The organism is Cellulophaga tyrosinoxydans (genome assembly GCF_900176415.1).
Lineage (GTDB): Bacteria > Bacteroidota > Bacteroidia > Flavobacteriales > Flavobacteriaceae > Cellulophaga > Cellulophaga tyrosinoxydans.
Genome location: NZ_FWXO01000004.1, coordinates 288358 through 346028 on the forward strand (window position 1 = coordinate 288358; position 57671 = coordinate 346028).

At 33.0% G+C, this 57671-nt stretch carries 57 protein-coding genes (2 of these 57 only partly in view); 25 read left to right on the forward strand and 32 right to left on the reverse strand.

The annotated features are described in order from the left end of the window. Window positions 1-371: the 3' portion of a DUF2141 domain-containing protein gene (locus tag B8963_RS12855; protein ID WP_084061964.1), read on the forward strand. 49 nt of this gene lie to the left of the window's left edge; only the last 371 of its 420 coding nucleotides appear in the window; its start codon lies beyond the left edge, outside the window; its stop codon occupies window positions 369-371. Window positions 372-447: 76 nt separating this feature from the next. On the opposite strand, the gene B8963_RS12860 is transcribed toward B8963_RS12855, so the two are convergent. After that, entirely contained in the window at window positions 448-927 is a 480-nt protein-coding gene (locus tag B8963_RS12860) for a Dps family protein (RefSeq protein ID WP_084061967.1), read from the reverse strand. A gap of 102 nt (window positions 928-1029) precedes the next feature. Here B8963_RS12860 and B8963_RS12865 point away from each other — a divergent pair, with 102 nt between their 5' ends. Then, on the forward strand, window positions 1030-1971 hold the full coding sequence (locus B8963_RS12865) for a LysR substrate-binding domain-containing protein (RefSeq protein ID WP_084061970.1): 942 nt from the start codon (window positions 1030-1032) through the stop codon (window positions 1969-1971). 55 nt (window positions 1972-2026) lie between these two features. On the opposite strand, the gene B8963_RS12870 is transcribed toward B8963_RS12865, so the two are convergent. Continuing rightward, entirely contained in the window at window positions 2027-2224 is a 198-nt protein-coding gene (locus tag B8963_RS12870; RefSeq protein ID WP_084062179.1) for a hypothetical protein, read from the reverse strand. A gap of 140 nt (window positions 2225-2364) precedes the next feature. On the opposite strand from B8963_RS12870, the gene B8963_RS12875 reads away from it, so the two are divergent. Next, entirely contained in the window at window positions 2365-3639 is a 1275-nt protein-coding gene (locus B8963_RS12875) for a D-alanyl-D-alanine carboxypeptidase/D-alanyl-D-alanine-endopeptidase (protein WP_317043719.1), read from the forward strand. Between the two features lie 13 nt (window positions 3640-3652). Here B8963_RS12875 and nudK read toward each other — a convergent pair whose 3' ends face one another. The 4 genes from nudK to B8963_RS12895 form a co-directional block, all read right to left on the reverse strand. Beyond that, window positions 3653-4240: a GDP-mannose pyrophosphatase NudK gene (gene nudK / locus B8963_RS12880; RefSeq protein WP_084061973.1), complete on the reverse strand. Its 588-nt coding sequence runs from the start codon at window positions 4238-4240 to the stop codon at window positions 3653-3655. Window positions 4241-4249: 9 nt separating this feature from the next. Beyond that, window positions 4250-5047: a TIGR00266 family protein gene (locus B8963_RS12885; RefSeq protein WP_084061976.1), complete on the reverse strand. Its 798-nt coding sequence runs from the start codon at window positions 5045-5047 to the stop codon at window positions 4250-4252. Window positions 5048-5109: 62 nt separating this feature from the next. Further along, window positions 5110-5601: a hypothetical protein gene (locus tag B8963_RS12890; RefSeq protein WP_084061978.1), complete on the reverse strand. Its 492-nt coding sequence runs from the start codon at window positions 5599-5601 to the stop codon at window positions 5110-5112. A gap of 4 nt (window positions 5602-5605) precedes the next feature. After that, window positions 5606-6061: a DUF4442 domain-containing protein gene (locus B8963_RS12895; protein WP_084061980.1), complete on the reverse strand. Its 456-nt coding sequence runs from the start codon at window positions 6059-6061 to the stop codon at window positions 5606-5608. A 134-nt stretch (window positions 6062-6195) separates the two neighbouring features. On the opposite strand from B8963_RS12895, the gene B8963_RS12900 reads away from it, so the two are divergent. From B8963_RS12900 to B8963_RS12930, 7 genes are all read left to right on the forward strand, one after another. Further along, window positions 6196-6678: a DUF4870 domain-containing protein gene (locus B8963_RS12900; RefSeq protein WP_084061983.1), complete on the forward strand. Its 483-nt coding sequence runs from the start codon at window positions 6196-6198 to the stop codon at window positions 6676-6678. A gap of 178 nt (window positions 6679-6856) precedes the next feature. After that, entirely contained in the window at window positions 6857-7192 is a 336-nt protein-coding gene (locus B8963_RS12905) for a PadR family transcriptional regulator (RefSeq protein WP_084062182.1), read from the forward strand. Window positions 7193-7194: 2 nt separating this feature from the next. Next, window positions 7195-8976: a PspC domain-containing protein gene (locus B8963_RS12910; protein ID WP_084061986.1), complete on the forward strand. Its 1782-nt coding sequence runs from the start codon at window positions 7195-7197 to the stop codon at window positions 8974-8976. A 146-nt stretch (window positions 8977-9122) separates the two neighbouring features. Continuing rightward, window positions 9123-9857 (forward strand): head GIN domain-containing protein, encoded by a 735-nt coding sequence (locus B8963_RS12915; protein ID WP_084061989.1) that lies wholly within the window; start codon window positions 9123-9125, stop codon window positions 9855-9857. Window positions 9858-9955: 98 nt separating this feature from the next. After that, window positions 9956-10966 carry a dipeptide epimerase gene (locus B8963_RS12920; protein ID WP_084061991.1) on the forward strand — a complete coding sequence of 337 codons (1011 nt, stop codon included), beginning with the start codon at window positions 9956-9958 and terminating at the stop codon, window positions 10964-10966. A 2-nt stretch (window positions 10967-10968) separates the two neighbouring features. After that, window positions 10969-12024 (forward strand): aminotransferase class I/II-fold pyridoxal phosphate-dependent enzyme, encoded by a 1056-nt coding sequence (locus B8963_RS12925; protein WP_084061996.1) that lies wholly within the window; start codon window positions 10969-10971, stop codon window positions 12022-12024. A 78-nt stretch (window positions 12025-12102) separates the two neighbouring features. Further along, window positions 12103-12552 (forward strand): hypothetical protein, encoded by a 450-nt coding sequence (locus B8963_RS12930; RefSeq protein ID WP_084061999.1) that lies wholly within the window; start codon window positions 12103-12105, stop codon window positions 12550-12552. A gap of 39 nt (window positions 12553-12591) precedes the next feature. Here B8963_RS12930 and trxB read toward each other — a convergent pair whose 3' ends face one another. The 4 genes from trxB to B8963_RS12950 form a co-directional block, all read right to left on the reverse strand. After that, window positions 12592-13557: a thioredoxin-disulfide reductase gene (gene trxB, locus B8963_RS12935; protein ID WP_084062185.1), complete on the reverse strand. Its 966-nt coding sequence runs from the start codon at window positions 13555-13557 to the stop codon at window positions 12592-12594. Window positions 13558-13680: 123 nt separating this feature from the next. Then, window positions 13681-14814, reverse strand: a complete 1134-nt coding sequence (locus B8963_RS12940; RefSeq protein ID WP_084062001.1) for a formylglycine-generating enzyme family protein — start codon at window positions 14812-14814, stop codon at window positions 13681-13683. Window positions 14815-14894: 80 nt separating this feature from the next. Beyond that, entirely contained in the window at window positions 14895-16670 is a 1776-nt protein-coding gene (locus B8963_RS12945) for an alpha-amylase family protein (protein ID WP_234989665.1), read from the reverse strand. Beyond that, window positions 16664-17608, reverse strand: coding sequence for a carbohydrate kinase family protein (locus tag B8963_RS12950; protein WP_084062004.1), 945 nt, complete (start codon window positions 17606-17608; stop codon window positions 16664-16666). The genes B8963_RS12945 and B8963_RS12950 overlap by 7 nt, the downstream gene beginning before the upstream one ends. Window positions 17609-17799: 191 nt before the next feature. On the opposite strand from B8963_RS12950, the gene B8963_RS12955 reads away from it, so the two are divergent. Genes B8963_RS12955 through B8963_RS12965 form a run of 3 tightly spaced genes read left to right on the forward strand, consistent with a single transcriptional unit; the run spans window position 17800 to window position 23057 of the window. Next, on the forward strand, window positions 17800-18858 hold the full coding sequence (locus tag B8963_RS12955) for a LacI family DNA-binding transcriptional regulator (RefSeq protein ID WP_084062007.1): 1059 nt from the start codon (window positions 17800-17802) through the stop codon (window positions 18856-18858). A 31-nt stretch (window positions 18859-18889) separates the two neighbouring features. After that, on the forward strand, window positions 18890-21793 hold the full coding sequence (locus B8963_RS12960) for a PEP/pyruvate-binding domain-containing protein (RefSeq protein ID WP_084062009.1): 2904 nt from the start codon (window positions 18890-18892) through the stop codon (window positions 21791-21793). A 1-nt stretch (window position 21794) separates the two neighbouring features. Beyond that, a complete protein-coding gene (locus tag B8963_RS12965) occupies window positions 21795-23057 on the forward strand; it encodes a serine hydrolase (protein ID WP_084062190.1) in 1263 nt (420 codons plus the stop codon). A gap of 1 nt (window position 23058) precedes the next feature. On the opposite strand, the gene B8963_RS12970 is transcribed toward B8963_RS12965, so the two are convergent. From B8963_RS12970 to B8963_RS13000, 7 genes are all read right to left on the reverse strand, one after another. Beyond that, entirely contained in the window at window positions 23059-25878 is a 2820-nt protein-coding gene (locus B8963_RS12970; protein WP_084062010.1) for a hypothetical protein, read from the reverse strand. A 21-nt stretch (window positions 25879-25899) separates the two neighbouring features. Then, the gene (locus B8963_RS12975) at window positions 25900-26817 is read right to left on the reverse strand and encodes a serine hydrolase (RefSeq protein WP_084062011.1); all 918 of its coding nucleotides are present in this window, start codon (window positions 26815-26817) and stop codon (window positions 25900-25902) included. Between the two features lie 343 nt (window positions 26818-27160). After that, a complete protein-coding gene (locus B8963_RS12980) occupies window positions 27161-28612 on the reverse strand; it encodes a TolC family protein (RefSeq protein WP_084062012.1) in 1452 nt (483 codons plus the stop codon). Then, window positions 28602-31844, reverse strand: a complete 3243-nt coding sequence (locus B8963_RS12985; protein ID WP_084062013.1) for an efflux RND transporter permease subunit — start codon at window positions 31842-31844, stop codon at window positions 28602-28604. Before B8963_RS12985 ends, B8963_RS12980 begins: the two co-directional genes overlap by 11 nt. Before the next feature lie 25 nt (window positions 31845-31869). Further along, window positions 31870-32952, reverse strand: coding sequence for an efflux RND transporter periplasmic adaptor subunit (locus B8963_RS12990; RefSeq protein ID WP_084062014.1), 1083 nt, complete (start codon window positions 32950-32952; stop codon window positions 31870-31872). Window positions 32953-33102: 150 nt separating this feature from the next. Beyond that, entirely contained in the window at window positions 33103-33528 is a 426-nt protein-coding gene (locus tag B8963_RS12995) for a hypothetical protein (RefSeq protein WP_084062017.1), read from the reverse strand. Window positions 33529-33814: 286 nt separating this feature from the next. Next, on the reverse strand, window positions 33815-34456 hold the full coding sequence (locus tag B8963_RS13000; RefSeq protein WP_084062020.1) for a protein-L-isoaspartate(D-aspartate) O-methyltransferase: 642 nt from the start codon (window positions 34454-34456) through the stop codon (window positions 33815-33817). Between the two features lie 146 nt (window positions 34457-34602). Here B8963_RS13000 and B8963_RS13005 point away from each other — a divergent pair, with 146 nt between their 5' ends. From B8963_RS13005 to B8963_RS13040, 8 genes are read left to right on the forward strand one after another with little or no spacing between them, the layout of a single operon-like run. Further along, window positions 34603-35562 carry a Gfo/Idh/MocA family protein gene (locus B8963_RS13005; RefSeq protein ID WP_084062193.1) on the forward strand — a complete coding sequence of 320 codons (960 nt, stop codon included), beginning with the start codon at window positions 34603-34605 and terminating at the stop codon, window positions 35560-35562. 12 nt (window positions 35563-35574) lie between these two features. Beyond that, window positions 35575-36465 (forward strand): 3-hydroxyacyl-CoA dehydrogenase family protein, encoded by an 891-nt coding sequence (locus tag B8963_RS13010; protein WP_084062023.1) that lies wholly within the window; start codon window positions 35575-35577, stop codon window positions 36463-36465. A 16-nt stretch (window positions 36466-36481) separates the two neighbouring features. Continuing rightward, complete coding sequence (locus tag B8963_RS13015) at window positions 36482-37132, forward strand: YggS family pyridoxal phosphate-dependent enzyme (RefSeq protein ID WP_084062026.1); 651 nt, start codon at window positions 36482-36484, stop codon at window positions 37130-37132. 53 nt (window positions 37133-37185) lie between these two features. Further along, window positions 37186-38556 carry an exonuclease domain-containing protein gene (locus tag B8963_RS13020; RefSeq protein WP_084062028.1) on the forward strand — a complete coding sequence of 457 codons (1371 nt, stop codon included), beginning with the start codon at window positions 37186-37188 and terminating at the stop codon, window positions 38554-38556. A 9-nt stretch (window positions 38557-38565) separates the two neighbouring features. After that, window positions 38566-39408, forward strand: a complete 843-nt coding sequence (locus tag B8963_RS13025; RefSeq protein WP_394334735.1) for an ion transporter — start codon at window positions 38566-38568, stop codon at window positions 39406-39408. Further along, on the forward strand, window positions 39408-40319 hold the full coding sequence (gene miaA / locus B8963_RS13030) for a tRNA (adenosine(37)-N6)-dimethylallyltransferase MiaA (RefSeq protein WP_084062033.1): 912 nt from the start codon (window positions 39408-39410) through the stop codon (window positions 40317-40319). The genes B8963_RS13025 and miaA overlap by 1 nt, the downstream gene beginning before the upstream one ends. After that, on the forward strand, window positions 40309-40812 hold the full coding sequence (locus tag B8963_RS13035; RefSeq protein WP_234989666.1) for a gluconokinase: 504 nt from the start codon (window positions 40309-40311) through the stop codon (window positions 40810-40812). Before miaA ends, B8963_RS13035 begins: the two co-directional genes overlap by 11 nt. Next, window positions 40812-42146, forward strand: a complete 1335-nt coding sequence (locus B8963_RS13040; protein WP_084062039.1) for a GntP family permease — start codon at window positions 40812-40814, stop codon at window positions 42144-42146. The genes B8963_RS13035 and B8963_RS13040 overlap by 1 nt, the downstream gene beginning before the upstream one ends. 48 nt (window positions 42147-42194) lie before the next feature. Here B8963_RS13040 and B8963_RS13045 read toward each other — a convergent pair whose 3' ends face one another. From B8963_RS13045 to B8963_RS13105, 13 genes are all read right to left on the reverse strand, one after another. Continuing rightward, window positions 42195-42905: a response regulator transcription factor gene (locus B8963_RS13045; protein ID WP_084062042.1), complete on the reverse strand. Its 711-nt coding sequence runs from the start codon at window positions 42903-42905 to the stop codon at window positions 42195-42197. 9 nt (window positions 42906-42914) lie between these two features. Further along, window positions 42915-44477, reverse strand: coding sequence for a sensor histidine kinase (locus B8963_RS13050; protein ID WP_234989667.1), 1563 nt, complete (start codon window positions 44475-44477; stop codon window positions 42915-42917). A gap of 106 nt (window positions 44478-44583) precedes the next feature. After that, the gene (gene coaE, locus B8963_RS13055; protein WP_084062048.1) at window positions 44584-45180 is read right to left on the reverse strand and encodes a dephospho-CoA kinase; all 597 of its coding nucleotides are present in this window, start codon (window positions 45178-45180) and stop codon (window positions 44584-44586) included. After that, entirely contained in the window at window positions 45177-46133 is a 957-nt protein-coding gene (locus tag B8963_RS13060; RefSeq protein WP_084062051.1) for a YbbR-like domain-containing protein, read from the reverse strand. Before B8963_RS13060 ends, coaE begins: the two co-directional genes overlap by 4 nt. A 12-nt stretch (window positions 46134-46145) precedes the next feature. Next, window positions 46146-47150: a glycosyltransferase family 2 protein gene (locus tag B8963_RS13065; protein WP_084062054.1), complete on the reverse strand. Its 1005-nt coding sequence runs from the start codon at window positions 47148-47150 to the stop codon at window positions 46146-46148. Window positions 47151-47218: 68 nt separating this feature from the next. Then, window positions 47219-48031 (reverse strand): enoyl-ACP reductase FabI, encoded by an 813-nt coding sequence (locus tag B8963_RS13070; RefSeq protein WP_084062056.1) that lies wholly within the window; start codon window positions 48029-48031, stop codon window positions 47219-47221. 120 nt (window positions 48032-48151) lie between these two features. After that, on the reverse strand, window positions 48152-49804 hold the full coding sequence (gene recN, locus B8963_RS13075) for a DNA repair protein RecN (RefSeq protein WP_084062059.1): 1653 nt from the start codon (window positions 49802-49804) through the stop codon (window positions 48152-48154). Between the two features lie 108 nt (window positions 49805-49912). Continuing rightward, window positions 49913-50803, reverse strand: a complete 891-nt coding sequence (porD, locus tag B8963_RS13080; RefSeq protein WP_084062062.1) for a type IX secretion system protein PorD — start codon at window positions 50801-50803, stop codon at window positions 49913-49915. After that, window positions 50796-52001, reverse strand: a complete 1206-nt coding sequence (gene coaBC, locus B8963_RS13085; protein ID WP_084062065.1) for a bifunctional phosphopantothenoylcysteine decarboxylase/phosphopantothenate--cysteine ligase CoaBC — start codon at window positions 51999-52001, stop codon at window positions 50796-50798. Before coaBC ends, porD begins: the two co-directional genes overlap by 8 nt. Window positions 52002-52005: 4 nt before the next feature. Beyond that, window positions 52006-52338 carry a DNA-directed RNA polymerase subunit omega gene (locus tag B8963_RS13090; RefSeq protein ID WP_200810840.1) on the reverse strand — a complete coding sequence of 111 codons (333 nt, stop codon included), beginning with the start codon at window positions 52336-52338 and terminating at the stop codon, window positions 52006-52008. Between the two features lie 14 nt (window positions 52339-52352). Beyond that, a complete protein-coding gene (locus tag B8963_RS13095; RefSeq protein ID WP_084062068.1) occupies window positions 52353-53177 on the reverse strand; it encodes an outer membrane protein assembly factor BamD in 825 nt (274 codons plus the stop codon). A gap of 126 nt (window positions 53178-53303) precedes the next feature. Next, the gene (gene dapA, locus B8963_RS13100; RefSeq protein WP_084062072.1) at window positions 53304-54194 is read right to left on the reverse strand and encodes a 4-hydroxy-tetrahydrodipicolinate synthase; all 891 of its coding nucleotides are present in this window, start codon (window positions 54192-54194) and stop codon (window positions 53304-53306) included. A 2-nt stretch (window positions 54195-54196) separates the two neighbouring features. Beyond that, window positions 54197-54733, reverse strand: coding sequence for a DUF6913 domain-containing protein (locus tag B8963_RS13105; protein ID WP_084062075.1), 537 nt, complete (start codon window positions 54731-54733; stop codon window positions 54197-54199). A gap of 67 nt (window positions 54734-54800) precedes the next feature. Here B8963_RS13105 and B8963_RS13110 point away from each other — a divergent pair, with 67 nt between their 5' ends. From B8963_RS13110 to B8963_RS13125, 4 genes are all read left to right on the forward strand, one after another. Further along, entirely contained in the window at window positions 54801-55568 is a 768-nt protein-coding gene (locus tag B8963_RS13110; RefSeq protein ID WP_234989668.1) for a 5'-nucleotidase C-terminal domain-containing protein, read from the forward strand. Between the two features lie 4 nt (window positions 55569-55572). After that, window positions 55573-56481, forward strand: coding sequence for a bifunctional metallophosphatase/5'-nucleotidase (locus B8963_RS13115; RefSeq protein ID WP_084062199.1), 909 nt, complete (start codon window positions 55573-55575; stop codon window positions 56479-56481). Between the two features lie 10 nt (window positions 56482-56491). Then, on the forward strand, window positions 56492-56941 hold the full coding sequence (locus tag B8963_RS13120; protein WP_084062080.1) for a GNAT family N-acetyltransferase: 450 nt from the start codon (window positions 56492-56494) through the stop codon (window positions 56939-56941). A gap of 130 nt (window positions 56942-57071) precedes the next feature. Next, a complete protein-coding gene (locus B8963_RS13125; RefSeq protein ID WP_084062083.1) occupies window positions 57072-57263 on the forward strand; it encodes a cold-shock protein in 192 nt (63 codons plus the stop codon). Between the two features lie 54 nt (window positions 57264-57317). On the opposite strand, the gene B8963_RS13130 is transcribed toward B8963_RS13125, so the two are convergent. Further along, window positions 57318-57611: a hypothetical protein gene (locus B8963_RS13130; protein ID WP_084062085.1), complete on the reverse strand. Its 294-nt coding sequence runs from the start codon at window positions 57609-57611 to the stop codon at window positions 57318-57320. Beyond that, window positions 57611-57671, reverse strand: the 3' portion of a protein-coding gene (locus B8963_RS13135; RefSeq protein ID WP_084062088.1) for a cation:proton antiporter. It continues 1175 nt past the right edge of the window; the window shows 61 of its 1236 coding nt (coding positions 1176-1236); the start codon falls outside the window, past its right edge; the stop codon is at window positions 57611-57613. The genes B8963_RS13130 and B8963_RS13135 overlap by 1 nt, the downstream gene beginning before the upstream one ends.

The window sequence follows — 57671 nt, forward strand, 5'->3', positions numbered from 1 at the left end:
CCTTTGCGCAAGAAGCGAGCTCCAATACTATAACGGTAATTATAGATAATATTTCAAATGATAATGGAACCGTTATAGTATCCTTGCATAGCAAAGACACCTTTATGAAAGGTGCTGGAATACAAGATTTACAAAGTAAAATTGAAAATGGAAAAATTAAAGTAATTTTTAAAAATGTTGTTCCTGGAGAATATGCAATTATGGCATTGCATGATGAAAATGATAATAAAAGAATGGATTTTGAGCTAAATGGAATGCCAAAAGAAAGCTATGGCATGTCCGGCAATGAGATGTCTTTTGGACCACCAAATTTTGTAGATGCTAAATTTGAATTGTCCGATAAAGATTTAGAATTTAATATCCGATTCTAAAATAGACTGTTTTCAAAAGTAAAAAAGGCTTTGTACATGTACAAAGCCTTTTATTTACTTAAATATTTAAAATAATCTAAACTTCTTCAGTCAACCAAGCTTTCATCATCCAAACGGTTTTCTCTTGTTCAGAAATAAAATCACTCATCATGGCACTAGTACCTTCATCATTGGCATCCGATGCTGTCTCTAAAATTTTTCTTTCAATCAATAGTAAAGTAGATAAAGAATCTATTATTAATTGGATAGCCGCTTCATCTTTGTGAATATTTTTACCTACAGCTATATCCGAGTTTGTAATATAATCTTCAAAAGTATGCAGAGGAACACCACCTAGTGTTAAAATACGCTCTGCAATTAAATCTACTTTTACATTAGCATCAGTATACAGCTCTTCAAACTTTACATGAAGGTCAAAAAAACGCTTTCCCTTAATATTCCAGTGAATTCCCCTTAAATTTTGATAATAACGCTGAAAATTTGCTAATAATTTATTTAAATCTTTACTTAATATTTCAGATTTTTCTTCGCTTAATCCTATACTATTTAACTTCATAATACCTTCTTTTAATTCATTACAAACTTACCAAAGATTATAGTCCCAAGACTATAAGTTTTATCGATAGTTTTTATAATTTTATAGCCTAAAACAATGTAAATGACAATTACGCAATTGCAATATGTGCTTGCCGTGGCAGAATACCAAAATTTTACTTTAGCCGCTGAAAAAAGCTTTGTTACACAACCTACGTTAAGTATGCAGGTTCAAAAATTAGAAGATGAATTAGATATACTAATTTTTGATAGAGGAAAAAAACCAATTGCCATTACCGAAGTTGGGAAAAAAATTGTGGAGCAAGCTAAAAACATTGTCAATGAAGCCAACAGAATTAAAGATATTGTAGACCAGGAAAAAGGATTTATTGGTGGAGAATATACGCTTGGAATAATACCAACAGTAATGCCTACCTTATTGCCAATGTTTTTAAATACTTTTATTAAAAAGTTTCCAAAAGTTAATCTAATTATTAAAGAGCAAAACACGGCAGATATGATCCGTAATATACAAGACGGACATCTAGATGCAGGAATCGCTGTTACACCTTTGGAAATTGAATATATTAAGGAAAGACCTTTGTATTACGAGCCTTTTGTTGGTTACATTCCTCCAAATCATAGACTTTATAATACAGATAAACTAAATACTGCGGATTTAGATATAAATGATGTGCTTTTGCTTCAAGATGGACATTGTTTTAGAGATGGAGTCATAAACCTTTGTAAAGCATCAAAAAATTTCCATGGAGAGTCCTTTCAATTACAAAGCGGAAGTTTTGAGACCTTGATAAATTTAGCTAATGAAGGAATGGGAATGACGCTTTTACCTTTTTTAAATACTTTAAATCTAGATGAAAAGAAAAAAGGCCATCTTAAGTATTTTAATAATCCTTCACCTGCCAGAGAGGTTAGTTTAATTTATCATAAAAGCGAACTAAAAATACAAATTACCGATGCCATTAAAGATGTTATATCTAGTATTGTAAGGGGTGCTATTGCTTTTCAGGATGTAAAAATTATAAGCCCTTTACATAAAAAATAGAGCGTATTCCCCTGAAAAGGAAAATAAAAAAAGCCACTTAAGTAGTGGCTTTTTCTTATGCGGTTAAATAAACTAAACTTTGTTTTAACTCTGGCTTGTCCACAATAAATTGCTGAATCCAGATTTTTAATTCTTCAACTTCTTCAGGCAAAAGTGTTGTAATTGCCTTTTTTACTTCTTTACAAAATAATTTTGCATCAAAACTTACTTTATTAAGTACCATTTTAGTGTACTCAAGCATAGTTCTAGCCATAATAAAATGTTTATTAGTTGTTTGCACTAAGATAACCATAAAAGGGTAAATAATATTGCCAGTTAATAGTTAAAAAATAGATAAATTGTTGTTAATTTCGATGAGATTCTAAATTTAACATGTTAAAAGGCTAATTAATTATGATGCGAAAAATATTTTTAACCCTACTAGCAATCAGTCTTTTAACTAACTGTTCTGCAGGTAGAAAACGTAAACTTGTAAAAGAAACTTATCGTGTTTTAAATGATACCATCTTTGAAAATCAGTTTTTAGGATTTTTTGTTTACGATCCTTTGGAAAACGACACAATTGTCAGTTATAATAGTGCAAAATACTTTACACCGGCAAGCAATACCAAAATTATTACGCTTTATACTGCGCTAAACATTCTACCTGAACAAATTCCGGCTTTACAGTATATCTCTTCAAATGATGGTATTACGATACAAGGCACAGGAGATCCTACACTATTACACCCCTTTTTTAAAGATAGTACAGCTTTAAATTTTCTGAAACACCAAAAGAATATTAGTCTATATCTGAATAATTTTCAAGATAAAAAGTATGGACCAGGTTGGGCTTGGGAGGATTATGACACCTACTTTCAGCCTGAGCGTAATGGCTTGCCTTTATATGGTAATGTAGCGACCATCTATGCTGTAGATTCTTTAAATGTTGTTCCTAAGTTTTTTAAAAACGAGGTGATAACAACTGTTACAAATACATCTCGAGAAGAATTTAGCAACCAATTTTACTTCAATTCCACAAAGAAAGACACTGTGGAGGTTCCTTTTATTATTGATACTACACTGACCAAAAAATTACTCGAAGATGTACTACATAAGAAAATTAAAATCACCAATTATTTTCCTTCAGGACCGAAAGAAACACTTTACAGTATTCCATCAGATAGCGTTTTTAAACAAATGATGAAAGTGAGCGATAATTTTTTAGCAGATCAACTAATGATACTTTCTAGTGGTGTGTTAACAGATACCTTAAATATTGCAAATGCTCAAAAGTATATTTTAAGTCATCAATTAGCAGATTTAAAACAAATGCCTAGATGGGTTGATGGTTCCGGCTTATCTCGTTACAACTTATTTACACCAGAATCTTTTGTACATATTTTAACCAAAATGTATAAAGAACAGTCAAGAGAACGCTTATTTAATTTATTTCCAGTAGGTGGAGTTTCCGGCACGCTCACTAATTGGTTTGAAGGATCAAACAAACCCTATATTTATGCAAAATCGGGCTCTTTGGGGAACAATTATTCGTTAAGTGGCTACTTGTTAACCAAATCAGGCAAAACACTAGTATTTAGTTTTATGAATAACCATTACAAGGAATCTACTGCTGAAATAAAAAAGAGAATGCAGCTGATTTTTGAAAATATAAGGGACAATTATTAGATAACAACACCCATTACTCCCCTAATAACTTATTAATCTTAGCATACTGTAATAACATGATAGTTTTCGCGTCCTTAATTTCTCCTGAAGTTATCATTGCAAGAGCTTTGTCAAAAGGATATTCTAAAACTTCAATATTTTCCGTTTCATCTTCTGCTCCTCCACCATCACTTAATTTAATTGCATCTTCATATGAACCTATAAAAAAATAGAGGATTTCAGTAACGGAACCAGGTGACATATATGATTCAAAAACTTTGGTAACCTTATCTACTATATAACCTGTCTCCTCCTCTACTTCTTTCCTTATACAATCCTCAGGATGATCCCCGTCTAAAAGCCCGGCACAAACTTCAATCATCATTCCGTCTGTATTGCCATTAATATACGTTGGCATACGAAATTGACGTGTAAGAACCACCGTTTTTTTTGCTTGATTATATAAAAGAATAGCGGCCCCATTTCCTCGGTCATAGGCTTCTCTTTGCTGAGTTTCCCAGCTGCCATCTTCTTTCTGATACTCGAAGGTTAACTTATTAAGTGTATACCAATTGTTAGATAATACCTCTTTTTTTATATTGCGAACTTCACCTTTTAACATAGTTATTTATTAAAACCTATTATCACCATCTAATAAATCTCCAATACCCCCTAAAATACTACCTTCACCTTTATCTTTACCACCTCTTGGTATAGAAGCAAGAACTCTACCTGCCAATCTGCTGAATGGTAGGGATTGCACGTAAACCGTTCCCGGACCTTTTAGCGTAGCAAAAAAGAGACCCTCACCACCAAAAATAGTATTCTTTATACCGCCTACAAATTCTATATCGTAATCTACATTTTCGGTAAAGCCAACAATACACCCAGTATCTACTCTTAAAATTTCTCCTGCTTGTAATTCTTTTTTAGCGAGAGTACCTCCAGCGTGCACAAATGCCATACCATCACCTTCTAATTTTTGCATGATAAAACCTTCACCACCAAATAAACCTCGCCCTAAGCGTTTTGAGAATTCTATTCCTATGGATACCCCTTTTGCAGCACAAAGAAAAGCATCTTTCTGGCAAATAAATCTTCCTTGAATTTCAGATAAATCTATAGGTAAAATTTTTCCAGGATATGGAGAAGCAAAACTAATTTTTCGTTTACCATGACCAATGTTTAAAAAGGCCGTCATAAATAGACTTTCACCTGTCAACATACGTTTTCCTGCAGAGAATATTTTACCTAAAACCCCTTTATCTTGATTAGATCCATCCCCAAAAATAGTATCCATTTTAATATCCGAATCCATCATCATAAAACTACCAGCTTCAGCAACTACTGCCTCTTGCGGGTCAAGTTCTATCTCGACAAATTGCATTTCTTCTCCAAATATTTGATAATCTATTTCGTGTGCATTCATTTTTAAATTGTTTTTTGATTGATGCTAATTAGTTCGTCAATTTTAAAATTTGTTACAACTAGTTATGATAATCCTCTAATTATTTTTTCAAGCTCTTCAGGTTTCTGAGTGCCGAGTACTATTTTTTTCCCATTATTAAAATATAATGCGAGTCCCTTATTTCCCTTAACATTATACACCATACCATGTTTAAGACTAATCCGGATGCCATACCCAACAAATCCGTAATTAATTACCTCTGCCTTTTTTACATCTGCCCAAAGCCATTCTTTCGAAAATAGTGGAAAGTATCTTAAAAAAATACGCTCAGAAGTAATTTCCGTCTTTAATTTTAAGAATATAAATAATAGTAAAATGGCTATTAGAATGAAAAAAGGAATATAGAAATTAGACCAAGATACATCGTTTAATAAACTTTTAGTTTTAATATTAGTAGTTTCATTTAAAATAGGTGCGATTACGGAATACATTAAAACAACTAATGGTGACAATAACAATAGCCACAACCACCATTGCGTAAACTTTTGCTCTTCTTTAAAAAGTATTTTCGCCATAATATTAGCGTTTTACTCGAATGGTCCATTCAAAATTAAAAGTGGAAACTACTACTCCATCCGTATTCACACCAACAGATTTCATCCAGATTGTTTGGCCTTCTCCAGTGGCAATAGTTTTATCAATTGCCTCTTTTATTAAATGACCATCCTCACACGTAAATGTGATTTTTCCTGTTGCTTTTTTAGTAAAACTAGCGTTATTATTGGCGACTAACATGGATATATTTTGCCCGCTTTCTTTAATTTGATCTATCATCATAGCGCCAGTAGCTAATTCCGCAGCCATACCTTGTACAGCCCAAAACATAGATTTGAACGGATTTTGGTTAAACCATTTATGCGTTACAGTCACTATAGCTTTATTTTTATCTATATGCCGTAAACGCACACCACACCACCATGCAGAGGGTAATTTAAAAAATGTAAATGTGTTAAACTTACTTGTGGAAACTCCCATATTTATTCAAAATTTTCTATAAATGTATTGAAAATAAGTGATGTAACAATTGTTAAATAAATGTTAATTATTAGTACTATGTGTTGCATAGTACCTTCTTTTAGATATATATTTGCATAAGAAATTACTAAGCCATGACAGATACTATTACAAAACACGAGAGAAACCTATCCGCAATTATACACGGATCCACCTTTGCGAAGTTCTTTTTCCCATTTGGAAATTTTATACTTCCATTAATATTATGGACCGCTAATAAAAACGAATATAAGTTTGTGGATTACAATGGAAAACAAGCATTAAACTTTCAAATTAGTTTATTGCTGTATTCTATAATTCTAGGGATGTTAAGTATTCCTTTTATAATTGGTTTTCTACCTAATATTTTTGATTTAGGGAATTATTCATTCGGTAGTTTGAATAATTTCAACAATATAAATCTTCATTTTGATAGTGACGATTTTAGGTTTGGAACCTGGTTAATTCCTGTGGGTATTACTGGTATATTGCAAGGTGCATTATTTGTTGTAAATATAGTTTACACTATTCTAGCCGTAATTAAAACAAACGAAGGGCAGACTTTTAAATACCCATTTACCATTAGTTTTATAAAATAAAAAAGGTCTTAATCACACCTTTAATCAATAGGAGTTTATTCATTAATCAATCAAAAATCAATCAAGATGTTTATTCATCAATCAAAAAACGAACCGTTAATCAATGCAAGAAATTAGTTCAAGAAAAACCGAAAGAATTTCGAAGTTTAAAAAACTGCATACAAAGCAAGACGAAATTATGAATGTAGAAAATACAAAAGCGCAAATGCGTAAAGGGGTTCTGGAATATTGCATACTATCTATCTTAAACGGAGAAGATAAGTATGCTTCAGAAATTCTAGACACGCTAAAAGATGCCAAAATGCTAGTGGTTGAAGGAACCATTTATCCTTTATTAACTCGACTTAAAAATGCAGGGTTATTAAACTACCGTTGGGAAGAATCTACTTCTGGCCCTCCAAGAAAATATTATACACTAACTGAAACAGGTAAACTATTTCTAAAAGAATTGGATACCACTTGGGATGAATTAAGAAGTGCAACTAACCTGGTAACCAACAACAAAAACAACTAACGATGAACAAGACTGTAAATATAAATCTCGCTAACATACTTTTTCATATTGATGAGAATGCATACAATAGAATGAGAAGGTATCTTGAATCTGTAAAACGATCTTTTGCAAATACGCCCGGAAGTGATGAAATATTGGCTGATATTGAAGCCCGTATAGCGGAACTTTTTCATGAAAAACTTGCCAATGAAAGACAAGTAATTACCATCAAAGAAGTAGACGAAGTTATTGCAATTATGGGACAACCAGAAGATTATATGGTTGATGAAGACATTTTTGACGATGAACCAAAAGCTGCTTCGAAAGAACCTAAAAGAGTTAAAAAATTATACCGAGATATTGAAGCAAAATATGTTGCTGGTGTCTCTGCTGGACTAGCCCATTATGTAGGTGTAGACCCTATTTGGATTCGCATTATCTGGATCTTATTAACCATATTCTCTGGTGGAAGCTTTATATTAATCTATGGTCTATTATGGATTTTAATCCCAGAGGCCAGAACTACATCGCAAAAATTAGACATGCGCGGTGAAGACATTAATATTAGCAATATAGAACGAAAGGTTAAGGAAGGTTTTGAAGATGTAGCAGAGCGCGTAAAAAACGTGGACTACGAGAAAGTTGGTAATAAGGTAAAAAGTAGCGGAAAGACTTTTTTTGATACCATTGGTGATATTATTATGTTCTTTTTCAAAATTTTTGGAAAGTTCGTAGGGATCTTATTAATACTTGCAGGTGGTGCTGGACTTATTGCTATGCTTGTTGGTTTATTTACTGTAGGTATTTTTGATAGTGTGCATCTTGGACCACTAAACCTTTATGAATTGGTAGATGCTACCAATACTCCTTTTTGGCTTGTGGGCATTTTTACGTTCTTTTTAGTAACAATTCCTTTATTCTTTTTACTGTATTTAGGATTAAAAATATTAGTTACTAATCTTAAATCAATCGGTTCTGTTGCTAAATTTACTTTACTGGGTTTATGGCTTATATCTTTAATAGCCATCATAGTTTTAGGCACTAAACAAGCAACATCTAGAGCTTTTTGGGACAGTGCAATTAGTGAAAAAGAACATGTAGTAGAAAACCCAACAGACACTTTAAATATATCGTTTAAATCTAATGATCTGCACTGGAACAGAAAAAGATTCAATATTGGCGATATGATTGTTAGTTATGATAATAATGGACAAGAAATTTTAGTCTCTAAAGATGTGCAATTTACTTTTAAGGCCTCTAAAGATTCTTTAATACATGTTGAGATACAAAAAAATGCTAATGGTAGTACTTTTACCAATGCTCGTGAAACTTCTGAAAAAATTGAATATTCTTATTCTTTAGTTGGAAATTCATTAGAATTTAATAATTACCTAACTACTAAAAGAGAAAACAAATTTAAAAACCAAGAAGTTCGCGTAATTGTTTATTTACCAAAAGGTACCATTCTAAATTTTGAAGAAAACAACAATCATTGCTATAGAATACAAGCCAATAATGATCAAGACTTAAACGGTTGCGATGTACAAGAATATTCTTGGAGAATGGCTAGTAATGGCGAATTACAATGTTTAGATTGCCCGGAAAAAGAAGTTGATCTTTCAGATGAAAACAATCGTGTTAAAATCAACGAAAATGGCATCGATATCAACATTAATGATAATAGTGAAAAAGGAAAAATAAAAATTGACGAAAACGGCATCGACATAGATGTGAAAGACAACGGAGAATCTTTTAAAATGAAGATTGACGAAAATGGCGTTAAAGTTAAAACCAATGATAATTAATCGTTCAAATGTTTAAAGTCGAGAGTTTTAGCTTGACATTAGACAGAAAAATACAATTCATCAATCAAAATCAACAGTTGAGTTGTAATAGTTATTAATCCAATAGAATAAATAACAATTTTACATCAACCTTAAAAACAACAATCATGACAACACTAGTAAGAATTGCAATTGCACTAACTCTTAGTATCTTATTATCCTCCTGCGGATTTGATATTAATATTGGCGACTTTAGCTCAGGAGTAAAAGGTAACGGTATTGTAAAAACAGACAAGCGACCTGTTAACGACAATTTCACTGCGATCTCTGCATCAGAAGGATTAGAAGTTTATGTAACACAAGCTGATAATTTTAGTATCTCAGTAGAAGCAGATGAAAACGTAATAGACTTAATAGGCACTGACATTAAAAATGATGTACTAAAAATACACGCTATTAAAAACATTGGAAATGCCACTAAAAAGGTATACGTATCATTACCAAATGTATCAGAATTAAAGAGTTCAAGTGGATCCCATTTAATTACAGAAAACACTATTAATGCTACTAAATTAATAATCGACTCTAGCAGTGGTTCTATTTTAAATGCTGAAATTATTGCAGATAATTTAGATATTGATGCTAGCAGTGGTGCTAACATAAAAGTTAATGGAGAAGCAAAAAAAGCAACTATCGATGCCAGTAGCGGAGCAAATTTTAGTGGCAAAGAATTAATTACGAAAGTATGCGATGCTGAAGCCAGTAGCGGTGCAAATGTATCGATCTCCGTATCAGAATTACTTAGCGCAGATGCAAGTAGCGGCGGCAATATTTCTTACTCGGGCGAAGCAAAAGTAAGTACTAAAAAAAGTGTTTCGGGTAGCGTAACCTTTAACGACTAACAACCAACCAAAATTACTTTTAAAGCCACTGAATTTTCAGTGGCTTTTGGTTTTATTATACCAATGCTTTGTCTATTTTAGTACAAACATTACGCATTATGGATATTAGCTTAAAAAAGTACATTTTACCACTAAAACACACCTTTAGTATATCTCGCGAATCGCATGATTTTCAGAATAGTTTAATCGTTGGACTTACATTAAACGAAAAAACTGGTTTTGGCGAAGCCACATCAAATCCTTATTATAAAATTACAGTTGAAAGCATGATGGCAGAAATAAATGCCGTAAGCCACGAAATAAAGAATTTTAACTTTACCACACCAGAAGTGTTTCATGCATTTTTGGTAGCGAAAGGTTTGTCTAATTTTGCTATTTGTGCCTTAGATTTAGCTGCACATGATCTATATGGAAAATTATTAGGTAAACCACTTTACAAAATATGGAATACAACTATAGATAGCTACCCCACAACTAATTACACAATAGGAATTGCAAGTATTGATAAAATGGTAGCGAAAATGAAAGAAACTCCATGGCCAATTTATAAAATTAAATTAGGTACTGATGATGATGTAGCTATTGTAAAAGAATTACGTAAACATTCAGATGCCATATTTAGAATTGATGCCAATTGCGCTTGGACAGCAAAAGAAACTATCTACAATGCGCCTTTATTAAAAGAATTAGGAGTGGAATTTTTAGAACAACCATTAAAAGCTGATGATTGGAAAGGAATGGAAGAGGTTATGCACCATAGTGTATTACCTGTAATTGCAGATGAAAGTTGCATCGTAGAAACCGATGTTGAAAAATGTGGTCTTCATTTTAGCGGTATAAATATAAAATTAACCAAATGTGGTGGCCTAACTCCCGCACTTAGAATGATAAAAAAAGGAAAAGAAATGGGGTTAAAAGTTATGGTTGGTTGCATGACAGAATCCACCGTAGGAATTTCAGCAATAGCACAATTATTACCACAATTAGATTATGTGGATATGGATGGAGCACTTCTATTAAAAGAAGATATTGCGGATGGCGTAATTATTAAAAATGATGCAACGGTAATTTTCCCATCACTTGGCGGGAGCGGTGTAACACTTAGATAGTTATGCACACAATAGATTCATTTCCAGGTAGAGAAATAATACTAAATGACAAACCCTATTTATATTTTGGTGGTACGGCATATTTAGGCCTACAAATGGACATTGAATTTCAACATTTGTTTATAGAAAATATAAAAAAATATGGCACCAATTATGGTGCATCTAGAAAATCGAATGTGAGGATTGCAATTTTTGATAAAGCCGAAGAATATTTGGCGCAATTAGTGGGTAGTGACGCTTGTGTTACTATGTCCTCTGGTTATTTAGCAGGACAGTTTATAGGTCAGTTTTTAAATAATAGCAGTAATAAGTTTTTCTATTCCCCAAATACGCATTCTGCACTGTATATTTCAAATCAGATTAAAAATAAGCCTAAATCCTATATTACTTTCACCGCATTAAACATAGCCATTCGTGATCATTTAGAAAAAAATGACACTATTCCTGTGGTTTTTTTAGATTCAATAGATTTTTCAGGAGCTAATTTTCCCGATTTTGAAGGATTAAAAGCATTACCATTAGAAGAGGTAATATTAGTTGTTGATGATTCTCATGGCATTGGGATTACAGGGGAAAATGGTGGAGGTGTTTTTAGAAAAATTCAAAAATTAAATCCAAAAGAACTTATTGTGTGTTGCTCCTTGGGCAAAGGCTTTGGTGTGCAAGGTGGGGCTGTTTTTGGATCAAAAGAACGCATACTTAGCCTCGTCAACACTGATTTTTTTGGCGGCTCCAGTCCTGCATCACCAGCAAATCTTGCAAGTATTTTCTTCGGGGAAAGTATTTATAGAAAAAAGCGTAAGCTTTTACAACTTAATACAGCATACTTTATAGAAAATATTGAGAATATTTCATTTTTTAAATATATGGTAGGGCATCCTGCATTTACTTTTTCCAGTGAAAAATTGACCCATCTTCTTGAAGAAAATGGCATTCTAGTAACTAGTTTTAGGTACCCTAGCGAAGATGCAGATCTTATGAGTAGAATTGTTATTAGTGCGGCACATACAAAAGCAGATTTAGATCGTATTTGTAATATTTTAATCTCTTATGTTTAATTTAACTTGAAATTAAACTATTCTCATTGAAAAAAATATCGTAACTTATTACTATCTAATAACTTAAATATCTACGTCATGAAAAAAGTAATAGGCTTAATTTTACTGCTTTTTATTTTAGTATCAACGGCCACTAAAACAACGCCAGTAAAATCATTAGAAAATCCTTCTTTAGAAGGTACGTGGGAACTTATAAACCGTTTTAATTATGATGGGATAAATGTAACAGACACTATTCCTAATATAAACGGATATCGTCAAGTAAAAATTTATAGTAAAGGAAAAGTAATGTGGACAAGATACTCTCCTGATGATCCAGCAGAATGGTTCGGGTATGGTTCGTATTCAAATACGAATTCTGTTTTACAAGAACAATTAGAATTTGGTTCCGAAACTATGATGAAAATTCAAGATACTGTACAAGTGTTTAAGTTTGAATTACAATTGGATCCTGATAATTTTCGCCAAATAACTGTTGACGATAAAGGAAATAGAATTCAATCTGAAAATTATGCCAGAATTGATTAAAAAAAAGAGCCGCTATTCTAGCGGCTCTTTTTTTTTAATTTACGAAATTTCTTCGTGTGTTTCTATCGTTGCCAAATAGCGCTCAGCATCTAAGGCAGCCATACAACCTGTACCAGCAGCCGTTACTGCTTGACGGTATTCCTTATCTTGTGAATCCCCGCAAGCAAAAACTCCTGGTAAATTTGTTTTTGTTGATTTTCCTTTGGTAATTAAGTATCCTGTTTCATCCATATCTAACTGACCTTTAAAAATGTCAGTGTTTGGTTTATGACCAATAGCTATGAACAATCCTGTAATAGCAATTTCCTCCTTTTCGCCGGTTACATTATTTACCATGCGTAAACCTTCTACCACTTGATCACCTAAAACTTCATCTACTTCTGTATTATAACGAATTTCGATGTTCTTAATACTTTTTACTCTATGCTGCATTGCTTTTGATGCTCTCATTTCATCTTTGCGCACCAACATGGTTACTTTATTACATATGTTAGCAAGATAAGACGCTTCTTCAGCGGCCGTATCACCTGCTCCTACAATGGCAACATCTTGTTTTCTATAGAAAAAACCATCACATACAGCACATGCAGATACGCCTCCACCTCTTAACTTTTGCTCACTTGGTATATTTAAATACTTAGCACTTGCTCCAGTTGAAATTATAACAGTTTCTGCTTCAATCTCAATACTATCATCCACAGTAGCTTTATGAATACCTCCTACTTCGGTACTAAATTTTACTGCTGTAATCATACCAATTCTTACATCTGTACCAAAACGTTCTGCTTGCTTTTGTAGTTGCATCATCATGGTAGGACCATCTATACCTTCAGGATAACCTGGAAAGTTATCAACTTCTGTAGTTGTAGTTAATTGCCCTCCTGGCTCCATTCCTGTATAAACAACAGGTTTTAAATCTGCTCTAGCAGCATAAATTGCAGCTGTATATCCGGCAGGACCAGAACCAATAATTAACGTTTTTATTCTTTCTATTTTATCTGACATAATATTTAGCTTCATTTTTAATACTTCAAAAGTAGCTTTTTTGCAAAAAAACTTACAGCAAAAGTTATCAAAAGTTGTTATGCAACTATTGCGATTTACTTATTATTCTTTCTTATCCTTAATTTACTTGATATTTGACAACATATCTAGGGAAACAACTGTTCTAAAACCAACATGTTCGGAAGATGAATCCATGCTTGTTCCCATTCTGGCAGAAATACGATAACTAGCACAATATGAATCACTGCATAAAAAAGAACCGCCTTTAATTATTTTCTCTTTAATTAATGGATTATTTGGATTATATGCTATTGATGAGCCTTTAGGATTGATGGCAACATTACCTGTCGCTATTAATTCTTTGTAATACTTTGTATTGTACCAGTCCGATGTCCATTCCCAGACGTTTCCTGCCATATCGAATAAACCAAAATCGTTTGCTGGATATGATTTAACAGGAGCTCTATTTTCAAACCCATCTAACTTACTATTTTTAACAGGAAATTCTCCTTCCCATGTATTGGCCTTTTTAGATAGATTAGTTGCGTCATCACCCCAAAAGTAAATGGCCTTGTTATTATTTCCACGTGCGGCTCTCTCCCACTCGGCCTCTGTTGGCAACCGTTTTCCCGCCCATTGGCAATATGCCAAAGCATCCTCATAAGCTACCTGTACAACAGGATCATTATCCTTGCCTACTATATTGCTTTTAGGACCATTGGGGTGTTTCCAATTGGCTCCTATCTTCCATTCCCACCATTGAGAAAAGTCATATAAGTTGGGAACTGTATTTTTAGTTTTTTTAAACACCAACGCACCTGGCTGCAATATTGAGTCATGCGGTTTAGGTGTTCCTTCTGGTAGCTGATTTTTCATTTCTTGCCAATCAATGGCGCGTTCTGCTATGGTGATATAACCAGTTTCCTTTACAAACTTGGCAAACTGAGCATTAGTAACTTCAGTTATATCCATAAAAAATCCGTCAACACTAACTTCGTGAGCTGGTTTTTCATGACTCATTGCCATTTTATCTTGAGTAACTGCCCCTTGTTGAAAAGTTCCCCCTGGAATCCATACCATACCTTCAGGCACTACAATGTCAGTTGGTTTATCTATTATTAATTCCACAATGGAATCCTTTTTTGGGATTGCTTCCTCAGTTTTATGTACTGAATTGGTAGATTTGTTTTTATTCTGGCATTGTAATGATAGGGCTACAAGAGAAACTAAAAGAATTTTACTGCGAATATTTTTCATAAACTTTATAAAAACAATTTTAAAAACCTAAAATTACAATTTTTATAAAGCTTGCCTTGTAAAACAATATATTATTTGTGTTAAAATTCTAAGGTAGTATTTTCTCCCTCTTCCTTTAAAATAACCTGAAATTTATAGGTATTTAAATTGGCTTTTAATGTAGCAATATCATTACCATTTTTCCATGTTATGGCTAACTCGTTTTCGGGAGTTTCATGGATTTGTAGTTGACCAAAAAAAGCTTTTGCTGTATTTCGCAATCTAATTAATTGAAGTTGGTCCAGAACAACTTGTCTCTTTAAACCAGCCGTAATATCTTGATTTGTTAATGTTGTTCTATTAATCTCTTTATGACCTCCACTTCCCCCATTATCCGCAGCTTCATAATTATTGGTACCGGCAAAAATATCTAGATACCATATTTGAGGTATTCCTGGCATAAATAGCTGAATTGCTCTTGCTAAAAGTAGTTTTTGTTCCACTTCGCCTAAAGCACTAAAAAATGTAGCATTTACCTGGTAATAAGATATTTTTTTCCCTGATGGATCATACAGGTTTTTAACGCGACCACCACGATCCATTATTGTTGTCATTATTTCTTCAATCTCCTGGTCGGATAACAATCCTTGGTTATAGTCATCATCAACTGCTTTGCCTTTTAAATCTAGAACAGGTATACCATCATGACAGCCCAACATATTTACTGTTTTATACCCTTTACTATTAATTTCTTTTATCCACGTTAAAAGCGCTTTATTGGAGTTCTTTTCTAATGTATGAATTACTAAACCTGGTAAGAAAAAATCATAAATACAATATCCTTCATTGGCCACTTCGTCATGTAAATGAAGTCCGTATTCCGCATGAATTTCCGGAAGCAAAATTAAATTATTCTTATCTGCAATCTCTTTTATTCGCTGTAAATAGTCCCACGTACCGGGTTTATTAAAAAAGTTAGACTGCCCAACTTCTTTATGCAAATATGCAAAAGCATCTAAACGTAAAACCTTACAGCCAAAATCACTAAGCTTTTTTAAAGTTTGTTCATAAAATTCCCATACAAGTGGCGATTTGGCATTAACATCCATTTGCCCTAAATAGGTACGTTTTTTATTCAAAATTTTAATCACATCTGACTTAAAATGCTCCAGATGACCTAATTCTAATGCATTAAGATTAGTTAAAGTGACTATGCTTTTATTTACTCGTTCTAAAAGAAAGGTAATTTCTGATTCCTTTATGTTTTGTATGATTTTTAAATCTTCCGCGCTTAGTGGTTCATAGGAAACCTGCTGATAAAAAGTATTCCAATAAGGTTTTTCTGTACCATCAGGAAAAAGTACTTTTAGAATAGGCAAGCCAGACTTTCTCATGAAAAGCTTACTTAAATACGCTTCTTTCGGAATTACTATTCCATCTTTATTCATGGTGCCATGATCTTTCCAAAAATGGTTCCAATTAATAAAAAAGTCAGTGTATTTGGAGTTATCACCGTGTTTTAAAATATCTTTAAACTGAGGTGATGCTACTGATAAATGATTTAAAACAATATCAAACTTCAATTGAATATTAAGTTCCTGCAAAGCCTTTAAATCGTCTAAAGAGACTAAATCCGTATTAATATTATAATCAATTATGGAAAATCCTCTATCTAGATCACTATTAAAAAAAGTTGGCAAAACATAAAAAAGAGAAAATGCATTTTTAAATTCTGGTATTCTTAGCATTGCAATAGTATCGCTCAATTTTTCACCTATACTATCAGGATATGCATTAAGCATTACTCCATTTCCAAGATTATTCATCGACATAATATTATTATGATTAACGTTTACAGTATTTGCTATACTTAGCATTTTAGAAGCTGAGATAATATATTAATATTATCGGGTAATCTACCCACATTTTGGAGTTTAAGCGCTGCTAATTTCAAAGCCACTTCTAAGCAATTCTCCATAGTATCCCCATTTAAATAGGCAAACAAGAAACCTGACCAAAAAGCATCTCCAGCACCTGTAGCATCCATTATTTTATCTACTTTAATTGCGGGGAGTTGAATAATTTCTTTTCCTTTTTGAGACAATTTAACTCCTGAACTACCTAAGGTTAAACAAACAACTTCTACGCCCTCGGAGTGAAAAAATTCGAAAATTTCCTTATGTTCTAATTTTCTTTCAAAAAGCCGCTCCATATCATCTTCACTAATTTTCACTAATGGATTAAATTTGCAATAGGCCTTTATAATTTCAAAAGCTTTAGCTTGACTTTTCCATAGTTTTTTAGCATAATTTACATCAATGCTTAATTTACAACCGAGATTATACGCTTCTTCTGCTTTCTGTATAATAGTATCTTGCGCTGGTTTTCTGCTTAAAGCAAAACAAGTGGTATGGAATATTTTACTATTGGATAATAGATCACTAGATAGCTGATCTTCTGTAATACAACAATCTGCCTCTCTAAAAGGAATAAAATCGGGGGTTCCATCTGTTTTAGAAACTAAGATTACACTTGTAGGTTTTCTTTTTTTCTTTTTAATATACTCCTTAATAATTGTGGTTTCTTCTAACCTTTTAAATACATAATCTCCTAATCCGTCATTGCCCACCGTTGCAACCATAGCTGCTTTTAATCCTAATCGAGAAGAGTTCATTGCCACATTCATAGGTGAACCTCCTAAATAACGATGGTAATCTCTGGTTTCGTTAATCATTACACCAGATTGATGACCAATAAAATCAATAAGAATTTCACCTACACATAAAATATCTATTGTTCTTAATTTTTCTTTCATTTAAATTTAAATTATTGGCAGTGTAATACATTTATCTAAAAAATTGAAAATTATCAATTTTTCCTACCAATTTAAGCTAATTTGATAATTAAAATTAAAATATACTATCGAAATGCTTTTCGTTAGCACCTAAAACGTTTTCGTTTTTAAATTATTTATATTATTTAAGTATAAAGCATACCTTTAATATTATGAAACCAGCGACCCTTAAACAAATTGCAGAACAATTAAATATTTCTATCTCTACCGTTTCTAAAGCATTAAAGGATTATCCTGATGTTAGTAAGAAAACCAAGGATTTAGTAAATGAATTAGCTAAGGATTTAAATTATAAACCCAATGCATTTGCATTAAACCTTCGGAATAAAGAATCTAAAACAATAGGTTTAATTATTCCTGAAATTGTTCATCATTTTTTTTCAAGTGTAATTAAAGGCATTATTTCACAAGCAGAAGAAAAAGGATACTTGGTTATCATTCTTCAATCTAATGAAAGTTATGAATTGGAGAAAAAACAAATAGAACTTTTAATGAACCAGCGTGTAGATGGAATATTAATTTCACTAGCCAACGGCACGGCTGATTATGCACATTTAAATGAAGTTCTTGCTCAAGATAAGCCATTAGTTATGTTCGATAAAATTGCAAAATTAGTTCGTTGTTCTAAAATTGTAATTGATGACAGAAAGGCTGCATACCTTGCTACGCAACATTTAATTGATACGGGTTGTAAGCGTATTGCCCATTTTAGAGGTCCTTTACTGCCACAAAACTCCATTGACAGGTTTTTAGGTTATAAAAAAGCATTGGAAGACAACAACATTCCCTATGATCCTTCTTTAGTGTATTTATGTGAATGTGGCGAACATAGTTTTGAAGAAGGTAAGGCAAATGCACAAAAATTACTTCAGGATCATAACGATGTAGATGGAATTTTTATAAATACGGATCTCGTGGCCATTGGTGCCATAAACGAGTTCAAAAAAATGGGTATCAAAATCCCAGAAGATATAAGCATTGTTGGCTTTAGTAATTGGCATATGTCTTCCGTAATCTCTCCAAGTCTTACTACAATAGATCAGCCTGGTTTTTTAATGGGTAAAAATGCTTTTAAACAATTGCATTTAGAAATCACTAATCTTAAAAACAACCTGCCAATTGTACATCAAGAAATAATTCTTCAAACAGATTTGTTAAAAAGAGAATCCACGAAAGATATTACGGCAAAAAAAAATAAGCTTCATTTATAGTACCTTTGTTACTTAAAAACAACTCAAAAAAATGAAAGCTACTAGGTTATTCACTGCGCTTGTGTTACTCTTTACTTCTTGTGTTTTTTCACAAAAAATTACCGATGAAAAAATTAAGGAGCAAATAATAGCTTATAAAAATGATATTCGAGGTCCATACAGAGATATTCGCTGGTTTTGTACCGATGGAAGCATTCGTCAACCAAAAGATCCTTGTCCAGATAATATTGGTCCTGGAGTGCAACACGCAAGATATAAAGATGCCGTAATAGCCTTAGGTAAAAGCAATCACATTTACTTTGGTCAAATTCTAGCAGCAACAAATCATAAAGATTTTTGGGATGCTGAAAACAATCATTCTAGATTAAAACAATACCAGTTAGATAAATACATTCGCACTATAGATAATGGGTGGATAAATCAAAAAAGCCAATTTTACCGAGGTTCTCTTCAAATTGAAGATGAACAAGCCTGGGGTATAGAATTTTACAAATGGTTACTAAAAGATGATCAAAACATTGCTGCAAATTATTTTCTAATTAGACAGTCGTTAAAAGATATTCCACATAATGACGATGATAACACTTCGCAATTAATGCGTAGCCAGTCTAAAGTAATATCGGATTTGTACGAGCCTTTCATGAATTTACGTGTAAAAATTCATAGTCAACCTGAGTTTGTAGATATTGAAAAAGTACGCAACTTTAAAACCGAAAATGCCGCAAAACTCACTACTGATCTCAACAAAAAAATTGATGAACTAGTAGCTACGATGAAAGTTTTTTACAAACCTATTGAAGCCAGCACATTTTTAGCCAATTCTCCACAACTTAAAAATACAGAAATTGGTGCTAAAATAGCAACTTATGCAGCGAACACTTTACAAAGTAGCCCAGCTAACTTGGTGATTAATACGGCTCAGATGCTATTGGATGTTAGAGATGCTGTAAGTACAGAAAAATCGCCAATAGTACGACTCCAATTATTAGACATTTCAATAAAATTAGAAGAAATTTTATTTAAAAATGCTCAAAATTGGGCTCCTGAAGACTTAAAAGGCTTACTAGAAAAAGTGTGTTATCTTGGAATGGCAACTGCAGGATCTGGTTATATAGAAACATGGGAATGGGAACAAATTATGGGCACTTTGAGCAATTATGATGCTGATAAAATGAGTTTAAATGATTTAACCACAATTCTAGAAAGTGCTCGTAGCGAAGTAGAATGGAGTGCGGCAATGGTTAAAGCAAATTACCAAGATGTTGTTAACCAGTATACCAATTTTGAACCTAAGGCTTATGGCTTTGTTGATGATAAAATTAGAGGTTCCATTGCATTGTATTTAGGTCAAAGTGTTGGGCAATTAGGTGATTTTATTGCTAAAGAATCCGCTTTAAGCAATAAAGTTATAGACCTTGCCAACCAAAGTAGCATTCGCGGATTAAATCCTGGTTATGCCTATGGAGAATTGGTTGTGGTTGATGGTAATCCTGACGGTACCGAAGTTGCCGCTAATAAAATCTATATTTTTGAAAGACCTCCTGCAGATTTAAAACCTGTAGCTGGTATTGCTACAGTCGCAGAAGGCAATATGGTTTCTCATGTGCAGTTATTAGCAAGAAATTTAGGGATTCCAAATGCAGCTTTGTCTGACCAAAATTTACGCGATTTACTAAAATACAATGGTAAAAAAGTATTTTATGCGGTATCGAATAAAGGGAACGTGATTATAAAATTAGAAAAAGATATGACTTCGGACGAGTTGGCTCTTTTTGCTAAAAAAGAACGTAAAGAAGAACGTATTGAAGTACCGGTAGAACAGATAAAATTAGCTGAAACCAAAATTTTAAACTTAAGGAGTGTAGATGCTAGTGATTCTGGTAAACTTTGCGGTCCTAAAGCCGCTAATTTAGGTCAGCTTAAAAAAATGTTTCCAGATAATGTGGTTGAAGGCTTAGTAATCCCTTTTGGTATATTTAGACAACACATGAACCAAATAATGCCTGGAAGAGCCGAATCTTATTGGACATTTTTGAATAATATGTTTGATACAGCTGAAAAAATGCGCGCATCAAACACAAACGAGGAGGAAGTTGAAGCATACCAATTAAAGCAATTAGAAACACTAAGAGGCGCTATTAAAAAAATGCCATTAAATGAAGCATTCACCACTGCATTAGAAAAAGATTTTCAAAGCGTGTTTGGTAAAAACTTGGGAAATATTCCTGTCTTTTTAAGAAGTGATACAAATATGGAAGATTTAAAAGACTTTACTGGTGCAGGTTTAAATCTTACCCTATTTAATGTAGTTGATAAAGAAAAAATAATTGAAGGCATTAAAGATGTTTGGGCTTCGCCTTATACCGAACGTAGCTTTAAATGGCGCCAAAAATATTTATTAAATCCTGAAAATGTATTCCCTTCTATTTTAGTAATACCTAGTGTAGATGTTGATTACTCTGGAGTATTAATAACGAAAGGGTTAAGCTCAGGCAACGAAAATGATTTAACCGTGGCGTTCAGCCGTGGGGCTGGAGGAGCTGTGGATGGCCAATCTGCAGAAACCTATTTAATTAAAAATGATGGTGGTTACCAACTTCTTGCCCCTGCTCGAGAACCTTATCATAACACATTACCAGTTACTGGTGGTACTGGGAAAAAAATGGTATCTTTTGAGAAATCGGTTTTAAACGATCAAAATATTAAAGAAATAAAGGCCTTGGCGCAGACCATTAGAACCACTATGGCAAAAGAAACGAACTCGGATTATAAAGGGGCTTATGATGTAGAATTAGGCTTTAAAGAAAACAAACTATGGCTGTTCCAAATACGTCCTTTTGTTGAGAATAAAAAGGCATTGAGTTCTACATATTTGGAATCGATCACCCCTAAAATTGATAAAAACAAAGAAATTAATCTTTCAACTAAATTATAAAATGAAGAAAGTACTTTTGTTAGGTATTGTAATTTGCTCTTGTTTAGCATTCACTACGCTAACTTTCTATCCTATAGATGGATACGAGCAAACTGGAATAAAAAGACTATTACGACTTGAATTAATAAAAAAAGGCGAATTAAAAGCTTCCTCCTCTCCATTACCCGAAGGAGCTATGAAATCGTGGAGTGAAATTAATTTAAATTTAACGACGAAATCTTCCGATAGCGTTGGAGCCTTCTTACAAGTAGATGAAGCATTTCAAAAAGAAATAGGTGGACTTTTTAGAGGATTGGATAAAAGCTATTCTCTTGCGGTATTAGACATTTCAGATTTAGATAGTATTCGATATGCAAAACGAAATGAAACGGCAGGATATCAACCCGGAAGCGTAGGTAAATTGGCTGTTTTAGCAGGTTTGTTTAAGCAATTGGCCTTAATTTATCCAGATTCTTGGGAAAAGCGTACCGAACTATTAAAAAACAAAACGGTAAAAGCAGGCGTTTGGGGATTAACTGACGAACACACTATTCCTATTTATAATGTAGAAAAGCAAACCTTGGTGAAAAGACAGGTAATTGCTAGTGATGTTTTTTCGCTATATGAATGGGCAGATCATATGCTTTCTGTTAGCAATAATGGCGCTGCAAGCATTGTTTGGCGCGAGGTTCTACTTATGGCAGCTTTTTGCGACGAGTACCCTAATTTGACAGAAGAACAGGCTGATTTCTATTTTAAAAATACGCCTAAAAAAGTTTTAACAGACCTTGGAAATGATGTTGTTAATCTTCCATTACGCGATTTAGGAATAAGGTCTGATGAATGGCGTTTAGGTAGCTTTTTCACTAGAGGAGCTAACACGTATGTTGGCGATAAAGGTGGTAGTATTGGAACTCCAATTGGACTAATGAAATTTTTAATACAATTAGAACAAGGAAAAGTGGTTGATGAAAAGAGTAGCTTAGAAATGAAGCGATTAATGTACATGACTGATCGTAGAATTCGCTATGCACAATCCCCTGTTTTAAAAGACGCTGCTGTTTATTTCAAATCTGGTAGTTTATATAAATGTGATAGATCTAACGGACAAGTATGTGGAAAATATATGGGTAATGTTCAAAATTTTATGAACTCTGTAATCATAGTAGAACACCCAGATAATTGCACCTATATGGTGGTTTTAATGACGAATGTTTTACGTAAAAATTCTGCTTCGGATCACATGTATTTGGCCTCTGCGATAGATAAAGTTATTCGCAAATAGGCTATTCTAAGGTATTTAACTCAGAAAGTGCATTTTCAGCAAATGTTCTTATTTTTAAATTTACACTTTTTGAGTATTTCTCCAGCAGTGGAATGTACTTTTTATCTTTTTGCTTTCCTATTAAAAAGAAAACAGCGAGTTTAAGTTTTAGATCATTGGCATCTAACAATAACTGAAAGCACTCCATTTCCGATAAAACTTTTTGTTTAAATTGATGGATCATATCCTCGGATGTCACATCTATACCACTACTTTCTAAAATCGGCAAGAGTTTACGTTTTAACTCTCCAGATAATAAGTTATCTAAAAACTCAATGGCATTACTTCTAGCTTCTTGTTGCTCGCTTGTAAGGCCAGCATATGCTATATTTATATCGTTCTGTTTGTACTTTAAGCCTAAGAGTTTAAAAATACGCTCTAAACCTGCATCTAATCTTCGTTCTAATAATTCTAACAATGCACCTCTTGCTTCCCTTTCATCATCTAAAATAAGTTCTTTCGATTTTTTTCTATTGCGGTACGATACAATTATTTGTGTGTGCATTGCTGATAAAGTGTTATGATAAAGTTTGCATTCATCATAAATACTTGCTACAATTTTAGAATTATTAAAATGTAAATGCGGAAACTCAAATTTTAAATCGCTTAACGCGCGAATTGCCTCTAACCGAACAGCCAAATCTTTATCTTCTAACAACATAAATAAATAGCGAACAGACTCTTGAGAATGAAACGCCTTAAACACTTCGGGCACAAACCTTGAAACCTGAAGCGGTATGGAATGACTTATTACTTTATTTACCAACAGTGGGAAAATTTGACTACCAAAGTTATGTAATGCCTCTATGGCAATTTTACGTGTATTTTTATCGGGTAAAAAATTCAGTAAAAGCGGAATAAAATCTGGATTTACTGTTGTGCCTGCAGCACTGATAGCTGTGTCTCTTATTTCTACGTTTTCGTTTTGTAATTGCTCTTCTATTATAAAATGAAATTTGTTAAGATTTGATGCTCCGATTGTTTTAAGAAGAATTTTTTGTCGGTCTACGTTTGTACTATGTTCCTTTAAAAATGCTATTTCTGCATTTATTCTTGCCTCCAAGTTGTAAGAAGTTCTTAAGGAATAATTATCACGAGATTCACGAGCTAAACACAATAATGCTGTTGAAGTAATTAAAGATTTTTCATGATCTAAATAAGCATCAAATACAATTTCTTCGTTTTTTTCTGCATGGAGCAATAAATAGGTCAAACAAGCTTCAACTAAATCATCATCGTCGCTTTCTATAAGTTTTGCCACCTCGGATACTACCGAAGATTTATTTAAAAAATACAAATTCTGTATCGCGGCAGTTTTTACTTTGTCCGATGGATGCGCCAATAAACGCTGCACGTCATCAAAAAATCGTTTGTCATTAATTTCTTGTAATTTTCCAAGCATAAATAAAATCTGACTCTCGGAACCCATATTAAAAACAGATTTCATGCCTTCTATAACCGAAACATTTTTTGTTGCTGCCTTGGTTTCTTTCATCTTTACATTGGCTATTTCAGCTAAATTCATTCTAAAAGTTTGGAAATATTCTTTTCTAACTTTATAAATAAAAAACACCCAAACGGCAACTAGAAGAATAATGATAGAGGTAATATAGTAAATAGGAAGATTTAATCCTTTTACAGCAAAAATTAAAATAAAGCCTGCAATTCCTGTGGCTACACTATCAACCACCACATCAATAAAAGATTTGGTTTTATTCTTTAAATCAAAGGCTAATGGTAATGCTAATAACTCAGTGGCGCTTTTATGGATAGATTGTTTTAAGGTACCATCTACTGCCTTGATAAAAATAATTACAGACAGTTCTGGTAAAATAAAGAATACAACACTCCCTACAAATATTCCCAAAGGCAAAAGCAGTAATGAAAACCCAACACCCCATATTCCTACAACTTTTTGTGTAAAAAACAATTGAATTAATAGGGATAGAAGGTTAAAAGTGGAAAACCAGAATGCAAAAAACGAAGTAAGTTCATCTGGATTAACAATTCGTGCCGCAGCAAAGTCACTAAATAAATAGTCTACTAATTTTGCTACGATAACGCTAATACCAACTATACCTGCTAAATACGTTAAATGTTTTGAGTTTTTTATGAGTACAATAGACTTCACTTCTCTTGTACCGGTTCTTTTCTTTTGCTTAAAAGTATTTAGTTTAACAACTCTAGCGCTCCATATTTTATCTAATAAGCGAATACAGATTCCTAAGAAAATTGCCGCTATAAAAATTACATTTTCGTTACCAATTAATGGTGCTAATAATGATGTTAAATAGCCTCCTAGAATTCCACCAAGAATTGCTCCAGATCCAATAAAACCAAATAGACGTTTTGCTTCTCTAGGGTTATAAACCAAATTGGCCATTACCCAAAATTGAGATGCGGAAAGCACAGCATGAATGGCTACCCAAACATAAAAGAAGTACAGCATCCAATTATTGAGAAAATTGAATTGCAGTAACAAGGCTAGAACAATAATTAAAAATATAGAGATGGAGAGTGTAAATCTCACTATCTTCTTTAAAGAAAACTTAGCTAATGCTTTGGAATAAAAATAGGAACTTAAAATTGCCGTTATGGCTACCATTAAAAAGGCTAATGGTAAACTTTCAACACCTAACTCGGATAAAAAAAGGGCATTAACTGTTGGCTTAATAATTAGCAAAGAAGCTATTATTAAAAATATGTAAGCCAACATAAAGAAGGATATTCTGAATTCTCCTTCTCTAATATCAAATGTTTTTTTTATTAAGTTAAGGAGCATATAGTTTTAGAGTGCATTGGACTAATTGCTAGCCAAAGATATACTCTTTTTCAAAACTTTTTCAACGGGTCTTACTAAATCACGGATTATTTGCTCTCCATTGGCATCATCGATTAAAGCAACTAAGATATAACGACGATCTGGATCATCTCCCCACACCAAGATAGAATCAGAATGAAAAGTTCTCCAAGATCCTGATTTTCTAAATAAACGTGCTTCTGGAGCTATTTGATCTAAAGTATTTACAAATTTGTGGTGCAAATCTGGATTCTCCATAATGTCTAACATTTGTTTAGAACGTTTTTCATTCACCAATTTGCCGTTTGCTAATAAATAATAATATCTGCAAACTTGTGTTACTGTTGCTGCGTGACTTAAATTTTTCAAAGGTTCTCTATTGGTGTCACCGCCACTTCCGTAACGTTTGCCTACCCATAATCCTCCTCCTTTATGCTCATCATAAAAAGCATATTCAGGATCGGTCATTACGTCTTCAATTTTTTTATACCCTACTCTATCAATCATGCGTGTAGACGCTTGATTGTTAGATTTGCTGATCATTAAACGCATATCAGCTTTTACCTCTTTAGTTTCTTTTAATTCGCCTTTTTCAATAGCATCCATCGCAGCTAATAAAATAGCGATTTTTGGAAGACTGGCTGCATACATCATATGATTACCATTGATGCGAGCAAATCGTGTATTATTTGGATCACTCAAATCAACGACACCTACAGCCATTTTCTTTTGAGCTATAAGTCTTTTCCATTCCGGATTAGACTTTAATTCTTTCTCTAAATTGGTTTGTAATGATCTACTTAAAAGAGTTGGAAGTTGTTTTATTTCAGAATCGTAGGTTTTAAATGGAAGCTCATCTTGAGCTAAGATTGGTGTACCAATCAAAAAAAGCACAACCAATATTTTCAAACTCTTTTTCATGTATAACTTAAAATTTAGGTAACGCCAAATGTATTTTATTTTTTGATTGGTACTTTGTTAAATTTTCAAAATCAATCAAATTAATTTTTTCAATAAATATAACGCTTCACGCGCTATTTATCAATTTAAATGTTAAAGAACTTCATTACCCTATATAACTTAAATAGCAGTCATTTAGTATTTGGCAAAGAAACTATTCGTAAATAATTACGACACAATGCAATATTCTAGACTTTTTTAACCTTCCAAATAGCGAAAAAAAGATTTTTGAGATGGCAATGCATAAAAAAAGTGGTTCTCAAATTTCTGAAAACCACTTTTTTAAAGCCAATATGCATTATGCTTAATTCCAACCGCCCCCTAAGGCTTGATACATATTTATTCTAGCAACCATTTGCTCTTTTTTAGTTTCAATAAGCTCTATTTTGGCATCTAATGCTTCTCTTTGAGTTAAAAGCACTTCCATATAGTCTGCTCTAGCAGATTTAAATAGAAGAATTGAAATATCAATAGATTCATTCAAAGCTTTTACCTGACCTTCTTTTAAATCATAACTCATTTGCAGATTGCTAACCTTAGAAAGTAAATTTGATACCTCAATATAGCCGTTTAGAATAGATTTTTCATATTCATAGACTGCTTGAATTTGCTTATCGCTGGCATTTTTATACGCTGCTTTTATAGCATTTCTATTAATTAATGGTCCAACTACATCACCAACTAAAGAGTAAGCTAATGACTCGGGAGTACTTGTTAAATACTTTGTATTGAATGCCTGCAAACCAATACCTGCTTTTATACCTAATGATGGATAAAAATTAGCTTTTGCAACTTTAGTGTCTAATTTAGCCGCTTCTAGTTCAAATTCGGCCTTTCTAATATCCGGTCTATTTTGTAATAATTGTGAAGGAATTCCCGCATAAATTGGATCTACTTTAGTTTCAATAAAATCCGTAGAACTTCGTTGAATTGGCGCAGGAGATTTCCCAATCAAAAAATTAATTTTATTTTCTGCCTCAACAATTTCCTGTTGCAATTCGTACTTTAAACTTTGATTTTTTAATACCTCAGCTTCAAACCTACGCACAGCTAATTCCGTGGTCATTGCTGCTTGCTTTTGTAATTTTACAATTCGCAAAGCATTTTGCTGAATATCTAAATTTTCCTGAACTATTTTTAATTGATTATCCAGCGCAACAAGTTCATAATACGAATCTGCAATTTCTGCTACCAAATTGGTAACCATAAAATTTTTGCCTTCTACACTTGATAAATATTCAAAAAGCGCTGCCTTTTTAGAGTTGCGAAGTTTTTTCCAAATATCTATTTCCCATGATGCTGACATTCCCAGCGAATAATTTTTCAAAGGCTCAGGAAACTCCTCATCTTCCATGATATTAAGATTTTTTTCTACAGCTCCATTTCTTGTATATTCACCTACTTTCTCTACTTCTGCTCCACCATAAAAGTTTACAAAAGGTAAATATTCACCTTTTCTTGCTTTTATTTCATTCTTAGCCATATCTACCTGCTGCAGCATAATATTTAATTCTTGATTTTTCACCAAGGCAGTATCAATTAAGGCTACTAAATAAGGGTCAGAGAAAAACTCTTTCCACTTTACATTTGCGGTATTCACAGTATCCCCAGCTATAGAAGTATAGTTTTCAGGAACAGTTTTATCTTCCAATTTTAGGTTTTTAGAAGGAACACATGCATAAAAACATAGTAGCACTAGAAAACCAACATAAGTTGATTTTCTAGTACTTAAAATGATGATGATATTATTCTTCATTATTTTTATTTGTTAAGTTTTTTAATAACTTTTTTATCTCTCTAAGCTTAGCCTGGGTTTTACTCTCTCCCTCGCTATTTCTTATTAATTCTTCTGAAACAGGCTCAGTAGCCTCACCTTTAATTAATCCACGACCGTCTGCCAAGTTTGCAAAAATGAAATAAAGTCCAGGAATAACTAATACCCCGAAAATGGTACCGATTAACATACCTCCCATTGCCGATCCACCAATAGTTCTATTCCCAATAGCTCCTGCTCCTGAAGCAATTACTAACGGAATTAAACCGGCTATAAATGCAAAAGAGGTCATTAAAATAGGTCTAAATCTAGCTCGTGAACCTTCTATGGCTGCTTCTAATATCGTAGCGCCTTGCCTACGCTTTTGCACAGCAAATTCCACTATCAATACCGCATTTTTACCTAAGAGGCCCACTAACATAATGACACCAATTTGGGCATAAACATCATTAGCAAGACCCATTACTTTTAATAAAGCAAAAGATCCAAAGATCCCAACGGGAAGTGAAAGAATCACCACAAACGGAAGTAAAAAACTCTCATACTGAGCAGCTAAAACCAAGTACACGAATATCAACACCACCGCGAAAATGTAGATAGATTGATTTCCTCTATTCGCTTCGTCATAAGAAAGTCCTTCCCAAGCAATATCATACCCTCTTGGTAGGGTTTGTTGCGCCACTTCTTGAATTGCATGGATGGCATCACCCGTAGTGAAACCAGCAGCTGGAAGTCCGTTTATAGAAGCTGAATTGTACAAATTATAACGTGTGATTTCATTAGGCCCTAACTTTTTCTCTAACGACATAAAGGCTGAATACGGTACCATTTCGCCAGTTTCATTCTTAACAAATAGTTTTTCTAAATCTGACGGAAGTGCTCTATATTCAGGAGCCGCTTGGGTATATACTTTAAAGAATCTACCAAAACGAATAAATCCTTGTTCGTAAGTACTACCAATAAGAATGTTTAAATTCTCCATAGCCTTACCTATGGTTACACCTTTCTGCATGGCTATTTTATTATTTATTTTTAGCTCATACTGTGGGTAGTTTGCAGAATAAAAAGTAAATAAACCTGTTAGTTCTTTACGTTCTCCAAGCGCTTTCATAAAATCATTATTAATTTTTTCGAAAGCATGATAATCTGTTCCATTCGTTTTATCTAACAAACGCATAGAAAATCCTCCAGAAGACCCAAAACCAGGTACCGCTGGTGGCTCAAAATATTCTATTACAGCACCTAGATCTTTGGTTTCTTCCTCAAGCAATTCCATAATCTCATGTACGGAATGCTCACGTTCATGCCAAGGTTTAAGGTTGATAAGACAGGTACCTGCATTGGAACCTCTTCCCTCTGTCATAATTTCATAACCTGCCAATGAAGAAACAGATTCTACTCCATCCATTTCTTCACAAATTTTTTGCAACTTTCTAGCAACATCATTAGTACGCTCTAAAGTAGCTCCTGGTGGTGTTTGAATAATAGCATAGATCATCCCTTGATCTTCATTAGGGATAAAACCAGCTGGTAATAACTTATTAGTAATTACAATTCCTGCACAAAAGGCAATTAAAATTCCGAAGGTTACTACTCTTCTTGCTACAATTTTATTTAGAATTTTAACATACTTGCCCGTTAGCCTTTCAAAACCTTTATTAAACCAATCTATAAAACGATCTATTGGGGATTTTTTTCTTGCTTTACCATGATTATTCTTTAATAACATGGCGCATAAAACAGGGGTTAAAGTCAGTGCGACTACTGCAGAGATGATAATAGATCCCGCCATGGTAATAGAGAATTGACGGTAAAACACACCTACAGGCCCCGACATAAATGAAATAGGAATAAACACAGATACCATTACTAATGTTATGGCAATAATTGCCCCTCCAATTTCTTCTAAAACTGCTTGTGAAGCTTTAAAAGGCGTGAGATGTTCCTCTTCCATTTTAACATGGACCGCCTCTACCACCACAATAGCATTATCTACCACAATACCAATGGCTAATACTAGAGCAAATAATGTAATTAAGTTGATGGATAGGCCAAATAACTGCATTACAAAGAAAGCCCCAATTAATGATACTGGTACGGCTATAATAGGAATTAATGTAGATCGCCAATCTCCTAAAAACAAGAATACAACAATGGCAACCAAAATAAATGCATCTCTTAAAGTATGTATTACCTGATCTATAGAAGCGTCTAAGAAATTAGACACATCATAACTAATTTTATAATCAACTCCAGGTGGTAAATCCTTCTTTAACTCGGTTAACTTTTCCTTTACTGCATCAATAACATCCTTTCCGTTACTACCAACTGTTTGTTTTAAAATAATTGATGCTGATGGGTGTCCGTCTAAGTTGGAATAAATATCAAAAAATTCGCTTCCTAATTCAACCTCTGCTACATCTTTTAATTTGAGTATTTCACCTTCTTCATTAGCTTTAATGATGATGTTTTCGTATTGCTCAGGTTCATTATATCTTCCTTCGTAGGTAAGTACATACTCTAATGACTGCGATGTTTTACCAGAGCTACCACCCAAGCGACCAGGTCTCGCAATAATACTTTGGTCTTGCATAGCCTCCATAACTTCTTCTGCAGAAATATTATAAGCGCGCATACGATCTGGTTTTAACCAAACACGCATTGCATATTTTCGGCTACCTAAAATTTGTGCACTTGCGATACCATTAATACGCTGAATCTCTGGGATAACTTTGGTATAGGCATAGTTGTACAGAAACAATTCATCATCACTCTCTTGTGTACTATACAAGTTAACATACATCAACATACTAGGTTGAATAGGTGTAATTACAACACCTTCTCTTTGCACCAGCTCAGGTAACAAAGGCATTACTTGATCCACTCTTGTCTTCACCATTACCACCGCCTGATTGGGGTCTGTACCAGGCTCAAAGATGATACGCATGGTTCCCTCACCTGCACTTGTTGCATCCGAAGCTATATAGCGCATCCCTTGCACACCATTAATTGCTGTTTCTAAAGGTATAAGCGTAGAATTTACTAATACATCGGCACTAGCACCTGGATAGGCGATAAAAATATTGACTGTTGTAGGCGCAATTTCTGGAAACTGAGAAATTGGCAACTGTTTAATGGCTAATAAGCCGGTAAACACGATTATAACCGATATGACAATAGCCAGTACCGGTCTTTTTATAAAATTATTAAACATTTTTTTTTTAGGAATTAGGTGGCTATTACTCAGCGTATAGCGCTAAATTGGAAATGACTGATTTTGGCTCAACAAACTCTGATTCAATTTTTTGTTTGTCTTTTACCATTCGTATCCCATCGAGAATTATTTTATCATTTTCCGACAGTCCTTTGCTTACAATAAACAAATGAGGTAATTCTCCTCCCACCACTATTTCCCTTTGTCTTACAACATTATCCTTATCTACGATGAACACATACTTTTTATCAAGAATTTCGAAAGTTGCTTTTTGCGGAATTATAATGACATCTTTAAAAGGAACTTTCATAAGAATACTGCCTGTTTCACCATGACGTAAAATACCATCAGGATTGTTAAAAGTGGCTCTAAACGCAATGTTTCCGGTTTCATTATTAAAATCGGCCTCAATAGTTTCTACAATTCCTGACTGGTTAAACTGTTTGTTATTTGCCATTAATAGATTAACTACTTTTTTACTGCCTTTCTCTGAACTCATGATATAGTCTAAATACTCAGCTTCTGGAACGTTAAAGTACACCCACATTTTACTGTTGTCAGACAGTGTGGTTAATAACTCCCCTTCGTCTAAAAGACTACCTTCTCGTACCTCCAAATGATCCATAATACCATCGAATGGCGCTTTAATATTTGTAAAGCCTAAATGTGTTTTTGCTAAAGACACTTCTGCATTGGCTTTTTCATATTTTGCTTTTGCCATTGCTAATTCGTTTGCAGAAACTACGTTGCCATCGGCTAAAAGTTTAGTGTTTTGCAACTCAATTTCAGCTACTTTAGCCTCCGCAGCTGCTTTTTGCAAGTCTGCCTGATAAACGTTTTGCATGATTTGGAACATTTGTTGTCCCTTTTTTACCGATTGACCTTCGTCAACTGAGATTTGTTTTAAATATCCTTTTTCTAAAGCACGTAACTCAATATGTCTAATGGCATGTATTTGACTCACGTAATCTTTTATTATTATTGTGTCTTTTTTAATCGGACTTGTAACTAAGAATTTTGCTTCCTCTTTTTTTTCTTCTTTTTTAGAGTTGCAACTTGTGATAAGTAATAACACAAGTAAACTATTAATCAAATGAATTTTCTTCATTTTAAATTATATTTTTTAATTATTGAAAGTAAAATTGATTGATTGGAATACACGGCAGATGAACCTGCTGCATACCAAATTGGATACTCCAAAGGAGTATGATTCATAAAGGGATTTACCCTTTAAAACCTAAATAAAAAGGAAAGAATATCAAATTAATAAAACCTGATACTTTAAAAAAATTTTGTTAGCAAAAGTAAAGTTATCAGTTGCAGTTAGCCGTACGCTTTGCTGATAATCTTCTAATAAACAACGTAAATCATTACCCTGAAATACATGTAAACTATTACCATTCTTTAAATGATTAGAATGATCTGATGTTTTTATTTCTTCAAATTCGAGAACATCTACTATTGTAACCGATAAACCTTTGGAATGATTTGTGTTTTGTGCATTTAAAAAGGCACTTAAATACACATCATTAACCAAGTTAACATTAGAGTCCTCAGAAGTGGAGCAATCAATACTATCGGAATGATATAGAGAAAATATTGTTGAGTTCGCATTTAGATTTGCGAATCCGACTAGCAAAAGCGTGCTTAAGCCAAGTAAATAACTATAAAGTTTTCTCTTCATTCGGAGAACAAAATTATATCAAGAATTTATCCCTGCAAATTATTAGTATCAAATCTTTTAGCGAATATTTCATTTTTATTAATTGCAATAGTTTTTTGCGTAAAAATCTATTTCAAATCATAAAATGGGCATCTATTTTATGAATTTATCAAACATTTGATTCATATGCTGCAACTTATCTAAAATTAAAAACATCAATTTATTCTATTTATACCATAACTTTAAGTGATATAAAACAAAACAATCACCTAAAAACAAATAATAGAAAGATCTTTTTTAGAAAAATCTAGTTTTTATCTTCTAGCAAGGGTACAAAGCGGAAAGAACCATATTCTTTTTTTTCGAATTCTTTTTCAGATTTTCGGATAAAAACAGTCATTATTTGATCTTCGTCTCCAACAGGTATAACCAATTTACCCCCAATTTTTAATTGTGCTAAAAGCGGATTTGGTACATAAGGTGCACCTGCTGTTACAATAATACCGTCGAAAGGCGCTTCTTCTGGTAATCCTTTATAACCATCACCAAAAATATATTTCTTAGGTCGATAGCCCATTTTAGTGAAAAACAATTTGGTTTTCTTGAACAATTCTAATTGTCTTTCTATGGTATATACTTTTGCCTTTAAATGCAATAAAACAGCTGTTTGATAGCCACTCCCTGTGCCTATTTCTAATATTTTATAATTTGGCTTTACCTCCAACAACTCGGTTTGAAAGGCAACAGTGTAGGGTTGTGAAATTGTTTGCTCCGCTCCTATTGGAAACGCTTTATCTTGATATGCATGATCTTCAAAACTACTATCTAAGAATAAATGGCGAGGTACAGCTTTAATTGCTTCTATTACATTCTTAGCCATAATACCCTTTTCTACAAGTATTTCAGCCAATTTATTGCGCATGCCTTTATGCTTATGTGTATCTTTCAATGGGTTTGGTTTTGAGCTACGAAGTTAAAAAAACAGACGTATAAATCTTGATTAAATAATTTAAAAAAATATATTAAAATGCTTTTTCTCTGTAAATCAAATTGCAAATCGATTTAAGTATCCCTATTTTTGAAAAAATAATTTTTATGCTCAAAATTGGGGTTCTCGGCGCAGGACATCTTGGAAAAATTCACTTACGATTACTAAATCAATCTGAAAAATATCATTTAATAGGTTTTTACGATCCTGATGCTATCAATGGAAAAAAAGTAGCAGATGAATTTGGCTATACTTATTTTGATAATATCAATAAATTAATTGATGCTGTTGATGTCGTCGATATTGTTACTCCTACGTTATCACATTTTGATTGCGCTAAAAAGGCTATTGAAAAAGGCCGACATATTTTTATTGAAAAACCAATTACCAACACACTTGAAGAGGCGGAAGAATTGCTTTTTTTAGAAAGAAAACATACTATAAAAGGTCAAGTTGGTCATGTAGAACGTTTTAATCCTGCATTCTCTGCAGTGAAAAATATGATTCACAATCCTATGTTTATAGAAACACATAGATTGGCAGAATTTAATCCAAGAGGTACCGATGTACCAGTGGTTTTAGATCTAATGATTCATGATATAGATGCAATACTGAGTGTTGTACATTCTAAAGTAAAAAATATTAATGCTAGTGGTGTTTCTGTAATTAGCAATTCTCCAGATATTGCTAATGCCAGAATAGAATTTGAAAATGGGTGCGTTGCTAATCTTACAGCTAGTAGAATATCACTCAAAAACATGCGTAAATCTCGCTTTTTTCAAAAAGATGCTTATATATCTGTCGATTTTTTAGAAAAGAAGGTTGAAGTGGTAAAAATGAAAGATGCCCCTGAGAAACCAGGAGATTTTGATATGATTCTACAAAATGCAGAAGGGGTAAAAAAGCAAATCTATTTTGAGAATCCAGATATTGAAAATAATAATGCCATTTTAGACGAGTTAGAAACTTTTGCTGATGCTATAAATAATGACACTACTCCAGTAGTTAGCCTTGAACAAGGTACAAATGCTTTAAGAGTAGCCTTACAAGTAATCGCATCTTTTTAAACGAATATAATTATGAAAAACATAGCAGTTATAGGCGCTGGAACAATGGGCAATGGAATTGCACACGTTTTTGCACAAAACGGGTTTCAGGTTCATCTTATTGATATTTCAGCAGCATCTTTAGAGAAAGGTCTAGCAACAATTACCAAAAATTTAGATCGGATGATTGCTAAGGATGCCATCACCGAGGCTAATAAAGCGGTTACGCTTGCGAATATAAAAACCTTTACAACTTTAAGTGAGGGTGTTGCTCAATCTGACTTAGTAGTGGAAGCTGCAACGGAGAATATTGATTTAAAATTAAAGATTTTTAGAGAATTAGATTCTGTTTGCAATGAAGATACAGTCCTTGCAACAAATACTTCGTCAATATCCATAACACATATTGCATCGGTCACTAGCAGGCCAGATAAGGTTATTGGAATGCATTTTATGAATCCCGTGCCTATTATGAAATTGGTAGAGATTATTAGAGGCTACAATACTTCTGATGTAGTAACCCAGCAAATTATGGACTTGTCCATTAAACTTGGAAAAACACCTACCGAAGTAAATGATTACCCAGGTTTTGTGGCTAATAGAATTTTAATGCCCATGATTAATGAAGCCATTGAAACCTTGTATAATGGTGTTGCTGGCGTTGAAGAAATAGATACTGTTATGAAATTAGGAATGGCACACCCTATGGGTCCGTTGCAATTAGCAGATTTTATAGGCCTTGATGTTTGCCTTTCTATTTTAAACGTAATGCATGACGGATTTAAAAATCCGAAATACGCTCCTTGCCCACTGCTTGTAAATATGGTAATGGCGAAAAAACTAGGTGTTAAATCTGGTGAAGGCTTCTATGATTATGCCACATCAAGAAAAGCAGAAATTGTAGCAAAAAGCTTTAAAAAATAATTTAGAAAGATTATATATGTCCATCGCTGAAAATCTAAAAATTATTAAACAAAATATTCCTAAAGAAGTGACTTTAGTGGCTGTTTCTAAAACAAAACCTATTGCTGACTTAATGGAAGCGTATGAAGCAGGACAACGCATTTTTGGAGAAAATAAGATTCAAGAAATGACCCAGAAATGGGAAGCATTACCTAAAGACATTGAATGGCATATGATTGGACATGTACAAACCAACAAGGTTAAATACATGGCGGAATACGTTGCTTTGGTACATGGCGTAGATAGTTTTAAACTACTAAAAGAAATTAATAAACAGGCTAAAAAACATCATAGGACAATTAATTGCCTTTTACAAGTGCATATTGCAGAAGAAGAAACTAAATTTGGTTTAGATAAAACCGAATTGTTAGAGCTACTAAACTCTGATGAATTTAATGCGTTGAAGAATATTAAAGTGATTGGTTTAATGGGTATGGCCACATTTACTGATAATGAAGTTCAAGTTAGAAAAGAATTCAAATCACTTTACGCTTTATTTAAAGATGCAAAAACAATAGTTAATACCTTAGATACAGTCTCCATGGGAATGAGTGGAGATTACAAAATTGCAATAGAAGAAGGCAGTACAATGGTACGAATAGGAAGTAGTATTTTTGGCAGTAGATAAGAAAGTAATCATACCAAAAAAAAACAGATATAATTGAATTCTGAATACAAGCGATGTATACAATATTAGATATTGAGACCACAGGAGGGAAATATAATGAAGAGGGTATTACAGAAATAGCTATTCATAAATTTGACGGTCACCAAGTAGTTGATCAGTTTATTAGTTTGGTGAATCCTGAAAAGGAAATTCAACCTTTTGTCGTAAATCTAACGGGTATTAGCAATAAAATGCTAACCACCGCTCCTAAGTTTTATGAAGTTGCAAAACGAATAATTGAAATTACTGAAGATACGGTCTTAGTTGCCCACAATGCTCAATTTGATTATCGCATTCTACGAACAGAATTTAGACGTTTAGGGTATAATTTTGAACGAAAAACTATTTGCACAGTAGAACTAGCTCAAAAATTATTGCCAGAGGCAGACTCGTATAGTTTAGGCAAATTGGTACGCTCCTTAGGAATACCGGTTAGTGATAGGCATAGAGCAAATGGTGATGCATTAGCAACCTTAAAACTATTTAAACTCCTTCTCTCAAAAGATGTTGATAAAACAATCATTAAGAGTATAATGAAAGCCGAAACACTTGGCGAGCTATCCCCAAGGCAATTAGACATAATTGAAGAACTGCCCTCAGAAGTTGGCGTTTTTTATATGCATAATAAAGACGGTGAGATTATTTTACTTAACAAGAGTAATAACATAAAAAAACGTGTAAATCAATATTTTACAAATAGCGGAAATAGGGCCAGAAGAATACAAAAAGAAACAAAACGAGTTACGTTTGATAAAACTGGCAATGAATTAATCGCTTTATTAAAAGAAAACGAAGAATTGGTTCGGAATAAACCTAGATACAATTCGCATTCCAAAAAAAAATTATTCTCAGTTGGCGTATATGTCATTCCTAATGAAAATGGATATTTACAACTAAGAGCAGAGAAAATAAATAACTCCATTCATCAAAGAATAGCAACTTTCAATAGTATAATTGCTGCTGAAAATTTTTTATATGCCCTAAGAGATGAGTTTAACTTGTGCAATAAATTAAACGGACTATCACAGGCTAAAACACATTGCGCAAATTATAGTGAAGAAAAATGTTTAGGAGCGTGCATTAAAAAAGAATCGGCCGATTCTTATAATGAAAGAGTTAACCAGGCAGTTACTAAATATAGTTTAGAAGGAAAAAATATTGCCTTAATTGATAAAGGGAGAGTTTTAGGAGAGAAAAGCGTAATTTTAATAAAAAATGGTATCTTTAAAGGGCTAGGTTTCTGCGATTTAAATTATCAAATCAACAATTTACCCATTTTAGAAACCATAATAACTCCGATGAATGGTAATGAAAACACCGCGCATATTATCCAATCTTATTTACGAAAAAGAAAAGTACATAAAATAATGGACCTTAATTTATAACCGTTGCAAATAGAGAAATCAGATAAAGGTTGGAAAAGTAAGCTTCATGAAATTATTTATGAAGCAGATACTCCAATGGGTAAATGGTTCGATATAGTTTTGATTTTTTTAATAATTATTAGCGTTATTTTGGTAATGCTAGAGAGTATTAAAGATATCGATGCAAAATATCATAACATTTTACTCGCTTTAGAATGGGTAATAACCATATTTTTCACCATAGAATATATCGCTCGAATTATTTGTATAAAGAAACCCGCGCATTACATTTTTAGTTTTTATGGGATTATTGATGTTTTATCAACCATACCACTTTACGTATCATATATACTAGCAGGCTCTCAAGTATTATTGGCTATTCGCGCTTTTCGATTGTTACGTGTTTTTAGAATATTAAAACTTGTTAGGTTTCTTGGCGAGGCATCACAATTAAAAAATGCTTTAAAAGCAAGTAGAGCAAAAATTACTGTATTCCTTTTTGCGGTCTTAATCGTTTCTGTTATTCTTGGTAGCCTAATGTACATAGTTGAAGGCGAAGAAGCCGGTTTTACTAGCATTCCTATTAGTATTTATTGGACTATTGTAACATTAACCACTGTTGGTTATGGAGATATAGCTCCAATTACACCGCAAGGTCAAGCCATAGCAACTATAATTATGCTTGTAGGTTATGGTATCATCGCTGTACCCACTGGCATTGTTACCGTAGAGTTTGGCAAGCAAACAAAAAATGCTACAAGTGCTAAAGAAGGTACCTATGTTCATGTAAATACACAAGCTTGTACCACTTGCGGAAAAGAAGGTCATAGGGATGATGCATCACATTGTTATAACTGCGGAAGTAAATTATAATGACTAAAACACTTATTTCTGTTGTAGGGCCAACGGCTATTGGTAAAACTAAATTAGCTATTGAATTAGCACAATACTATAAAACCGAAATCTTATCCGCAGATTCTAGACAGTTTTTTAAAGAAATGAATATTGGTACTGCCGTACCTTCAATAGATGAACTTGCCGCTGCCAAACATCATTTTATTCAACATAAGAGTATTCATGACCCCTATTCGGTCGGAGATTTCGAAAAAGAGGCTATTGCTTTACTTGATAAACTTTTTCAAAGGCATGATATTATTATTCTAGTGGGCGGAAGTGGACTCTATGTAGATGCTATAACTAAAGGATTGGATAATTTCCCGAAGGTAAACCAAGAAATTCGAGAAAATCTTAATAAAGAATTACAAACAAAAGGTGTTACTGCCTTACAAGAACAATTAAAATCGTTGGATTTGGATTACTATAACAAGGTTGATATTCAAAACCCACATAGATTAATAAGAGCATTAGAAATTTGTATTGGTACAGGAAAAACCTACTCTTCTTTTTTAAACAAAGAAAAAACCAAAAGGTCATTTAAGGTACTTTCTGTTGGAATTAATGCAGAGAGAGAAAGTATATACAAAAGAATCAACGAAAGAGTAGATCTTATGATTGAAAATGGTTTGATAAATGAAGTTAAAGGATTAATCGAATACAAGCATTTAAATGCCTTACAAACTGTTGGTTACAAAGAACTATTTAATTATTTTGATGGCCTATGGGATATTGAATTTGCAATATCTGAAATAAAGAAAAATACCCGTAGGTTCGCTAAAAGACAATTGACATGGTTTAAAAAAACTGAAGGTATACTCTGGGTAGATTATAAATACGATGTAGCAACAATTATTTCAAAAATAGAAAGCTTGAAAAATGATGAATAAAAAAGGAATGGTCTTTTTTGTAATGGGTGTTTCCGGTACCGGCAAAAGCACTGTAGGAAAGTTATTAAGTTCTGAATTTAATATTCCTTTCTATGACGGTGATGATTACCATCCGCAAGCAAATATTGATAAAATGGCTGCTGGAAACCCTTTGAATGATGATGATCGTTTAGAATGGTTACAAACATTAAATGAATTAGCAAATGACAATAAAGCTACAGGAGTTGTTATTGCATGTTCATCATTAAAGAAAAAATACAGAACACTTTTAAGCAAAAATCTAAAAACACATTATTTTATATTTTTAGAAGGATCTTTCGACTTAATTTTTGACAGAATAAACAAAAGAAAAGATCATTTTATGAGCTCTGCGCTTTTGAGATCTCAGTTTGACACCTTAGAAACACCAGATAAGTCAGAATCTGTAATTACTATTCCCATAACTAAAACACCTGAGGAAATCATAGCGGTCATTAAATCAAAAATAATGTAATGGAGAGTCAATTAATCTTAGCTGTAATTTTAGGGATTGCCATACTTTTATTTTTAATCTTAAAATTAAAAATTAATGCTTTTATAGCTTTACTTATAGGCAGCATAACGGTAGGATTAGTAGCAGGATTAAATGCCAATGAAATTATTGACACCGTAAAAAACGGAATGGGCGGAACTTTAGGTTTTGTTGCTACGGTTGTAGGCTTGGGTGCAATGTTCGGTGCAATTTTAGAATTTTCAGGTGGCGCTAAAACCATTGCCAATTTTATGATCTCGAAATTTGGATTAAAGAACGCCCCTACTGCTATGGTTGTTTCTGGTTTTTTAATAGCAATTCCTGTATTCTTCGATGTGGCATTTATTATTCTTGTACCCATGATATACGCTTTACAGCGTAAAACAAAAAAATCGTTATTGCTATATGCTATTCCATTATTGGCAGGTTTAGCTATTACACATGCTTTTATTCCTCCAACACCTGGACCAATTGCAGTTGCAGAAATTATTGGCGCAGAATTAGGTTGGGTAATCTTAATTGGTTTTATAGTAGGTATTCCTACTGCCTTGGTAAGCGGTTTAGTTTTTGGAAAATATATATCAAAGAAAATACATGTAGATGCTCCAGAAGAAACTACGGATAACACACATGAAACGATTCCGAATATTGGAATAACGCTCGTAATTATTAGTGTTCCTATCGTTTTAATACTTTTAAATACCGTTGTTAATAGTGGATTAATTGGTACGGTAAATGCCAAACTGATAAATATTATTGACTTAATTGGCCATCCATTTACAGCATTAATCATAGCCAATATTCTAGCGTGGTACTTTTTTGGTATTAGAAGAGGTATTAGCAAAGAAAAGCTATTTAGAATTACTAGCAAATCTTTAGAACCTGCAGGAACCATAATTTTACTAACTGGAGCTGGTGGTGTTTTTAAACAAGTACTTACCAATACTGGTGCAGGTGAGTTATTAGCGACTTCATTAAGTGATGCCGGTTTTCCGATATTAGCATTTGCATTTATCAGTGCAGCAGTTGTGCGTATTATTCAAGGTTCTTCCACAGTCGCTATGATTACTGCGGCAGGTTTAATTGCTCCTCTATTGGTGAATGCAAGTTTAGGAAAGGCGGAATTGGCCTGTCTTGTGATTGCTATTGCATCTGGTGCTAGTATATTTTCACATGTAAATGATAGTGGTTTTTGGCTTGTGGGTCAATATTTAAGAATCACCGAAAAACAAACCTTTAAATCTTGGACAATAATGACAACGATTTTAGCAATAACTGGTTTTATTACGGTTTGTATAATTAACTTATTTCTATAAAAAAACCCATTTGATTGCTCAAATGGGTTTTATATATTTTGTGGTTTTTTATTCTTCAGTTTTTACAACCAATCTAAAACCTTCTCCGTGTATATTTAGTATCTCAACAGATTCATCAACTTTTAAATACTTTCTAAGTTTAGCAATATAAACGTCCATACTTCGAGAGGTAAAATAATTATCATCTCTCCATATTTTTGTTAGCGCTAATTCTCTTGGCATTAAATCATTTTCATGTAAAGCTAATAAACGTAATAGTTCATTTTCTTTTGGAGATAATTTAATAGGCTCTTCATCTTTAAACTTTAAGAATCGCAATTTAGAATTTAATTGAAACTGACCAATTGTAAATTCAAATTTACGACTATCCGCCAAGGTACTAGATGCTTTTCTTTGAAGTATAGCTTTAATCTTCATTAACAATACCTCTGAATCAAAAGGTTTGTTTAAATAGTCATCAGCTCCTGCTTTATACCCTTTTAACACATCTTCTTTCATGGTTTTAGCAGTTAAAAATACGATTGGCACATGCTCATTTTTTTCACGTATTTCTTTTGCTAATGTAAAGCCATCTTTATAAGGCATCATTACATCTAAAATACAAATGTCATAATTATCCTTTTTAAATTTCTCAAACCCCTCCATTCCATTTTTTGCCAAAACAACATCAAAATCGTTCATAGACAAATAATCTTTAAGAACAATCCCGAAATTTGGGTCATCCTCTACCAAAAGTATTTTCTTGTTTACTGTCTCCATAATTATTATTTATATTAAAGGTAGTTTTACAAAGAAAGTACTACCCTTACCTTTCTCACTCTCTGCATAAACTTCACCTTGATGATCTTCTATTATTCTTTTTACATAGGCAAGGCCTAAGCCATGACCTTTTACATTATGTATATTTCCGGTGTGCTCTCTGTAAAACTTTTCGAAAACTTTTTTCAATACCGCTTTACTCATTCCTGCTCCTTGGTCTTTTACTTTTATGATGATGTAATTATTTACACGTTCCGTGTACACATCAATTTTAGGTGCCTCTGGTGAATATTTTATAGCATTGTCTAACATATTCACAATTACATTGGTAAAGTGCATGTCGTTAGCTAAAACTTCACTATTGTCGGCATCTAAATGCAAATTAATATATCCACCTCTATCTGCAACAATTAATTCTACATGTGCCATGGCGTCATGTATTATGTCGTGGACATCTACTCTATCCTTACTTATATCCAATTGCTTTTTTTCTAATTTGGAGATGCGTAAGACATTTTCTACCTGAGCGTGCATTCTTTTATTCTCTTCTTTTATCATATTCAGGTAACGCTCTACCTTTTCCTTATCTTCAATTATTTTAGGATTCCTGATAGCCTCTACTGCTAGATTTATGGTTGCTATTGGAGTCTTGAATTCATGTGTCATATTATTGATAAAGTCGGACTTGATTTCAGATATTTGTTTTTGCTTTAATATCTGATAAATAGCGCTTGTATATGCAATAACAATAACCAAAGTAAATAATAATGACAAAATTGCCATTGGCAGTATCGTCTGTATTAAAAATTTCTTCTTAGCAGGGAAATTAACTAATAATGTAAAATTACTTTCCCCTTCGGAGTCTTTAAAAATTGGATACTTATAAATTTTATTACCGTTAGAAATTTTAAATTTCCGCGACTTTACTTTAGTTGGTAATCCTCGACTATAAATACCATATTGATATTCCGTATTTATATTTCTATTTTTTAATTCCTGATCAAGTAATAACTCTATTTCTTGTTTGGTAACTCTTTGGTGTATTGGCTTAAGTTTTGCACTTTCTTTAAAAACATCTTCATAGGCTACCTTATCCATTGCTGTTAAACCTCCTATTTTCTCAACTTTCTGTATAGGTGTTAAAACATTGGATCTACCATCAAGTCCAAAATCTTCTTTAAAAATGGTTTTATTACGAATACTTGTATAGTTTTTTAATACGGCTGAGTCGGATCCCATTCCAAAATTACTGTTGTCAAAGAACGTTGATGGCACGTTATAATTTTCTTCTAATATGCCGTGTGAATAATACGTTATCTCGTTAGAGTTCATATCTCTTTCCATGAAAAAGATATTCTTTAACAATTCTGGAGTTCTTGCTTGCCCCCCTATACTATCCCTAATTTTTAAAAGCTCGCTAGTATAATCTCCTAGTTCCCTTTTTTCAATTTTCTCAGTGACTTTGTTTAAAACCTCAGTCACCATATTCGTAAATTGCTCTTCCTTATCTTCTACTGATTGTTTTATCCAATATCCCTGAACAAAAATTATCCCAATTAGAGATACGCTCATTAAAACGACTAGTAGAATAAATAACCGTTTATTCATCGCGGTAAAATTAAAAATTTAACAGATAGAAGTTAATGCGTTTAACCTAACCTTAACAAAAATGTTAAAATTATTTTGTACTTAAGGATATTTTAAGAAGTTGCTTGTGAATTTCACCGACTTTTTTCACAGTTTCTTTGTAATCCAAGTTATTAATTATGAAATCTGACAATGGTATTTTTTCAGAATCTAACCATTGATTTGCCATACGCTCCTGGATTTTTTCGATTGTTAGATCATCGCGCTCTAAAACCCGTTGTATTCTAATCTCTTCTGGTGCGGTTACCAATATTATCTTATCATACTTTTCATGGCTGGAATTCTCGAAAATGATGGCGGTTTCTTGAATTACATATGGGGCTTCTTGGTTTTTAACCCAATCTATAAAATGTGTTCTAACCGCAGGGTGAACAATGGAATTTAACTTAGCTAAAAGATCTGAATTGGTAAAAACTTTGTCGGCAATGAATTTTCTATTTAGTTGTTTGTTATCGTACGCTTCATTACCAAATAGTTCCTTTATTTTTTTTATTAAAGGTTTTGAACTCACCATTAACAATTTAGCTTCATGATCCGAGTTGTAAATTGGCACATTTAGTTGTGCAAACATTTCTGCAACTGTTGATTTTCCACTTCCTATCCCTCCTGTTAGTCCTACAACCATCATTTTCGTTTTAGAATAAAGGTTATTTCATGCACCATCAATTGAGCAGATTTTAGTGTTTCTGGAAATCTTCGCAACTCTATAGTTAAGTTTTGCTGACCACTATCTTGCAATGAATTATAATCCGCAATTACTTCAAAGTCAAAAGATTCCAATGCAACTAAATCTTCAATTTTGCCTTTACATAAAACCTCCACTTCATTAGGAAAAACTTTAATGTTAAATTCCTCAGGAATATTAACAACTGTAATAGGTACGGTAATAATTTTTTCAGAAAAACGTACGACAGTACCAGATACGGTAACATTTTTGGCGCTAAATGATAGGTTATTCTTATTCTCCGGAATTTGCAATGTCAAATATTCTGTAAAATTAGCATTAACATCAACAATAGTTTTTTCCTCGGTTTTTATCCCTGAAATTTTATTTAATTCGTCTATTGGCCCCTTTAACAATATACTATCTGGGCGAATTTTTAATGTAGAATCTAATATGAAATTTTGCTCAAGATTAATATTTAATCTAGAAATAACAGGTACTTTTTTAGAAGCGATTGAAAATAGTTCTAACACAATAGCCTCTCCCTCGTCTATCTTTATTAATTCCATAGATTTTGGCAACTGATCTTCTATTTGTTTTTTATAAGCACTCGTAGATACAGCGTAAACATTATTATTAAGTTGCACCTTAGACACATCTATTCGAATATTTTTATTCTTTAACATGAATCTTAAAAAGGTGAATCCACTTGCTTTTAATTGTACAACAATTTTGTTTTTAGAGGCCCCAATAAATTGCAAATTATCTGGGATATTTATATAATCCACATCAAAAACAGCTCTACCACTAGTGTTTTCAGACAATCTAGTAATAAACCAAGCTACACTTGAGAACAATAGAAATACTAAAAAGATTTTCACCTTTCGCTTCTGAAAACTTTTTTTAATTTGAATCATTCGTAAACTTAGTTATTTAATAAAAAAGAGCTTTGGAAATAATTCTTGTGGACTTTTTTTATTAAAGTTAAGCAAGATTGTTGATTTTAAAAAACCATAACCGTAACCAACAAATTGTATCACTACAGCAACCAAAGCTAAAATAGCTATAGCTATGTTTTTATTTTTTAATAAGGAATCGATAAATAAGACAATAAAATATAAAACAAACAAATATATTGGAAATGTAAACCCTGCTGCTGCCAATATAAATGCAACCACAAACCCTAAACAAAAGATGGTAGGAAACCAATACGTTATTTTTTTAGTTTCGGGGTGCCAAGCATTTAAAATGGGTCGTACCATTCCAAATTTATTTACCTGAATATAAAACTTATTCCAATCTATTCTTCGTTTATGATATACAAAAGCTTCTGGAATTAATTTTGTTTGAAAACCGTTGTTCCAGATTCTTATAGTTAAATCCGGATCTTCACCCGGGTGAATATTTCCATATCCGCCTGTTACCTCAAAGGCTTTTTTAGAGATGCCCATGTTAAAACTTCTAGGCTGAAATTTATCAACTGAGTTTTTTCCTCCTCGTATACCTCCAGTAGTTAGAAAAGATGTCATGGCGTAATTAATAGCCTTCTGTATCATAGAGAAGCTTTCATGCGCAGCATCTGGCCCGCCGAAGCAATCCACATAATTTTTTTCTAGCGCCTTACTAGCTTCAGTTAAATATTGCGGTGGTAAAATACAATCAGAGTCTAATACAATAAAATAATTGCCTTTAGCCCTTTTCATGCCATAGTTCCTAGAATCTCCCGGACCACTATTTGGCTTTTGCAAATATGTAATATTTAATCTTGACTGAAATTCTGAAACAATTTCCTCGGAACTAATAGTGGAGCCATCTTCTACAATTACAATTTCATAGGGCAAAGCATACGTTTGCTCTAAAAGACTCTCCAACAATTCTTTAATTTCGTTGGGTCTATTAAAAACAGGTACTATAAAAGAAAAATCTAGTTTCATTCGTAATAGCTATAAATATAAAAGCCACTCGAAAATTCGAATGGCTTTCGATGTATTATTTCGAAATTTTATTTACTAAAATATTCAATAACTTCTTGACTTACTCCAGTATTAGAGAATCCACCATCATGGAAAAGATTCTGCATGGTTACTTTTTTAGTTAGGTCTGAAAATAAAGAAACAGTATAATCTGCACAATCCTGAGCAGAAGCATTACCTAAAGGTGACATTTTTTCGGCATAACTAATAAAACCGTCGAAACCTTTTACTCCTTGTCCCGCAGTAGTAGGTGTAGGAGATTGAGAAATAGTATTTACTCTTACTTTTTTCTCTTTTCCATAGAAGTAACCAAAACTACGTGCAACTGACTCTAAATATGCCTTATTATCAGCCATATCATTATAATCAGGGAATGTACGTTGTGCAGCCATATAGGTTAGCGCTACGATACTACCCCATTCATTCATAGCATCGGCCTTGTACAAGGTTTGCATTACTTTATGAAATGATAATGCTGACACATCCCAACCTTTTGCCGTGAAATCGTATTTTTCATCTGTGTAATGTCTTCCTTTACGAACATTAACAGACATACCGATAGAATGTAATACAAAGTCTAATTTTCCACCTAGAATTTCGGTTGCCTTAGCTACTAAATTTTCTAAATCTTCTTCGCTTGTTGCATCTGCTGGAACAATTTCTGAGCCAGTTTTCTTCGCAAGAGCATCAATCTGGCCCATACGCATTGCTATTGGCGCATTTGTTAAAACAAATTTCCCTCCTTCAGCATGCACGCGCTCTGCTGTTTTCCATGCAATTGAATTTTCATCTAAAGCTCCGAAAATTATTCCTCTTTTTCCTTTTAATAGGTTGTATGACATTTTATTCGTTTTAGTATTCTATATTAATTCAAAGATATTAAAAATTGAATTGTTAAATTATTTGAATCTTAGTTAATTTGATTATTGATGGATTTCTATCTAATATACCCATTAATCCAATTATCCTAATAATTGCTTAGCGTGTGCTAATGCTGAATCTGACAATTCTTTTCCACCTAACATTTCTGCTAATTCCTTTATACGCTCATCTTTAGTTAAAGGTTTCATTTTAGTATTGGTTACCATTCCTTCTTCTTCCTTAAAGACTTTAAAATGATAATCTCCTTTAGATGCTACTTGCGGCAAATGAGTTATAGAAAACACTTGCATCGTGGCACTCATAGATTTCATGATATCTCCCATTTTGTTAGAAATTTCACCTGACACCCCTGTGTCTATTTCATCAAACATCATGGTGGGTAACTGTTCGTATTTAGCAAGTATTGATTTTATGGTCAGCATTATTCGAGATAATTCTCCTCCTGATGCCACTTTCTTTAAATCACCATAATTAGATCCTTTATTTGCTGCAAATAAGAAAACTAATTCATCTTTACCATTTTCATTAAACGTTTTAGCCGAGTTTACTTCAATTTTAAAAGTTGCACTTGGCATCCCTAACTGACCTAAACTTTCCGTTAATTGCTTCTGCAATTCTGGAATAACAGCAATTCTATTTTTACTGATTTCTAACGCAATACCCTCAAGTTCCTTCTCTTCTTTAGCCAGTTGAGTTTGCTTCTTCTTTATATCAGCTTCTACATTATCCACAGCGCTAACTTTTTCTGAAAGCGATTCTCTTATTTCAATTAACTCAGAAATTGTTGCCGCATTATGTTTTTTAAACAAGTTGTGTATTAATTGAAGTTTAGCGTTTACCTCCTCCAACAACTTAGGGTTTGCTTCAGCACTTTCCTGTAGCGAATCTAATTCTGTTGAAATGTCATCTATTTCAATAAAAACAGAAATAATTCGTTCATTTAACGCTGCAAAATTAGCTCCGAAGCTAGAAAGTTTGTTTGATGCTATTTTCAATTCAGACAAAAGGTTTAGTATTCCTATTTGTTCTTCGTTTAACAGTTGATAACCTTTAGACAAATGCTCAACAATTATTTCAACATTATTTAATTGCTCATATTGCTCTTCCAGTTCTTCTAAGATCCCTTCTTTCAAAGGGGCTACTTCAAGTTCTTTTAGTAAATGAGAATTATAGTCATATTCTTTAGTAGCATTCTGCTGAAAGGCTATTAAATCTTTTAATTCCTTTTGCGTTTTTTGGTAGGTGGCTAAATGTAATTTATAATCTACCAACAATTTACCATTACTGGCAAGAGCATCTATAACTTTTAATTGAAAGTCATTTTCTGCTAATTGTAACGTTTGATGCTGTGAATGAATATCTATTAACCGATCGCCTAAAAGGGATAAAACATCAAGATTTACAGGCGAATCATTAATAAACGCTCGTGACTTACCACTTGGCAGAATTTCTCTACGAATGATTGTTCTTTCTTCAAAGTCCAAATCATTTTCATTAAAAAATTCTTTTAAATGATATTTTTTAATATCAAAGGTTGCCTCAATGATACATTTTTGAGTCTCGTCTCGTAAAGAGCTTAAATCTGCTCTTTTACCTAAAACTAATCCCAATCCGCCTAATAATATGGATTTACCAGCACCTGTTTCTCCTGTAATAATAGTAAAACCATTATTAAACGTGACATTTAAGGTGTCTATTAAAGCGTAATTCTGTATTGAAAGTGAGTTCAGCAATTCTAAAAAATATTTAGCGCTGTAAAGATAATTTATATTCCTAGAGTTTAAAACAAATAAGTAATTACCCTAGATTTTTATTCTAAAAAAAATATTTAATACTCATACCTAATAAGTAATAGCATTCCAAGTACTGGAATATAAAGGTGCAATTTTATTAAGAGTTTCCTTTAATTGTACAATATCTACTTTAGGTCCATCAGAAAATACATACTGAATTTCTTCAGATTTGGCATCGAAAAAGGTTTGAATAAGAAATGCATTGGGGCGTCTTTTTACCAAGGTCTCTAGTAAGCGCATGGTGCCAGCAATTACTTGCTTGCCTGTACTATTATTATCTGCAAGTATATCTAAACCCTTTCTATGATAATTATACATAGCAACGCGATATTCTTTAAATGTATTTGATAATAGGTTATCAACAAGCTCAAAACGTGTTCTTTCACTGGTATCTTGACTCCAACCAGCGGCACTACTCCCTTGGGCTTGTGTAACTATATTTTGAGCTTTTCTATAGAAATCTGTTCCCCCATTCAATTCAAAAGTATCGGCATCAATTCCTAACATTATGTAAGCGTAATAGGCTACAACACCCACCAAGTTAGATTCAAAAACGTTTTCATTAAAAACTAAGGGTTGGAACTCTGTGTATTCAAAATTAAACTGATTGTCCTTATAATTAAATACAGGACTCTCATAAGAAGTATTATAAACTGGTCTAGATGATTGTAATTGAATGCTTGCTTGAAATCGGTTATTTTGATACTCCGTAACAGTAACAAACATTCGTACATTTAGTTTTTCAACTTCAGTATACGTTCTGTTAGTCCATTTGGTCTTGTTAACAAAATCATTTAACGAACGCTCTAAAGTTTTGAATATCTGTTGATTAGTTTGCCCAACTTGATCAGAATTTACAGTAATTACTGCGTTCAATTCTTGTGCCTTTAATACAAAAGGTAAGGTTATCAAGAGAGCTAGAATAATATACTTACGCATGTATTCTTTTTATTATTTCATTTATAATATCTAAAGCTACTTCTGCCTTAGTTTTTAATGAAAACGTTTTTATCGCTGAATTCTTATCTATGAATGATATTTTATTGGTATTCTTTCCAAAACCTGCACCAGAATCGTTTAAAGAATTTAGAACAATAGCATCTAAATTCTTCTTTTTAAGCTTTCCTATAGCATTTTCAATTTCATTTTCAGTCTCTAGTGCAAATCCTACAATAAATTGCTGACTCTTTAATTCGCCCATGGATAACAAAATATCTTTATTCTTTACCAAATCTATTGTTAACTGAGCATCATTCTTTTTTATTTTCTGATCCGCTATAGTTTTAGGTCTATAATCTGCAACGGCAGCTGCTGCAATAGCAATATCTACTGTAGCGTAATGTTTATGTACTTCGTTATACATTTCATCTGCTGAAACCACACGAACGAGTTGTATCAAATCATGTGTAATGATCAAATGAGAAGGACCAGAAATTAAAATCACCTCAGCACCTAAATTCGCTGCGGCTTTCGCTAACTCAAAACCCATTAAACCAGAAGAATGATTACCAATAAACCTTACAGGATCAATGGCTTCATAAGTTGGACCTGCGGTAATTAACACCTTTTTATTCCTCAAAGGCAATCCTTCAAGAATATATTTTTTTACAAAGTCTATAATCGCTTCGGGTTCTGCCATACGACCTTCACCATGCAAACCACTCGCTAATTCTCCTGAAGTAGCTGGAATCATGATATTTCCAAACGACCTTAGTTTTTCAAAGGATGCAATGGATGATGGATGCTTGTACATATCTAAATCCATGGCTGGTGCAAAAAATACAGGGCATTTTGCAGACAAATAACAGGCAAGCAATAAGTTATCGCAAGTGCCATTTGCCATTTTAGACAGGGTATTTGCTGTAGCGGGAGCCACAATCATTAGATCCGCCCAAAGTCCCAGTTCTACATGATTATTCCAGGAAACACCTTCATTATCTTCATGTACAAACGATGTAAGTACAGGATTTTTTGACAGAGTGGCAAGGGTAAGTGGAGAAACAAAAGAGCTGGCGCTACTTGTTAAAATAACTTTAACATTAGCGCCAGCTTTTATTAATAAGCGAACTAAAAATGTTGTTTTATACGCGGCTATTCCTCCTGTAATTCCTAAAAGGATATTTTTTCCGCTCAACATTTGATTATATATCTTTCGCTGTATTTCTGTAATAGATTTTATCTTCTAACCATTCGTTTACTGCTAAAGCGTGCGGCTTTGGTAATTTTTCGTAAAATTTAGAAACTTCAATTTGCTCCTTGTTTTCGAAAACTTCCTCTAAACTATCACTGTATGTAGCAAATTCTTCTAATTTTTCTAACAACTCTTTTTTAATTTCAGAGTTGATTTGTACTGCTCTTTTTGAGGCAATAGAAATCGCTTCATAAATGTTTCCAGTTGGCGCATCAAACTCGTTCTTGTTGATAGTTACTGTAGAAACAGGAGCTTTTGAATTTTTTAAATCGTTCATATTCATAATGAAAATGGTTTTTATTTGGAATAATTTTCTAATTCTTTTTCAATTTTTTCCATCAAATTATTGGCGTCTTTGTCAAATTTAGATTGTGGAAAATTCTTTTTAAGCGTATTGTAAGCAGTTTTAGCATCAGCCAAACGTTGTCTTTTCTTCTGCTCTGTACTATTCATTGCTAGATTAGTTAACGCTTTCATTCTATAAAATAGTGCATCCTCTTTATAGATAGACCCAGGAAAATCAATAATAAAATTTTCTAGCGCTGCAGCTGCTGAAATAGAATAGTCTAGCGTATAAAACTCGCCTAACTTTGTGAATTGTTTTGCAATTTCTAATGCCTTCTCTTCTTTCTTCTGAGTTAAATCTTTAGCCATTTGGTTGGCTTCTGACATAAATTCTGATTCTGAAAAAGTATTAATAAACAACTGTAACTTAGCTAAAGCCTTATCTGTATCTGTTTGATCCAGTGAGTATTTAGGCGAAAGTAAATAATAACTTTTTGCTCCTAAAAATCCAGCCTCTTGTGCCTTATCACTTCTTGGATATGATTTTAAAAACCGCTCGAACTGATAACCCGCAGTGTTATAATCTTTTATTTCATAATATGAATTTGCTAGAAAAAACATTACGCGTTCACCCTGAGGTTTACCTATATACTTAGGTGCTATTTGCTCTAACAATCTGTTTGCTCGCTTATAATCTTTAGCCTCATAAAATGCTTCTGCCATTTCATATTTGGCTTTTACATCTTCGTTTTTAAGCACTTTTTGATATTCGCTACAAGAGCTAAAAAACAGTGCTAAAAAAAACAGACTAAATAAAGTGCGTATTTTTCTAAACATTTTGCAAAATTAGGTATTCTAAATGGATTTAAAAAACATTTTTGTAATGCTAAAATAAAGAGTGTATACGCTTTAACAAATGCTTTTGGCGAACTTTTAACGTTCTAAGAAAAACTATGATAGTATTTAGACCGAAACTTTAGCCAATTTTTTTACAAATTTGCCGATTTTAGATTTCAAATTTGCACTTGCTTCCACTAAAGGCAGGCGTACAACAGCCTTACAAATTTCAAGGGATTCGAATATAGCTTTTATGCCCGCAGGATTGCCTTCTTCAAATATAAGACCCATACCTTCTTCTAAGCTGTGATGAATTTCATATGCCTCCCCTACTTTTTTGTCTAATCCAAGATTTATCATTTTAGAAAACGGAGCTGGCAATCCTTGACCTATTACCGAAATAACACCTGCGCCACCCGCTAAAACTGTAGGAAGTGCTGTAATATCATCTCCAGAAATAACCAAGAAACTAGAAGGTTTATTTTTTAAGATTTCTGTAATCTGATTCATATCTCCACAAGCTTCTTTGATAGCAACAATATTTTTGAAATCTTGTGCTAATCTTACTGTGGTTGAAGCTAGCATATTGCTTCCTGTTCTTCCTGGCACATTATACACTATAATTGGCTTAGGTGAAGCCTGAGCTATAGCTTTAAAATGTTGATAAATACCTTCTTGCGTTGGTTTATTATAGTAAGGCGAAACGGAAAGTATGGCTACAAACTCTGTAAGATCTATTCGCTTAAGTTCATCCACAACATGCATGGTGTTATTACCACCAACTCCTAAAACTAAAGGTAATCTTCCTGCATTAGTTTTAATCACTGTTTTAATGACTAATGTTTTCTCAGCATCTGTTAATGTTGCGGTTTCGGCAGTAGTACCCAGCACTACTAAATAATCCACTCCGCCATTAATGCTATGCTCAACTACGCGTTGTAATCCATTTACATCAACGGAGAAATCTGGATTAAAAGGGGTGATTAAAGCAACTCCTGTACCGTATAAATATTCCATAACTAATCTATTTCCTTAAATATTTTAAGGTATTTTTTCAATTCTTTTGTAAATAAATTAAAATCTGATATTGGCGTATGTAAAATTAAATCATTCAAATTTTTATCTACTTCACCAAAACCTACTTTAATACGTGCCTTAGATTTTATAGTCATTAGCTGCAATAACAAGTGATCATCTGTATAATAATTCACTAGCAAATCGTACTCTCTATTAAAAAATTCTAAAGCGTAACTATTTTCAATTTCTCCTTTCCAACCTAAATCTTTATCCGAAAAAACAGGCGTTGAATAAGGTGAGTTTTTATCGTAAAAACTTTTATATCCAATTATTTTTACAGAATTAGGACGTAACGAAAAATCTTCTACAAATTGATAAAACAAATTTGCATTTTCAAATCGATCCAAATCTACAATACAACCAACAGACTTAATACCTTTACTTGTATTGGAACTACCCAAAGGTTGCTCCAACAGTTGCTTTAAATATTTTCGCCCAGATTTATGTTTTAATTTTTGTTTTAAAGCTTTTAAAAACATGTATTTTTACATTTATACAAATGTAAATAATATTCAGAGCAATTATTACACGAAGATAAGTACAATTATGAATTTAAAAATTAAACAATTTGTTATAATTATAACAATCGTTCTTTTTGCATCGTGCAAACAAGGAAACCAAAAGCTTGTAAAAATTACTGGTGAACAAATAGCTATTTCAGATTCTATAACTGCTACTAAGGAAATAGTTGATTTTGTTGCTCCGTACCAAAAACGAATTGATCAAGTCTTAGACAGTGCCTTAGCATACGCTCCAAACTCAATTACTAAAACCGATGGAGCACTAAACACAACTGCTGGAAACATGATGGCGGATGCTGTTTTACAACTAGTTGCACCTGTTTTTAAGTCAAGAACCCAAAATAATTTGGATTTTGTATTATTAAATCATGGAGGTATTAGAAGTATAATATCCGCAGGGAAAGTTACCTCTAGAACGGCTTATGAAATAATGCCTTTTGAAAATACAGTAGTGGTAGTTGGACTTAAAGGAAAAGCAATTCGAGATATGGTGCAATATCTGATTGCTTCTAAAAAACCACACCCTATTGCAGGTATTCAGATAATTATCGATAAAAACGATAGTTTAAGTGCTGTGAATATTCAAGGAAAACCATTTGACGAAAACAAGGTTTATTACGTTGCAACATCTAATTATCTTGTAAATGGCGGTGACAACATGAACTTTTTTAATGATAAAATTTCCATTACAGAAACAGATTATCTTATCCGAAATATTATGATAGATTATTTCGCAAAGAAAGATACTATTGTCCCAATAATTGATGATAGATTTATAAAACTAGATAACTAAGATGATGAATAGAAGAAACTTTTTAGCTAACACCACAGCAACATCTGCTTTCATTGCTCTAGGAGGGCTATCCTTAAACTCTTGTATTCTTGACACGAAAAAGAAAATTACTATACTGCATACCAATGATGTACATAGCCATATTGATCCTTTTCCTCAAGAACATTCCGAATTTCCAAATCTTGGAGGCCTAGCTAGGAGAGCAACATTGGTAGAAGCTATTCGTAAAGAAAACCCAAACACCTTGTTATTTGATGCTGGTGATATTTTTCAAGGTACTCCCTATTTTAATTTTTATGGAGGAGAATTAGAATTTAAGTTAATGAGCATGTTAAAGTATGATGCCGCAACTATTGGTAATCATGACTTTGACAATGGTATTGATGGCCTATTTGCCCAATTACCACATGCTAAGTTTCAATTGATTTCTGCTAATTACGATTTTTCTAATACCGTGATGAATGGTTTTACAAAACCTTACGAAATTTACACTGTTGATGATATTAAGATTGGGGTATATGGCTTGGGAATAGAACTGGATGGTTTAGTAACTAAAAAATTATTTAAAGAAACCGTTTATTTAAATCCATTTGAAATTGCTCAAGACACGGAAAGAAAATTAAAAGAGGAAGAAAAATGCGATATTATTATTTGTCTTTCTCATTTAGGTTACCAATATGACTCGAGCAAACCTGATGATCTTAAATTAGCAGCAAATACCAAATATACCAACCTAATTATTGGTGGGCATACTCATACTTTTTTAGACAAGCCTACCATTGCAAAAAATAGTGCAAATATTGATGTATTAGTAAATCAAGTTGGTTGCTATGGTGTAAACCTAGGTAGAATTGATTTCTATTTTGACAGCAAAAACAACATTTCAGCAGATGGTGTAAGTATTGCTGTTTAAATTTTTAAACATGATTACAGTAAAAAGAACAAATGCTACCGACCCCAATTTTGGCGCCTTAGTTACCAAGTTAGATGCCTATTTAAAAACTACTGATGGAGAGGAGCATGATTTTTACCATCAATTTAATGGCATACAACATTTAGATTACGTTATAATTCTTTTCAAAAACAACCTTGCAATTGCTTGTGGAGCTATAAAACCTTTCGATACCGAGACAGTAGAAATTAAAAGAATGTATGTAGAACCTGGCTACAGAGGAGAAGGATTAGGCTCAAAAGTATTAAGTGAACTCGAGCAATGGGCATTAGAATTAAACTATACCGCATGTATTTTAGAAACGGGGAAACGGCAAACAGAGGCCGTGGCTTTATACAAGAAGAATAAGTATATAATTACAGCTAATTATGGCCAATATATAGGTGTTGAGAATAGTATTTGCTTTAGAAAAAAACTTTAAAAATAACTAAACCCTTTAGCAAAACATATTTATGAAAAAAAAATGATGATAACTTGCACTAGCTATTGTACATTATTTTTTTTGGCACCATCTTTGTATTCAACCAAGTATTAATATTTAATTTTTTAACATGAGTAAAGGAACAGTAAAATTCTTCAACGATGCCAAAGGTTTTGGTTTCATCACTGAAGAAGGTGTTAACAAGGATCACTTTGTACACATTTCAGGATTAATCGACGAAATCCGTGAGGGTGATGTTGTTGAGTTCGAATTAAAAGAAGGCAAGAAAGGCTTAAATGCAGTAAACGTAAGAGTACTATAATATATACTTTCTAAGATGTAGAATCCCGTTCATAACCGAACGGGATTTTTTTCGTCATAAAATTGATATCACAATTTCCTCTAGCTCTGCTTCTAAGCTTATTTTTGGATATGACCTTTGGGCTTTTCTATACCAGTACCCTGCATTAAATTCATCCCCTTCTTTTCTATGCAAATAGGCATGTATTAAACTACCTAAATTTGAATGCATCTCTTGTGCAATATTATGTGAAGATCCCCAATCTCCTTTAGCATCAAACCAAAGAGCCTTTAACCCATCAGACCAATCTTCATCAGGCATATTGTTTTGGAGCGATTGCTGGAATTCTTGGTAACTATTTATTTTCATTAGGCTAATTTCTTTACCAACTTACCCACGGTTAACCCTTGAACAAGAATTGAGAATACC

Bases quoted from the DNA above. Each gene is read 5' to 3' on its own strand.
- B8963_RS12860 (WP_084061967.1), bottom strand. From the start codon at position 927: ATGAAGTTAAATAGTATAGGATTAAGCGAAGAAAAATCTGAAATATTA.
- B8963_RS12865 (WP_084061970.1), top strand. From the start codon at position 1,030: ATGACAATTACGCAATTGCAATATGTGCTTGCCGTGGCAGAATACCAA.
- B8963_RS12870 (WP_084062179.1), bottom strand. From the start codon at position 2,224: ATGGCTAGAACTATGCTTGAGTACACTAAAATGGTACTTAATAAAGTA.
- B8963_RS12875 (WP_317043719.1), top strand. From the start codon at position 2,365: ATGATGCGAAAAATATTTTTAACCCTACTAGCAATCAGTCTTTTAACT.
- nudK (WP_084061973.1), bottom strand. From the start codon at position 4,240: ATGTTAAAAGGTGAAGTTCGCAATATAAAAAAAGAGGTATTATCTAAC.
- B8963_RS12885 (WP_084061976.1), bottom strand. From the start codon at position 5,047: ATGAATGCACACGAAATAGATTATCAAATATTTGGAGAAGAAATGCAA.
- B8963_RS12890 (WP_084061978.1), bottom strand. From the start codon at position 5,601: ATGGCGAAAATACTTTTTAAAGAAGAGCAAAAGTTTACGCAATGGTGG.
- B8963_RS12895 (WP_084061980.1), bottom strand. From the start codon at position 6,061: ATGGGAGTTTCCACAAGTAAGTTTAACACATTTACATTTTTTAAATTA.
- B8963_RS12900 (WP_084061983.1), top strand. From the start codon at position 6,196: ATGACAGATACTATTACAAAACACGAGAGAAACCTATCCGCAATTATA.
- B8963_RS12905 (WP_084062182.1), top strand. From the start codon at position 6,857: ATGAATGTAGAAAATACAAAAGCGCAAATGCGTAAAGGGGTTCTGGAA.
- B8963_RS12910 (WP_084061986.1), top strand. From the start codon at position 7,195: ATGAACAAGACTGTAAATATAAATCTCGCTAACATACTTTTTCATATT.
- B8963_RS12915 (WP_084061989.1), top strand. From the start codon at position 9,123: ATGACAACACTAGTAAGAATTGCAATTGCACTAACTCTTAGTATCTTA.
- B8963_RS12920 (WP_084061991.1), top strand. From the start codon at position 9,956: ATGGATATTAGCTTAAAAAAGTACATTTTACCACTAAAACACACCTTT.
- B8963_RS12925 (WP_084061996.1), top strand. From the start codon at position 10,969: ATGCACACAATAGATTCATTTCCAGGTAGAGAAATAATACTAAATGAC.
- B8963_RS12930 (WP_084061999.1), top strand. From the start codon at position 12,103: ATGAAAAAAGTAATAGGCTTAATTTTACTGCTTTTTATTTTAGTATCA.
- trxB (WP_084062185.1), bottom strand. From the start codon at position 13,557: ATGTCAGATAAAATAGAAAGAATAAAAACGTTAATTATTGGTTCTGGT.
- B8963_RS12940 (WP_084062001.1), bottom strand. From the start codon at position 14,814: ATGAAAAATATTCGCAGTAAAATTCTTTTAGTTTCTCTTGTAGCCCTA.
- B8963_RS12945 (WP_234989665.1), bottom strand. From the start codon at position 16,670: ATGCTAAGTATAGCAAATACTGTAAACGTTAATCATAATAATATTATG.
- B8963_RS12950 (WP_084062004.1), bottom strand. From the start codon at position 17,608: ATGAAAGAAAAATTAAGAACAATAGATATTTTATGTGTAGGTGAAATT.
- B8963_RS12955 (WP_084062007.1), top strand. From the start codon at position 17,800: ATGAAACCAGCGACCCTTAAACAAATTGCAGAACAATTAAATATTTCT.
- B8963_RS12960 (WP_084062009.1), top strand. From the start codon at position 18,890: ATGAAAGCTACTAGGTTATTCACTGCGCTTGTGTTACTCTTTACTTCT.
- B8963_RS12965 (WP_084062190.1), top strand. From the start codon at position 21,795: ATGAAGAAAGTACTTTTGTTAGGTATTGTAATTTGCTCTTGTTTAGCA.
- B8963_RS12970 (WP_084062010.1), bottom strand. From the start codon at position 25,878: ATGCTCCTTAACTTAATAAAAAAAACATTTGATATTAGAGAAGGAGAA.
- B8963_RS12975 (WP_084062011.1), bottom strand. From the start codon at position 26,817: ATGAAAAAGAGTTTGAAAATATTGGTTGTGCTTTTTTTGATTGGTACA.
- B8963_RS12980 (WP_084062012.1), bottom strand. From the start codon at position 28,612: ATGAAGAATAATATCATCATCATTTTAAGTACTAGAAAATCAACTTAT.
- B8963_RS12985 (WP_084062013.1), bottom strand. From the start codon at position 31,844: ATGTTTAATAATTTTATAAAAAGACCGGTACTGGCTATTGTCATATCG.
- B8963_RS12990 (WP_084062014.1), bottom strand. From the start codon at position 32,952: ATGAAGAAAATTCATTTGATTAATAGTTTACTTGTGTTATTACTTATC.
- B8963_RS12995 (WP_084062017.1), bottom strand. From the start codon at position 33,528: ATGAAGAGAAAACTTTATAGTTATTTACTTGGCTTAAGCACGCTTTTG.
- B8963_RS13005 (WP_084062193.1), top strand. From the start codon at position 34,603: ATGCTCAAAATTGGGGTTCTCGGCGCAGGACATCTTGGAAAAATTCAC.
- B8963_RS13010 (WP_084062023.1), top strand. From the start codon at position 35,575: ATGAAAAACATAGCAGTTATAGGCGCTGGAACAATGGGCAATGGAATT.
- B8963_RS13015 (WP_084062026.1), top strand. From the start codon at position 36,482: ATGTCCATCGCTGAAAATCTAAAAATTATTAAACAAAATATTCCTAAA.
- B8963_RS13020 (WP_084062028.1), top strand. From the start codon at position 37,186: ATGTATACAATATTAGATATTGAGACCACAGGAGGGAAATATAATGAA.
- miaA (WP_084062033.1), top strand. From the start codon at position 39,408: ATGACTAAAACACTTATTTCTGTTGTAGGGCCAACGGCTATTGGTAAA.
- B8963_RS13035 (WP_234989666.1), top strand. From the start codon at position 40,309: ATGATGAATAAAAAAGGAATGGTCTTTTTTGTAATGGGTGTTTCCGGT.
- B8963_RS13040 (WP_084062039.1), top strand. From the start codon at position 40,812: ATGGAGAGTCAATTAATCTTAGCTGTAATTTTAGGGATTGCCATACTT.
- B8963_RS13045 (WP_084062042.1), bottom strand. From the start codon at position 42,905: ATGGAGACAGTAAACAAGAAAATACTTTTGGTAGAGGATGACCCAAAT.
- B8963_RS13050 (WP_234989667.1), bottom strand. From the start codon at position 44,477: ATGAGCGTATCTCTAATTGGGATAATTTTTGTTCAGGGATATTGGATA.
- coaE (WP_084062048.1), bottom strand. From the start codon at position 45,180: ATGATGGTTGTAGGACTAACAGGAGGGATAGGAAGTGGAAAATCAACA.
- B8963_RS13060 (WP_084062051.1), bottom strand. From the start codon at position 46,133: ATGATTCAAATTAAAAAAAGTTTTCAGAAGCGAAAGGTGAAAATCTTT.
- B8963_RS13065 (WP_084062054.1), bottom strand. From the start codon at position 47,150: ATGAAACTAGATTTTTCTTTTATAGTACCTGTTTTTAATAGACCCAAC.
- B8963_RS13070 (WP_084062056.1), bottom strand. From the start codon at position 48,031: ATGTCATACAACCTATTAAAAGGAAAAAGAGGAATAATTTTCGGAGCT.
- porD (WP_084062062.1), bottom strand. From the start codon at position 50,803: ATGCGTAAGTATATTATTCTAGCTCTCTTGATAACCTTACCTTTTGTA.
- coaBC (WP_084062065.1), bottom strand. From the start codon at position 52,001: ATGTTGAGCGGAAAAAATATCCTTTTAGGAATTACAGGAGGAATAGCC.
- B8963_RS13090 (WP_200810840.1), bottom strand. From the start codon at position 52,338: ATGAATATGAACGATTTAAAAAATTCAAAAGCTCCTGTTTCTACAGTA.
- B8963_RS13095 (WP_084062068.1), bottom strand. From the start codon at position 53,177: ATGTTTAGAAAAATACGCACTTTATTTAGTCTGTTTTTTTTAGCACTG.
- dapA (WP_084062072.1), bottom strand. From the start codon at position 54,194: ATGGAATATTTATACGGTACAGGAGTTGCTTTAATCACCCCTTTTAAT.
- B8963_RS13105 (WP_084062075.1), bottom strand. From the start codon at position 54,733: ATGTTTTTAAAAGCTTTAAAACAAAAATTAAAACATAAATCTGGGCGA.
- B8963_RS13110 (WP_234989668.1), top strand. From the start codon at position 54,801: ATGAATTTAAAAATTAAACAATTTGTTATAATTATAACAATCGTTCTT.
- B8963_RS13115 (WP_084062199.1), top strand. From the start codon at position 55,573: ATGAATAGAAGAAACTTTTTAGCTAACACCACAGCAACATCTGCTTTC.
- B8963_RS13120 (WP_084062080.1), top strand. From the start codon at position 56,492: ATGATTACAGTAAAAAGAACAAATGCTACCGACCCCAATTTTGGCGCC.
- B8963_RS13125 (WP_084062083.1), top strand. From the start codon at position 57,072: ATGAGTAAAGGAACAGTAAAATTCTTCAACGATGCCAAAGGTTTTGGT.
- B8963_RS13130 (WP_084062085.1), bottom strand. From the start codon at position 57,611: ATGAAAATAAATAGTTACCAAGAATTCCAGCAATCGCTCCAAAACAAT.